The sequence below is a fragment of the Burkholderia sp. Ac-20384 genome, from assembly GCF_017104605.1.
Taxonomy (GTDB): Bacteria; Pseudomonadota; Gammaproteobacteria; order Burkholderiales; family Burkholderiaceae; genus Burkholderia; species Burkholderia lata.
Map to the genome: position 1 here is coordinate 1 of NZ_JAAGPE010000031.1, position 56,066 is coordinate 56,066.

Consider the following 56,066-nt stretch of genomic DNA (forward strand, 5'->3'; position numbering starts at 1 on the left):
CCACCGGCCGGACGCCCGCCGCTGCCGCCGGCGCCGCCTTGGCCTTGCCCTTGCGCGCGCGGCTTCGCGGCCTTCTGCTGAGCAGCCTTCGGTTGCGCATTGCCGTCGCGTTTCGCGGCCGGCTGGCCTGAGCCGCCTGCGCGCGGCTGGCGATTGCCGCCACCACCGCCACCGCTGCGCGGCTGCTGTTGCCCGCGGCGCTGCTGGATCGGCTCCGGCTTCGCGTGCGGATCGGGTTCGAAGCCCGCGATCACTTCCTGCGGAATCTCGCGCTTGATCAGCCGCTCGATGTCGCGCAGCAGCTGCTTTTCGTCGACGCACACGAGCGACACGGCTTCGCCGGTCGCACCCGCGCGGCCCGTGCGGCCGATCCGGTGCACGTAGTCTTCCGGCACGTTCGGCAGGTCGAAGTTGACGACGTGCGGCAGCTGGTCGATGTCGATCCCGCGCGCGGCGATATCGGTCGCGACGAGCACCTGCAGCGTGCTGTTCTTGAACTCCGCCAGCGCGCGCGTACGGGCCGACTGGCTCTTGTTGCCGTGGATCGCCATCGCGCTGATGCCGTCCTTCGTCAACTGCTCGGCAAGCCGGTTCGCGCCGTGCTTCGTGCGCGTGAACACGAGCACCTGGAACCAGTTGTGTTCGCGGATCAGGTGCGTGAGCAGTTCACGCTTGCGGTCGCGGTCGACCGGGTGGATCTTCTGCGCAACGCTTTCGGCGGTCGTGTTGCGGCGTGCGACCTCGATCAGCGCGGGCGAGTCGAGCAGGCTGTCGGCGAGCGCCTTGATCTCGTCGGAGAAGGTGGCCGAGAACAGCAGGTTCTGGCGCTGCGGCGGCAGCTTCGCGAGCACGCGCTTGATGTCGTGGATGAAGCCCATGTCGAGCATCCGGTCGGCTTCGTCGAGCACGAGGATGTCGAGGTCCGACAGGTCGATCGTCTTCTGCTGCATGTGATCGAGCAGGCGGCCCGGCGTCGCGACGACAATGTCGACGCCGCGCTTGAGCGCATCGATCTGCGGATTGATGCTGACGCCGCCGAACATCACGGTCGAGCGCAGCTTCAGGTACTTGCTGTACGCACGCACGCTTTCCTCGACCTGGGCGGCGAGTTCGCGCGTCGGCGTGAGGATCAGCGCACGCACCGCGCGCTTCGCGCCGCGATGCTCCGCGTAGAACGTATGCAGGCGTTGCAGGATCGGCAGCGTGAAGCCGGCGGTCTTGCCGGTGCCCGTCTGCGCGCCGGCGAGCAGGTCGCCGCCGCCGAGGACGGCCGGGATCGCCTGCTGCTGGATCGGAGTCGGCGACGTGTAGCCGAGCTCGTTGACCGCCTTGACCAGCGGTTCGGCCAAGCCGAGAGATTCGAAAGACATAGATACCACTCTTCAGTTTTATGATCGGCGACGTCTCGCGCGGCCCGCGCGGGAGGTGACATCGCAAAATGCAAAATGCAAAAGGGCGCGGCCGCGGTTTCCCGCAGCCGCGCCCCGTTTGTGTCAGCCGCTTCTTAGTCGAGCGGCGCGGAACGCAGGTCGCTCACCTGTTGCGGCGAGATCGGCGTACCGTTGTTGCCCCACGACATCCGGATATACGTGACGACCGCCGCCACTTCCTGGTTCGACAGCGACTGTGCGAACGGCGGCATCCCGTAAGGACGCGGATTCTTGAACGTGCTCGGCGGATAGCCACCGTTCAGGACCATGCGGATCGGGTTGACGGCCGATTCCATCATGATCGAGTGGTTGCCCGCGAGCGGCGGATACGACGGCGGCTTGCCTGCGCCGTTTTCGGCGTGGCAGGTCGCGCAGTTGTCCGCGTAGATCTTCTTGCCCTGGTCGAACAGCGCGTTGCCGAACTGCTTCGACGGCTCGTACTGCATGTTCTTCGGCGCTTCAGCCTTCTGCGGGATCGACTTCAGGTACGTCGACATCGCGCGCGTATCTTCGTCGGTCATGTACTGCAGGCTGTTGTGCACGACGTCGGCCATCGGGCCGAACACCGCGCCCTTGTTCGATACGCCGGCTTGCAGCAGGTCGGACAGCTCCTGCACGTGCCAGTCGCCGAGGCCGAGTTCCTTGTCGTTCGTCAGCGACGGCGCATACCAGTTCTGCAGCGGGATCAGGCCGCCGGCGAACGCCGAGCCCGTCACCGGGCCGCCCATCATGTTGATCGACGTGTGGCACATCGAGCAGTGGCCGAGGCCTTCGACGAGGTACGCGCCGCGGTTCCATTCGACCGACTTGGTCGGATCCGGCTTGTACTCGCCTTCCTTGAAGAACAGCGTGCGCCAGCCGATCAGCAGGTTGCGGTTGTTGAACGGGAACTTCAGTTCATGCGGACGGCTCGGCACCGACACCGGCGCGACCGAGCGCAGGTACGCGTAGATCGCGTCCGAATCCGAGCGCGTGACCTTCGTGTAGCTCGCGAACGGGAAGCCCGGGTACAGCAGGCTGCCGTCCTTCGAACGGCCGGTGTGCATCGCGCGGTAGAAGTCGTCCGACGTCCACTTGCCGATGCCGTCCTTGTCGTCCGGCGTGATGTTCGGCGTGTACATCGTGCCGAACGGCGTCGCCATCGGCAGGCCGCCCGCGAACGACTTGCCGCCGCGCACGGTGTGGCACGCGATACAGTCGCCGACGCGCGCGAGGTATTCGCCCTTCTTGATCAGCGCGGCCTGGTCGGCCGGCGTGGCCGCGACGGCGGAGGCGCCGTGCAGCGTGTCGTTGCCCGGCCACAGGACCGGCACGAGGGCGGCAGCCGCGACGATCGCGACGGCCGAGAGTGCAAACAGGGACTTGCGTTTCATTGTGTCTGTCTCCCTTGCCTTATTGCGGTTCGCTGCCGCAGGCGAGCGGAGTCTTCATCGAACGCGCCGGAGCCGGCACGGGGTTGGCGGGCGCCGGTTGCGCGGCGAGCCATGCGGTCACGGCCGTCACGTCTTCGTCGGAAAGCTTCGAAGCGACGTCATGCATGCAATCGGGCGCCTTCGCGTGGCGGTTGCCCGAGCGCCATGCACCGATCTGCGCGCTCAGGTAATCGGCGTGCAGGCCGACCAGGCCCGGGATCGCCGGCTGCATGCCGGTCAGCGTCGCGCCGTGGCAGGCCACGCAGGCCGGCAGCTTGCGGGACGGGTCGCCTTGCGTGACGAGCTGCTTGCCGCGCGCGAGCGTCGCGGCCGGCAGCGTCGGCTTCGCCGGCGCCGGGTACGGCGGGCGTTCGGCCGAGAAATGCTCGGCCATCTCGCGCAGGTAATCGTCGTTCAGGTACGTCAGCAGGTAGTTCATCGGCGGGTACTTGCGCCGGCCGTCACGGAAGTTGACGAGCTGGTTGTACAGGTACTCGGCCGGCTTGCCGGCAAGACGCGGGAAGTAGTCGTTGTCCGTGCCCTGGCCATGGACGCCATGGCAGGCCGTACAGCCGCGCACGCGCTCGGCCATGGTATCGGGTGCCTTGAGCGGCGCCTGCTGGGCGTGCGCTTGCTCCGTGGGCTTGGTCTGCGCTTGGGCAGCGCTCATAAGGCCCGCGCTGCCGAACATCAGAACGGCGAGCAGCGGACGGAAGAGGCGTCTTGAAGACACACGAGACTCCATGTTTATTCGACGGGGACCTGTTGTCCGGGCTACGATCGGCTCGGCGCATGACGGCAAGGCAGCCGGGCTGCTGCGACGCGGCATTCTATCATCGATGGGTAATGACGGCTATTTGGCAAAAGGACGTCGGTTCCTGTCCGTTTGCGACTTGCGACAATTTGACGCGCATTGCGACGTGTCGGTGTGAACCGGCGTGCGTTTTCCCCATCGAAGACCGTACACTCGCGGGTCGCGCGGCGCCGCCTCCGCCGCAGGTCCAGTCATTTCTCCCGTTTCCGGATTCATCGATGACGTTTTCTACCGTGCCGTTGCCCTCCTCACGCTGTCTGCCCCGTTGCCGCCGCCTCGTCGGCCTGCCGCTTTCGGGAGGGTGTGCGCGATGAAGTTCGACAGCTTGTGGATCGGTCAGGTCGCGCTCGCGGCGCTGATGGACGCGGCGTTCGCGATGGCGGTCGGCTCGGCGCTGCTCAAGGCATGGCTCGGCAAGGACGGTGCCCGTCCGGTCGTCGCGCCGTCGCATCCCGCGTGGCTGCGCGCGCAACATTCGCTGGTCGCGGCGGCGCTGGCGCTGGTGCTCGCGGATCTCGGCTGGCTCGTCTACGAGGCCGCGACGATGAGCGGGGCGGGGCTCGGCGGCGCATTCGCCGCGATTCCCGTCATGCTGTCGCAGACGCACACGGGCTTTGCATGGAGCGTCGCGTTCGCCGGCGCCGTGGTGCTCGCGATCGTCGCGCTGGCGAAGCCGGAGGGCCCGGTCGCGCACGCGGTGCTGTGGCTCGCGGTGATCGTGGTCGCGGCGGGCAAGGCGTCGCTCGGCCATGCGGCCGATACGGGTGCGCTGTCCGCGGCGGTCGGCGTGCAGACGCTGCACCTGCTCGCGACAGCCGTGTGGGGTGGCCTCGTGCTCGCGGGCGGGCTCGCGGTGCTGCCGGCGCTCGGTTCGTCGGTCGCGCGCGGTGCGCTGATCCGCATCGGCCAGCACCTGTCGCGTACGTCGATCATCGCGGTCGTCTTCGTGCTCGGCACCGGCGCGCTCAACGCGATCCGCGGGCTTGGCGGTTCGCTCGCGCCGCTCGACGGCAGCACGTGGGGGCGCGTGTTGCTGCTGAAGCTGCTGCTCGTCGCGCTCGCGCTCGTGCTCGGCGGCCTGAACCGCTTCGCGGCGCTGCCGCGCCTGCGCCGCACCGCGTCGACTGAAGATGCGCACACGTTCCGCAACATCCTGCATCTCGAAGCGCTGACGATGATTGGCGTGTTCGTCGCGGCTGCCGTGTTGTCGTTCAGCGTGCCGGGGTTCGCGGCCCTCGGCTGACGGCAGCGCTCGCGCGACGCGGCGCAAGGCCGCCGCCGCGCACCCGGCACATGCCGGACGTCACACCGCGCAAGCAAAAACGGCTGCCCGTCGGGCAGCCGTTTTCGAATCGAAACTTACCGCGGCATTTCGCACGGTCCGCAGCCGCGCGCGGCGCATCGCGCTCACCACTCGGCGACGCTGCCGTCCTCGTGGCGCCACACCGGGTTGCGCCAGCGGTGCCCCGTCTTCGCCATTTCGCGCACCTTCTCCTCGTTCACGTCGATGCCGAGCCCCGGGCCCTGCGGGATCGCGACGAAGCCGTCCTCGTAGCGGAACACCTCGGGGTTGCGCAGATAGTCGAGCAGGTCGTTGCCCTGGTTGTAGTGGATGCCGAGGCTCTGCTCCTGGATGAACGCGTTGTAGCTGACCGCGTCGAGTTGCAGACACGCGGCGAGCGCGATCGGGCCGAGCGGGCAGTGCAGCGCGAGCGCGACGTCGTAGCTCTCCGCGAGCGTCGCGATCTTGCGGCACTCGGTGATGCCGCCTGCGTGCGACGCGTCGGGCTGGATGATGTCGACGTAGCCGCCCGCGAGGATGTGCTTGAAATCCCAGCGCGAGTAGAGCCGCTCGCCGAGCGCGATCGGCGTGTTGGTCTGGTTGACGATGTCGCGCAGCGCCTCGGCGTTCTCCGACAGCACCGGCTCCTCGATGAACATCAGCTTGTACGGGTCGAGCTCCTTCGCGAGCACCTTCGCCATCGGCTTGTGCACGCGGCCGTGGAAGTCGACGCCGATCCCCACGTGCGGGCCGACCGCGTCGCGCACCGCCGCGACGTTCGCGATCACCTGCTCGACCTTGTCGTAGGTGTCGACGATCTGCAGCTCCTCGGAGCCGTTCATCTTCACGGCCTTGAAGCCGCGCTCGACCACCGCGCGCGCATTGTTCGCGACGTCGCTCGGCCGGTCGCCGCCGATCCACGAATACACCTTGATGCGATCGCGCACCTGGCCGCCGAGCAGCGCGTGCACGGGCACGCCGTGATGCTTGCCCTTGATGTCCCACAGCGCCTGGTCGACGCCCGCGATCGCGCTCATCATGATCGGGCCGCCGCGGTAGAAGCCCGCGCGGTACATCACCTGCCAGTGATCCTCGATCAGCAGCGGATCTCGGCCGACGAGGTAGTCGGCCAGCTCCTGCACGGCGGCCTCGACCGTGTGCGCGCGGCCTTCGACGATCGGCTCGCCCCAGCCGACGATGCCCTCGTCGGTTTCGATCTTGAGGAACAGCCAGCGCGGTGGGACGACGAAGGTTTCGAGGCGGGTGATTTTCACGATGCGAGTCTCCAGGGTTGACCGGCGCGGGCAGTCCGGCGCGGCGCACGGTCGCGTGCTTTTGCGGTTATCCTAGCGCAGCCCGATAAAAAATAGTATTAATAGCACTATTGTGCAGATAGTGGGCAGTTGGCACGCCCGGGCACCGGCATAACGGAGAACGATCATTCGACGCGACCTGCATGGACAGACGGCCTTCCGGCTCGCCACGGCGATCCTGCGCGGCGACTACCCGCCCGAGTCGCTGTTGCCGAGGGAACCCGACCTGATGGAGATGTACGGCGTGAGCCGCACGGTGATGCGTGAGGCGCTGCGTACGCTCACGTCGAAGGGGCTCGTCGAGTCGCGGCCGAAGATCGGCACGCGCGTGCGGCCGCGCGGCGTGTGGAACCTGCTCGATGCCGACTTGCTCGACTGGTACGCGCGTGTCGCGCCGCCGCTGGCGTTCGCGCTGAAGCTGCAGGAGATGCGCGAGATGGTCGAGCCTTACGCGGCCGCGCTCGCCGCGCGCATGCATACGCCGGAAACGTTCGACGCGATCGACGGCGCGGCGCGTGCGATGGCCGCCGCGCGCAACGTCGACGAATGGGTGCGCGCCGACCTGCGCTTTCACCTGAGCGTGCTCGAGGCCGGCGGCAACGAACTGCTGGTGCCGCTTGGCACGCTGATCGATCGCACGCTCGAGGCGCAACTGCATCTGAATGCGCGCCGCGCGGACGTGTACAACGCGTCGCTCGCCGAGCACACGGCCGTCAGCGACGCGATCCGCGTGCGCGACGAGGACGGTGCGCGCCGCGCGATGGCGGCGCTGCTCGCGGTGACGCGCGCCCGGATCGAGATGTCGTGACGGGGAGGGGCGGGCCGGGCCGTGCGGCGCCGTCAGGCGTTCGCGCAGCCGCCCGGCTTGACGATGCGTTCGGTCGACGCAGGGTATTTCGCGAGCAGGCTCGCCGGCCGCCGCGGGCGCACGACCAGGTCGCCGCCGCAGTTCGGGCAGCGGCCCTTCAGCACGTCGTCGGCGCAGGTCGCGCAGAACGTGCATTCGAACGTGCAGATGCGTGCATCCGCCGAATCGGGCGGCAGGTCCTTGTCGCAACACTCGCAGCCGGGGCGCAGTTCGAGCATGACGGTGTTCCTTGGTTTGGGCAGGGTCGGGACGGGCGCCGCACGGACATTGCGTGTGACGCATGTGCGCGCTACTGTACCCGCTTGGATCGGCCTGGCCAACGGTGTTCCGCCGGGGCGCCGTCGATGCGCACGGGCCGCACCGGGAGACGACCATGCTTTATCGCGGAAGCTGTCACTGCGGCGACGTGAAGTTCGAGGCGGAAGGCGACCTGCAGGGCGTGATGGCGTGCAATTGCTCGATCTGCCAGCGCAAGGGCGCGCTGATGTGGTTCGTGCCGCGCGACCACATGACACTCCTCACGCCTGACGAACATCTCGCCACCTACATGTTCAACAAGCACGTGATCAAGCACCGCTTCTGCAAGCGCTGCGGGATTCACACGTTCGGCGAGGGCGTTCACCCGAACGGCACCGCGATGGCCGCGATCAACGTGCGCTGTCTCGAGGATGTCGATATCGACGCGCTGCCGGTCACGCACTACGACGGCCGCTCGCACTGAGCGGCGCGTCGGCGCATGAGCGGACGTGCGGCCATCAGGACGGTTGCGCGGCAGCGGCTCCCGGCGCGGGCGTTTCCGCCTGCGGGGCGGGGCCCGCGGTGCGCGTGCCGGTGCTGGCCGGGCGTTCGATCAGCGGCGCGAGCGCCGGCGCCATCGACTTCAGCAACTGCACGGCCATCGCGCTCGTGAAGTCGTAGCGCGCCGCATACGGCTCGTGCGCCGTTGCGGTCAGGACCCCGAAGAACCGGTCGCCGAGCACGAACACAAAGGTGCCGCTGCGGTTCACCTTGCGCGACTCGATCAGCCGCGCACCGCGCGCATAGACGTTGAAGCGCTGGTCGCCCGTCCCCGTCTTGCCGTACACGTCGAGCGTCTTGCCGTCAGGCAGCGTGAAGCCGCCCGCGAGGCGGCGAGCGGTGCCGTTGAGCACGACGTCGCGCAGCAGCGTGTGCGCCACGTTGACGATCTCCGGCGACAGCATCGGCTGCGGCTGGGCGACCGCGCGCACGAAGCGCGTTTCGTACGGTGTGCCCTTCGCGAAGTCGAGTCGCGTGATTGTCTCGGTCGGCGCCTTCTGGCCGCCGTTCGCGATCAGGCCGATCAGTTTCGCGAGTGCGTCGGGCTGGTCGCCCGATGCGCCGATCGCGGCCGCGTACGACGGCGTGACTTCCGCGAACGGGTAGCCGAGCGCGCGCCACGACTTCGTGATTTCCGCGTACGCGCGCAGCTCGACCATGCGGCGGATGCGGCGGTCCTGGGTCGCGTGGTAGCGCGTCTTGTACAGCCACGAGTACGTGTAGAAACGTGCATCGTGGCTGTCGCGCTGGACGTCGGCGAGCGACGCCGCCGGGTGCGCGCGCAGGTAGTTGAGCGTCCACAGCGCGAGCGGATGGACGCTCGCGATATAGCCGCGATCGTTGAGGTTGAAGCGGTCGATCGCATACTTCGCGTAGAGCTTGGCGAGATCGTCGTCGGACAGCGTCGCGGCCGGCGTGCCCTTCAGCTGCACGCGCATCTGCGCGTCGAACCATGCGAGCGATTCGTTCGGCGCGACGCTGCGCAGCACCGTCGCGATCTTCGGCGGCGATTTGCGCACGTCCTTCAGCATCAGCGCGAGCGCGTCGTCGGGCGCCTTGCCCGCATAGCGCGTGTAGTAGCGCTTCACGTAGACCTGGCTTTCGCCGTCGACGAACTGCTGCAGGTAATGCTGGCGCTGCTCGGGGTCTCCGAGCCACGATGACGACGGGCCGGCCGCCTGCAGCGTCTCGTAGTGGACGATGTCGCGCATCAGCCGCACGAACACGAGGTTGACCGAATGCTCGAACGCCGTGTGCAGCGTCAGGATGCGGCCGTTGTCCGACTTCTCGAAGTTCGAGAACACCTGCGCGCCGCCGCCCGTGTAGAACACGTCGGGGCTCGCCGAATACTTGCGTTCGACGGCCGCGTCGAGCATCGCCTGCAGCGAGCGGTCGCGCGTATGCGACAGGTAGTCGAGCGCCCAGTGCGACAGTCCGTCGATCGGATCGGGCTTCACGCGCGCCAGCTCCGCGTTCGACAGGTTCGCGTAGCGCGCATGCAGGTCGGACACGATCTGCAGGTAGGTGATCAGCGTACGCAGTTTCGCGGTCGAGCCGAGGTTGATGCGGCCGCCGCGATTGACGTCGAACGGCTCGTTCACGCTGTCGGTCTGCACGCGCAGCAGGTTCGCGCCGTTGCGGTGTTCGTACAGCGTGAAGCTGTACGTGAGGTGCGACGGGTCGTCCTTCGGCGCGAGCATCTCGAAGCCGTACAGGCCGGCTTTCTGCGCCCCGTCGCGCGTCGACGCCTGGGCGAGCCGCTCGGCGACCGCCTGCTGCACGCCGTTGTCGAGCGTGCTGGTCGCCTGCAGGTCGAACTGGTCGAGCTGGTACAGGTCGCTGATGCCGAGCGCCGACAGCAGCGACGCGCGCGCGGACGTCACGGCCTTGCGCGACACGAACGACTGCACGTGCGCGGCGGCCGGCGGCGCGCTGCGTTCGATCTCCGCGGCCAGCGCGGCGTCGCGCAGCGCGGGCGAGATCACGCCGCCGTTCGACAACAGCCGCAGGTAGCTGTCGGTCAGCTTCTGCAACGCCGGATAGCCGCGGTTGAGGAAGTACGACGGTGCGCGCTGCGCGATGATCAGCGACAGCACCTCGCGGAACGTCTTGCCCTGTTCGTCGACGTTGTCGCCGGTCGTCGGCGCGGACAGGATCCGGTTCACGTCGTTGAAGTCGCGGCCGTACCACGCGGCGAGACCGTCGCCGATGCCGGTAATTTCGCCGATATGCGGCCGCGCGGCGAGCGGTACCGAGTTCAGGTAGCGCACGACGATGGTGCGGCGCGCGAGCATCGTCTGCGGGCCGTTCAGGTACGCGCGCACCGACGCGGACGCGATCTGCCGCAGCTTCTCGGGCGGCGTCGCGGTGCGGCCCTCGGGCGAATGGCGGAATTTCTCGATCTGGGTCGCGAGCGTGCTGCCGCCCGGGCGTGCCTGATGGCGGTTGACGACGTGCAGCGCCTGATCGGCGACTGCGCGGCTGAAGCGCCCCCAGTCGATCGCCGGGTTGCGGTTCGGCTCGTTCGCGTCGAGCAGGTAGCGATCCTCGATGAACAGCAGCGAATCGGCGACCACGCGCGGCACCATGTCGAAGTCGGGGTAGACGCGCTGCGGGAACACGGTCGCGAACAGCGGCGCGCCGGTCGAGTCGAACAGCATCAGGCCCGCCTGGTCCTTCTCTTCGAACGGGAGGAACAGCCCGCGCTCGCCGAGCGACAGCATCCGCTGCGAATCGCGCGCCTGCTTGCTGACGACGAAGCCGCGCGCGAGCAGCCGCTCCTGGAATCCCGGGATCATCGAGTAGCCGAGGCGCTGGTCGTACGGGCCGTTCGCGGGGAAGCGGATGTGATCGCTCGGGCCCGTCTCGACCGTATAGCCGACGTCGCGGGTGAGCTCGGACAGGTAATGCGCCTGCAGCCGGGACGTTTCGATCTCGCTCTGCACGAGTCGCGCAACGATCGCCACGGCGATCAGCAGCGCGGCCAGCAAAGACCACTTGACCCACGTCCAGACCGATGCGGGACCGGTCACGCGCGGCAGGATACGATTCAGCGGCCGATTCATGGCGGCGTCTCCCTGAAGGTGCGGGCTCCGGCCGCACCCCATTAAGGATTAGTGTAGTCCTCCGCAGCGGGCTGCCAAGGGCGTTCACTACCGAGATGCGTCGACGCAACGCGCGTGCCTGCGACGCGCTGTAACCTGCGCTGCGTTGCGGCGGTGCATGTCGTCGCAGCGTAACGTTTGCGCGTGTCGTGCCGGGGCATCCGTGTGGCGGGGGTGTCGGTCGGCAGGCCCGGACGGCCGGGCCTGCCGGCAATGCACCGGTTTCGTGCGGTGCGGCGCAGCGACAATTAGGATCGGAACCCGACCGTAAAATTGTGTCCGGCGCACGGCGATGCTGCGGGTTTCCGTGATAGCCGCGCGTGTCGGCTGCGGGTACGATCGTCGGATATGCGGCGCCTTTCCGCTTTTGCCGGGAGTCCCATGCCGATCCATCCCGTTGCGCTCGCATGCACGGCCATCCTCGGGTTGCTGCTGTTCGGGCTCGTCGTGTCCGTCACGCGGTTCCGCTGCACCACCGGTTCCGGGTGCGCGCCCGATCCGGCGAACGGGTTGCACAAGATTGTTCGTGCACACGGCAACACGGCCGAATACGCGCCGTTTCTCGCGGTGCTGTTTCTCTACTTCGGCGCACACGATCCATCGCGCGCGATCCTGGCGCTGATCGTCGCGGCAGCCGTGTGCCGCTGCCTGCTCGTCGTTGGATTGCTCGCGTGGCCGACGATGGCCGACTCGAATCCCGTGCGCTTCGTCGGCGCGCTCGGCACGTATCTGTGCGGCGCCGCGCTGTGCATCGCGCTGTTCGTCTGAACGGCGCTGCGTCTCGCGTGCCGCGCCGCTATCGCCACAGCAGCGTCGCGCGATCGTGCCGGCGTACGGCCTCGACGAAACAGTGGATCAGGTAGTCGCATGCAAGCGTGTTCAGCGCATCGCGGCGCGTGAGGACGCCGACCGACACGGCCGGAATCGTCTCCTCGATGTCGATCGCGACCATCCGCTCGCGAATCCAGTCGACCTCCATGAAGCTCTGCGGCACGCAGGATACGCTGTCGGTATGCACCGACAGCGAAAACGCCGCGCTGAACGACGTGCATTCGACGATCGGCTGCGGTGCCGGATAGCCGTGCGCGACGAACACGTCCTGCAGCAGGCGACCGATGCTTTCCGGCGACGTGTTGAGCACCCATTGCGCGTCCTGCAACTGCGCGAGCGATGTGCAGTGACGTAGCGGATTGCTCGCGCGCGTCATCAGGATCAGCTCCGATTCGAGCAGCGGCCGGAACGTGAATTCAGGCGATAGCCGCGTCGCGTCGACGATCGCGATCACGAAGTCGAGCGAGCCGTCGCGCAGGCGCGGCAGCGCGGTGTCGAGAAAGCCTTCGCGTACGTCGAGGCGGATCGTCGGCATCCGCTGCCGGAATGCGTCGAGCGCGGCCGGCAGGAAACCGAGCGACATCAGCGGCGTCAGCGCGCAGGCGAGCGCGCCTTCCTTGCCTCCCGACAGCTGGATCACGTCGTCGCGCGCGTGCTGCATCTCCGCGAGGATCAGCCGCGCGCGCGCATAGACGGCCTGCCCGAAACGCGTGAGCTGCGCACCGCGCGCGTTGCGCGTGACGAGCGGCACGCCGAGATCGAGTTCGAGTTCGCGGATCGCTTTCGTCAGTGCAGGCTGCGACAGGTGGATCGCGCGTGCGGCCGCGCGCAGGCTGCCGTGTTCGGCGATGGCGGCGAGCGCCCGGAGCTGGTGGTGTTTCACGGCGTGGCGGGGCGCGGCGGCAGTGGCGACGTTCCCATCCTACACCGCGCCACCGCATTCAAAGCACGCGATAACCATGCGTTATCACGATCGAAAAATGTCGCTCCGGGTTGCAGTTTTTGAATGCCTAGACTGCATGCGCAGGCCGTCGAACGGGCCGCGCACACGACACGCACAACCAGTACGGAGACACACCTTCATGAAGGCGCCCCGAGCGGACAGCATGGTCTGCGGGCATGTCGGCAACGTTGCCGCATCCCCGTCCAATCGTCAGTTGATTGTCGCGATCACGATCGGCAACGGTCTCGAATTCTTCGATCTCACCGTGTTCAGTTTCTTCGCGGTGCTGCTCGGCAAACTGTTCTTTCCGGCGGTATCCGCGCAGCAGCAATTGCTGATGTCGGTCGCGACCTTCGGTGTCGGCTTCATCGCGCGGCCGGTTGGCGGCGTCGTGATCGGGCTCGTCGCCGACCGCTTCGGCCGCGTGCCCGCGATGAACCTCACACTCGTCACGATGGCGATCGGCACCGGAATGATCGGCGTGATGCCGACCTATGCGCAGATCGGCATGATGGCCCCCGTGCTGGTGGTCGTCGCGCGGCTGCTGCAGGGTTTTTCGGCCGGCGGCGAGGTGGGCGTATCGACGTCGCTGCTCGCCGAGCGCGCGCCGGCCGGCGAGCGCGGCTACTACACGAGCTGGCAATTCGCGAGCCAGGGCGCCGCGGCGCTCGCCGGTTCGTTCGTGGGCTTCCTGCTGTCGCATTTCCTCGACGCGGCCTCGCTCGAATCGTGGGGCTGGCGCGTGCCGTTCCTGCTTGGTGTGCTGATCGCACCGGTCGGCCTTTACCTGCGCGCGCGCTTCAACGGGATCGAACAGCACGCGCCGGCCGCGGCCGCGCGGCGTTCGTCGGTCGTACTCGGCACCGTGCTGCGGCGCGACGGCGCCGCCGTGCTGACCGCGCTCGGCCTCGTGATCGGCGGCACGGCCGCGCACTTCATCGTGCTGTATTACATGTCGACCTACGCGATCAAGGTGCTGCACCTGCCGATGGATACCGCGCTGTGGTGCGGGATCCTGTCCGGCGCCGTGATGTTCGTCGCCGCGCCGATCGGCGGGCGTCTGTCGGACCGCACCGGCAGCAAGCGTGTCGCGCTGTGGTCGCGCATTGCGCTGACCGTGCTGATCCTGCCGGGCTTCTGGCTGATGCGTGCGGTGCCATCGATCGCGACGATGTATGCGGTCGTGATGCTGCTCGCCGCGCTGCACTCGATCAACGCCGGCGCGAACGGTGTGATCCTCGCCGAGCTGTTTCCGAAGAGCACGCGTGCGACTGCGCTGTCGATCGCGTATGCCGGCGGCGTGTCGATCTTCGGCGGCTTCGCACAGTTCATCGTCACGTGGATGATCGGCGCGACCGGCAATCCGGCCGCGCCCGCGTGGTACGTGATCGTCTGCGGCGTGCTGTCGCTCGTCGCGCTTGCGTTCGCGTCGGATCGCAGCGATCGCGATGCGTGACCGGCCGCGCCCGATGCCGCGTCCTTCCTTTCTGCTCGCTTCCGGAACCGTATGACTGCCACCGCTTCGCTTTCGTTTTCGTCCCGGCCCGTCGACGTCATGGCCGGCGACCTGTGCGACTTGTCCGCCTGCACGATGCTCGACCTGCTGAAGAAGCGGGAGATCGGCGCATGCGACCTGCTCGACGCGCATCTCGCGCGGATCGCGACGGTCAACCCGCGCGTGAACGCACTCGTGACCGTCGCCGATCCCGACCTGCTGCGCGCCCGTGCGCGCGACATCGATGCACGCTGGATGCGCGGTGAATGGCAGGGGCCGTTGCACGGGCTGCCGGTGTCGCAGAAGGATCTCACCGCGACGCGCGGCGTGCGCACCACGTACGGCTCGCGTTTGTTCGCCGATCACGTGCCGCAGCACGACGCGCTCGTCGTGCGCCGTTGCGCGAGCGCCGGCGCGCTGATGATCGGCAAGTCGAACACGCCCGAATTGGGTGCCGGGTCGCATACGTTCAACGACGTGTTCGGCGCGACGCGCAACCCGTGGGACCTGACGCGCTCCGCGGGCGGCAGCAGCGGCGGTGCGGCCGCCGCGCTCGCGTGCGGGATGAACCCGCTTGCGTGCGGCAGCGACATGGGCGGCTCGCTGCGCAATCCGGCCGCATGGAACAACGTCGTCGGATTGCGGCCGTCGCCGGGCCGCGTGCCGCGCGCGCCGGACCTGAATGGCTGGACGACACTCGGTGTCGACGGGCCGATGGCGCGCGACGTGGCCGACACTGCGCTGCTGCTGTCCGCGATCGCCGGGCCGAGCGACGAGACCCCGACCGAACTCGCTGAACCGGGTGCACGCTTCGCGCAGCCGCTCGAACGCGACTTCCGCGGCACGCGCATCGCGATGTCGCGCGGCCTGCCCGGCGTGCCGGTCGATCCGGAGATCGGGCGTGCGGTCGATGCGCAGGCGCGCGTGTTCGCGGCGCTGGGCTGCGAAGTCGAATTCGACGATCCCGATCTGTCGGAAGCCGAGGACGTGTTCCGCATCGAGCGTGCATGGATGATCGGCACGCTGGTCGACGGGCTGGACGAGGCGCAGCGCGCGGTGCTGAAGCCCGAGATTCACGACGAATACCGGCTGCATCGCTCGCTGACGGCCGCCGACCTCGGCCGCATGTTCGTGCGCAAGACGCGCCTGTTCGAGCGGATGCGCGCGTTCATGCAGCGCTACGCGTTCTACGTGCTGCCGGCCACGCAGGTGATGCCGTTCGATGTCGACCTGCGCTCGCCCGCGCACGTGCTGGGTGCCGCCAGCACCTCGTATATCGACTGGATGCGCGTGTGCTGGTACCTGTCGTCGACCGAGGCGCCGATCCTGTCGGTGCCGTGCGGCTTCGGTGCAGCCGGCCTGCCGATCGGCATGCAGATTGTCGGCCGCTACCGCGACGACTGGGGCGTCCTGCAGTTCGGCCACGCATACGAAGTCGCGGCCGGCCGCCGCTGGGCGCCGCCAGCCGTCGTCGCCGACGCGATGCGCTGACCGCCTTTCCCGCCTCACAACCAACCGGTTCCGGTTCGCACCGGAGCAGGCCGCGCGCCTGCGGGGGACGCGCACGCCTGCGTTTTGCCATTCGACCCGCGCAATGGAGACCTTCCGATGAAACAACGGCTGTTGGCAGGCGCGGGTGTCGCGCTGATCGCGGGTGCGGCGCACGCACAGAGCAGCGTGACGCTGTACGGCATTATCGACGAGGGGCTGACCTACACGAGCAACCTCGCGGCAGCCGGCCCGAACGGCACGGTGAGCGGCAAGCAAGCGTGGCGGATGCTGGGCGGCGTGCAGCAGGCGAGCCGCTGGGGGCTGCGCGGCGTCGAGGATCTCGGCGGCGGGATGACGGCCGTCTTCACGCTGGAGAACGGCTTCGACCCGAGCACGGGCAAGCTCGGGCAGGGTGGGCTGATTTTCGGCAAGAAGGCGTTCGTCGGACTGTCCGGGCCGTTCGGCACCGTCACGCTCGGGCGCCAGTACGACACCAACGTCGACTTCCTCGGGCCGCTCGAGGCAGCCGCGCTGTTCGGCGGCTACATGGTCGCGCACCCCGGCGACCTCGACAACGTGAACAACGCGAACTCGACCAACAATGCGATCAAGTTCACAAGCAACGACTACGGCGGGTTCCGCTTCGCGGCGATGGTTGGCGTGGGCGGCATCGCGGGCGCGGCGACGCGCAACCAGGTGTGGTCGATGACGGCCGGCTACACGCGCGGGCCGCTCGTGATCGCCGCCGGCTACCTGAATGCGCGCAACCCGAACGTGTCGTTCTTCGGCACGACCGGCAGCCCCGCACCGGTCACAGGCGGTGTGCCGGGCAACAACATGCTGTCGCCCGTGTATTCAGGCTATGCATCCGCGCGCACGCTGCAGGTCGCGGCGGCGGGGGGCACCTATGCGATCGGCGCGGTCACGCTCGGCGCGATGTATACGAACACGTCGTTCCGGCAGCTCGGCGACCTGTCGTCCGGGCCGAATCCCGGCGGTGTGTCCGGCAATGCGGTGTTCAACAACGTCGAGGCCAGCGTGCGCTACCAGTTCACGCCCTACCTGTTCGGCGGCGTCGCGTACGACTACACGCGCGGCGGCGGCGTGAACGGCCGCGACGGCGCGACGTACCATCAGGTCGCGGCGGGGCTCGACTACTTCCTGTCGAAGCGCACCGACGTGTACCTGACCGCCGTCTACCAGCGTGCGTCGGGTACCGACTCGACCGGACGCCCGGCGGTCGCCGCGATCAACGGGCCCGGCGCATCGGCGAACGACCGGCAGTTCCAGGCGCGCGTGGGCCTGCGGCACAAGTTCTGACGGAGGCGGCCGCGGCGCGCGGTGATATGCTCGCGGAACGCCCGCGACCGACGGGCGGATTCCGATTGCCCGCGCGCGGCCATCCGGCCGCGTCGCACGGCATATCCGAGGGAAGAACCGACAACATGAGCCGCAAATTCATTCTGAAGGGCGACACGACCGACCACGGCGGCGTCGTGCTCGAAGGGATCGCCAATTCGTCGTTCGACGGACGCGAACTCGCCTATCTCGGCGCGCCGGTGTTCTGCGCCGCCTGCAAGTCGCCGGGCGTGATCGTGTCCGACGGCGGCGAGCGGACGATGACCGTGATGGGCAAGGTCGTCGCGCTCGAACACGACCTGTGCCAGTGCCTGTGCACGCCGCAGCCGAAGCTGATCGCGTCGCAGGCCACCGGGACGATTGCCGGATAAAACCCGCCGCGCGGCGGCGGTTGCCAACCGCGCGGCATCGGCGCACAGTCGCCGTCTCTTAGACGCTGCCTTCGGTTTCGATCACGAGGATGCGCGCTTCGCCGAGCGGATGCGCGACGTGCTCGGTGCCGGCCGATGCATGGAACACGTCACCCGTTTCGAGCACCGTCGCGTGCTCGACGCCTGCTTCGCGATAACGCATCTCGACGCGACCGTCGAGCACCGCGAAGACTTCCTCGCCGTCGTTCACATGCCATCGATACGGCTGGTCGGTCCAGTGCAGGCGGACCGTGATGCCGTTCAGGTTCGCGATGTCGAGCGCGCCCCACGCGCGGTCCGCGGTGAACGCGGCGCTGCGGATGATGTTCATCGATGAGTTCTCCGGCGCGGATGCGCGTCGTCTTCCAGTCTTCCAGTCTTCGAGTCAATTTCCCGGCGTCCGCATTCAGCGCGACATCGCACGCAGCGCCTGTTCGATCGTCGCCTTGCGCTTCGCGAAGCCGGCCGCCGAGCGTTCGGTGACGCGCTTCACGACCGCCGCCGGCGCGGTGTCGGGCGAACCGGCGTCGAACGGCGGCGCGGGCGCGTATTCGAGCTGCAGCTGGATCGCCTGCGCTTCTTCTTCGCCGGCCAGTTCCGCGGCGATCGTCAGTGCGAAGTCGATGCCGGCCGTGACGCCGCCGCCCGTGATCAGGTTGCCGTCGCGCACCACGCGCTCGCGCACCGGCACCGCGCCGAGCGGTTCGAGCAGCGAGTGGAAGGCCCAGTGCGTCGTCGCGCGCCGCCCGCGCAGCAGGCCGGCGACACCCAGCAGCAGCGCACCCGTGCACACCGACGTCACGTAGCGCGCAGTGGCCGCGCGCTGCTGCACGAACGCGATCGTTTCGGCGTCGAGCAGCAGCGCGTTGATCCCGATCCCGCCCGGAATGCAGATCACGTCGAGCGGCGGACAGTCGTCGAACGTGCAGGTCGGCGCGAGTGCCAGCTCGCTGCTCGACGCGACGGTGTCGCGCGACTTCCAGACCAGATGAACGCTTGCGTCGGGCAGCGACGCGAGCACGTCGTGCGGGCCGGTGAGATCGAGTTGCTGGACGCCCGGGAACACGAGAAAGCCGATATGCAGGGACATGCGAAGACTCCGCTTGGAAGGGGAACGCGCCGTTGCCGGCACGGGATGGACAGATCGATTCTAGGCGCGTAGGGTTTGGCGAAATTGCCATATCACCCACGTTTTCAGCCAATCGCCATGACTGCCGCCCCGCGTTCGATCCTGGTCCTCGCGTTCCCTCGTGCCCAGCTGCTCGACGTGTCGGGGCCGCTGCAGGTGTTTGCGTCCGTCAACGAGCTGGCGCTGGAGCGCGGCCAGCCGGCGCCGTATGCGCCTCGCGTCATCGCGGCCGAGGCGGGGCCCGTCGAGACGTCGTCGGGCCTGGTCGTGATGGCGGAATCGCTGCGCTCGGCCGCACGTAGTCCCGATACGCTGATCGTCGCCGGCGGCAAGGGCGTGCATGCGGCTTCGAAGGATGAGCGACTCGTGCGCTGGGTGCGGCAGCAGGCGGCGCGCACACGGCGGGTGGCATCGGTGTGCACCGGCGCGTTCCTGCTCGCCGAGGCCGGCCTGCTCGACGGGCGGCGTGCGGTCACGCACTGGGCGCGCTGCGACGAATTCGCGGCGCGCTATCCGAACGTGCGCGTCGAATCCGATCCGATCTTCATCTGCGAAGGCGCGTTGTGGACCTCGGCCGGCGTGACGGCCGGCATCGATCTCGCGCTCGCGCTGGTCGAGGAGGACCTCGGGCGGGCGACCGCCCTCGACGTCGCGCGCGAACTTGTCGTGTTCCTGAAGCGTCCGGGCGGGCAGGCCCAGTTCAGCACGATGCTGTCGATGCAGCGCACCGACGACCGGTTCGGTGAACTGCATGCGTGGATGGCCGAGCACCTGACAGCCGACCTGTCGGTGCCCGCGCTGGCCGAGCGTGTGCGCATGAGCGAGCGCAGCTTCGTGCGCCACTACCGCGCCGGAACCGGCCGCACGCCCGCGCGCGCGGTCGAGCAGATCCGCGTCGAGGCCGCGCAGCGCCTGCTCGGCGAAACGGCATGGCCGGTCAAGCGGATCGCTGCGCGTTGCGGCTTCGGGTCGGAGGAAACGCTGCGGCGCTGCTTCGTGCGCGTGCTGGGCGTGTCGCCGCAGGGGTATCGCGAGCGATTCGTGCGGTAACGCACCGCGTGCGGCAGCGACCGAGTGGGGCCGGAACGATCGCCGCACGGGACTGAACGGAAATCGATCGCTTTCCAGTCCGAAACGCCGAAACTATTCAGGATCGGAGAACAATGGATGGGGGCTTGTGTCGCGCCCGTCGTGCGCTCTATTCTGTTCCGTTGGCGATTCGAAGGGGGAGCAGCATGGACCGAATCCAGGCAATGGAAGTTTTTACCCGCGTGGTCGACGCGAACAGCTTCACGCGCGCGGCCGACACGCTCGCGATGCCGCGCGCGTCGGTGACGACCATCATCCAGAACCTCGAGGCGCTGCTCGGCGTGCGCCTGATGCACCGCACGACGCGCAGGCTGTCGCTGACGCCGGAAGGTGCGGCGTACTACGAGCATTGCATGAAGATCATCTCGGAGATCGCGGAGGCCGACGCGAGTTTCCAGACCGGCAACCGCAAGCCGAGCGGCGTGTTGCGCGTCCACATGCCGAGTTCGCTCGGGCGGCGCATCGTGCTGCCGTCGCTGTCGATTTTCCGGCAGCGCTACCCGGACATCACGCTTGAACTGGGGCTCTCCGACCGCTATGTGGATCCGGTCGAGGAGGGCATCGACTGCATGATCCGGGTCGGGCCGCTCGAGGATTCGTCGATGGTCGCGCGGCGGATCGGGATGCTGAAGCGCGTGACCTGCGCGTCGCCCGATTACCTCGCGCGTCACGGCGAGCCGCACGAGATCGCCGATCTCGCCGAGCATCATGCGGTGAATTATCGGTCGAGCCACGGCGCGCGGGCGATTCCGTGGGTGTTCATGATCGACGGCAAGCCGTTCGAGGTGCGGATGAACGGGGGCGTCACGGTCAACGATTCGGATGCCTATGTGACGTGCGGGCTGGAAGGGTTCGGGATGATCCAGCCGACGCTGTTCATGGTGCTGGAGAACCTGCTCGACGGCTCGCTGGTCGAGGTGCTGCCGGACTGCAATCCGAAGCCGAAGCCGATTTCGATCGTGTATCCGCACAACCGGCATCTGTCGCAGAAGGTGCGCGTGTTCGCCGACTGGATCGCGGAGGTGTTCGAGTCGACGCCGTCGCTGGAAGGCGGGGAGAACTGGCGCGGGCGGGTGGGGGCGCGGGCGGAGAAGGTGCAGAGAGGGGCGGTGGCGGCGTAAGACACCGGGGCGCGGCCGGGGTGGCCGTGTCGCCCGCCACCGCAGTTTTGGCGCCCCGGAAAGTCGAGCGTCGATGCCGCGGCTTCAATTGCGGGATTGATCCGGCGTCGCGCCGCGCGTCGCGCGATCGCGCAGTGCTGCGGGCAATTGCCACAGTATCAATTCGCGCGTGCCGAGCGCCCACAGCGCCGACCCGCTCCACGAAAAGGCCAGCGCCTGGATCTCGCTGTCCTTGGGTATCGACGATGTGTCGAGCTGCACGGGTGTGCGGCCCTGTGCGACGTCCCAGAGTGCCACGCGATGCTTCCAGCCGCCCGAGGTGTAGGTCGTGCCCATCGCAAGGAGGCGTCCGTTCGCCGAACGGGCGGCGGCCTTGAAGTTGTTGGCAGTGCCCAGCAGTGCCGACAGCACGTGCCCGTTCTTGAGATCCACCACGTGCATGCCGACAAAGCGCTCCCGCTTCGGGCCGGGATACTTCACGGGAGGAGGCATGCTGCCGTCGTCGTCGAGCAGGAGCACGAAGCCTGTCGCGATCCATTGACCTTGCGGCGAACCGAGCGGCTTGGGCACCCATTGCGCAATACCGGCAGCGCTGACGGAATTCGGCGTGCCGAAGCGCTGCGGCAGGGCGATCGTGCGCAGCGTGCGGCCGGTGCGGGCATCCAGCTCGGCGAGCCCTTGCGAATCCTCCGTCCAGTAGCTCCCGGAAGGCCGCCAGCGTACTGGCCAGATCAGGGTATTGGTGCCGTTGCTGATCTCGTCCATCAGCGACTGGCGTACCGATGCCAGCGTGGTGACGAACGGCCATGGATCATCGGTGCCCGACGGCGGTGACGTCGGGCGCTGCACGGTCAGGAACTCGGAACCGAACGGGTTCTCGTTCTTCTCGTCACGCCGGATGTCATGCCAGAAATTGGCCGGCAGATCGTCGTCGAGGATCCAGGCCATATCGCTCATCTGGAAGTCTCGCCAGTCGGTCTCGCTCGGCCAGACGACTTCATGGCCATCGACCTTGCGGCTCGCGAGGTCATATCGGTACAGGCATGGCTTGCTCTTGGCGTCCGGCTGGCCGTCGAACCAGACGGCGCTGCCGTCGCCGTTGATCATCATCCGTCGCGGGCCCTCCTTGCCGTGCCAGACTTCGTCCGCCTGCAACGCGCCGTTGGCCGCGTGCAGCCGCCACACGTACTCGTTCCAGCCGCGGTTGTCGGCCACCTGGGCGCTGAACAGCAGGCTGCCATCCGGCAGGCTGAGGAGGTCGTGCGGGTACAGCAACGTGCGTTGCGACGGGTCGGTCACGAACTTGTCCCAGCGGATGATCGCGGGCTTGATTACCGGGGCGCTCGGGTCCGGCACAACCAGCTTGATTGCGGGGGGCGGCATCGACGGGGTCGAGGGCAACTGCCATGCGGCGGGCGACGTGGCGATTTCCAGCTTGGCCGGCAGTGCGGACAACGCGCCGGTCAATGCCGTGAACACCTCGCCCGGGACGACGGAGATGCCTGTCCTGCTGGATTGGGTCCGGTTGCCGCTGAACACGTCCAGGTCCTGAAGCGTCAGGGCTTTCCACAGGCTGTAGTCGGGGTTGGGTCGTGAGTCGATGCGGCCGAACTGAACGACCGTCGCCGGATGCCCGAATATGGCGCTTACGTCCTGCACCCTGACGAACAGCGCACTCCGGTACTGACCGGTGATGCCGTCGCTGTGGTCCTGGCGGGCCTCCCAGAATGCATAGGTGGTCTGCAGCGCCGGCAGGCCGGCGCCCCGGGACAGCCGGTCGACGCGTGTCCGTGCCTGATCCATGCGCCAGTCCAGTTCCTGTCGGGTGATCGCGCCTTGTTGCAGCGCCTGCTGCAGTTTCGGCAGGGTCGCGTGGTCGGCGATGGCCGTGCGCAGGTCCGGCCGTCGCGACAACAGCACGTAGCTCCAGGGATCCGGCAAATTATGCAGCTGCCAGCTATTGGCATTGGCTGTTACCGGGCTCGTCCGTTCCAGCTCGCGCTGTACCAGCGGCTGCACCTGATCGTAGGGCGCGGAGACCAGCAGGAACACGGCTTCTGCATAGGCTTGCCGGTTCTTGCCGTTGTCCCAGACCAGGACCTGTTCGCCTCGACGGGCGGCTACTTCGTAATCGTCGTCGTGCCCGGTGTCGTGCAGTTGTTCGAATCTCCAATGCAGGCCGTCGACGGTGGTGTCTGGCAGAGGATCGGCGTGGCAGGCGAGCGGGATCGCGATGCCGATCAGAACCGACAGGAAGCATGCGAGGCGTTTTTTCATTGACGTCATGCCCGGATGCAGCAGAAATTTGGACTGTCCGATTCTAAGTGCGGCGTAGCGCTCGTGCCGCGGTGTATCGGGTGCCATTGCGCGGGGTATCGATTTTTGCGCCGTTCGGTATCACCGCATACGGGCATCGGCGAGTGGATCGTCTTTTGGCGGAGGGGGGGCTCGGCATCGGTTGCGTATCACCCCTGGTCTCGAAAGCAATGGCTCGATCATCGCTGCCGCGAAAGCACGAGCCGGTACGGGCGCTCGGCACGGAACGCGCGTGTCACCGGATTGCTGTTGAGTTCAACCGTTCGTGTTTGCGTCGGTCGTGCGCAGACACCGGTGTCGGGACGCGTGATGAGCGCCAGTGAAAGAGCCGCGGCCATTCAGCGCGGCCCCTCGCGTCGGCGCATTCAAGTCGCGGATCGATTTCGACCGGAAGTTTGCAATTGACGATGGCCGAATGATCGTCGCGTTCGACCGGGGAGGCTCACGCGGTCAACGCGATGTGACGGCGTGTGTTTTTTGGCGGAGCAAATGAAAAAGCCGCTGTTCCTTTCGAAACAGCGGCTCTCGCATTTGGTGGCGAATCAGGGATGAAATTCCAATCTTTGGAAAATCATTCTAGATCAACCACTTACCCCATCTGGTAGGTCGAGTTTTCGGAAAAAACGGACACACCAAGTATCCCACGTTCGCCACCAGCACGGAAGGCCAGTGTTGGCGCGGCTGGGTGAATGCTCTCGGACATCTACCCCGGACGGCTAAAACCCTTGTCGGATAAGGCTACGTCCGGCGTGTCCAGCCTGTCCGAGGTAAATCGGCTAGCGAGGTTATGCTGACCTCGATCGCGTCGTTTGCTCGCGCAACAACCCGACTTCCTTGATGAAGTTTCGCCGATCATCCTCCGGCAGTTCTAGAATGAACGCACACTTATTGCCCAGCCCATTGAACGATGCACCGACAACGAACGCACGCGTTGAATCGACGATCCACACCCGATCATGTAGGTCATCGGTTTTTCTGCATGTCAGTCTGATGCCCCGCTTTTGGCAGATATCGTTGAATCCGCTTGCCACCTCGGAATCACGCGCCCTGGGTTTGACAAAAAGCTCGATTGATTTGACCGTTTTGGGAATAACGTCGTTGATTCCGGCTAGGTAGTCACTCTTTGACAGATTTTTGATCGTTCTCAGAAAATAAGGATCGCAAATCACCAATTGAGATGCCCCCAAGAATCCGTCATGCAAATGACTAATAGCCTGTCCCCGTGCGGCAGAACCAATTGATGTCATTAGCTGCATTACGTTGTTGCCTTCCTCACCAGTCATTCTGCATGAAACGGTGGGGCGTTCCAGTAGCGCGTCGACCTTTTGTTCTAAATGATCGAGCCGATAGAAAATTTGCCTGTTCCAATGACGAAAAAATGGCGAGACTGAATCGATTCGCCACAATGCATCGTCGTAAGTCTCGCTCTGCTCTGTAATCGCGATCAGATTTTTTAAGTGCTGGATCAATTGCTCTTTATCTGGCATGTTAAATCCTTAGTGTGAGTTATTGTCGATCTATCATTGTCAATGTCTGACAGATACCAGCGTAGGGCCCAGGCACAGAATTCCCCGATGCGATAGTGAGACGATTACGAAATCGGTTCGACCAAGTGACGACGATTAGCCGGTGCGAGATAGTCATCGGGCCAGAATTCAACGATGCGCGAGATTTTCCCCTCAGACATCGTAAAGAATGAAATCGCACGGGCACGAAGCACGCCATCCGTGACGCTCACATCCGAGGCGGCCTCGTTTCCGTTTCCGACGACGCGGTTGACTATGAACCGCCAAGGACCTTGTGCGGGATATTCGTAGTTCATCCGGGAAAAATTTGCGGCCCCGCGAATCCGTTCGTTGGATTGAGGCCACTCAAGTGTGAAGTTCTCGGCAAGAACCTGTCCAACCGAGTCAAAGTCATTGGTTGCCATGAGGTCCCAGAACATTCGGACTATCTCGACGGCTTCGTTTTTGGCAAGGTTCATTGTTAATTTATGCCCGAGGAATCTGAATCACGCGCCGGTAGGCAGGTTTGTGCAGGAAGACTCGCTCAAACGGTCCGCAATCAATGCCTTCGCCACCCGGCCACTCGATCTCTTGATCCTGTGCCGGGTTCCAGAAATCCACAGAGATGATGAGCCAATAAGCATCGCAGGACTGATAGCCCTCGGCCTTCTTGATCTTGTCTGCAACAATTTCCCGCACCCGATCAACTTGAAGCATCGGCACAGAGTAGCTTTGCTGGACAAACCAACGAGGTTTGGCCCACTCGCCGCTGAAATACATGTAATCCAAGCAATCAAGATGATCGTATGTCGCTTGTTCTACGTGCCCAGGTTCCCCACGCTGCACATACATCGCAACTTCAGCAACCCTGCGTGCCAAGTCATCCACATCAGTGATCGGAAACGCAGGATTGAAGCCTATAGCTAGTTCAATGGGACAACCACCGGCCTCAACGTGAAGCTCTTGGGCGCGAGCTACGACTCGTTCTCGGGGTATGGTCTGCCGCTGTTCGCTTGCCGCATCCTGACCGTCGCGAATATAGAGAGTGGTTAGCTCGATCCCCAGCTTCCGATCGCCATGTATCAGCACATCGGGTTTATCTGAGCGCTCAATAGCACCGTTCGGCAACGAATAGTCGGCCTGGAATGACAGGAACGCTTGCCATTCCTCTTCCTGTTGCTTCGTCCACGTCCTTGGCAAGGCAGCTTCAGCGCTCATTGATCATTCACAAGGTGGGGTGAACCATCTTGGTCCTGTTTTTGCCATCCTCATCAATCCAATCAAGTTGAACCCCCAATTTTGACGGGCTGTTCATGTGGACAGAAGCGATGAGTTCGACGGACTGAAATTTATCCATCGTTTGCATGGGGAATTTTGAATCGACTTCCCTCTGATTGACAAATTGATTTCCATCAGGAAACGAAACTCGAACGTTTCGGGCAATCGCGGGACCTTGATTAAAAACCTTGAGCCGATAGTTGTTGCTTCCCACCTTAGAGAAAGCGGCGCCAAGATTGGCTCGCCTACCCTCGGCCAGTTCAGCCGACTCTCTATCTGCAAGCAGAGCGTTCAGTTGTCGCTGGCTCTCTATCAATTCCTCTTGCTTCTTATTGAACTGTAGCGTCTTCCACGTCGAGTAGCAGGACAGCACAAGGGCGAGTATGGCGGCAAAGCCGCTCAGGTCAAGGGTCATTGAACGCGAACTTATTTGATGGTGATGTTCTTGCTACCTTTGAATGCATTCTTCAGAGTCTTCCTCAACTCGTCGGCGATATCCTGAGCAGCTTGCTTCCCTATCTCTTTGGCATGCGCCTCGATGTTTTCGCTATTTGACTCTCGCAACTCGGCACGAGTCATCCGGCGACCGCACGCGGCGCAGGTGACAATCGCCAACTCGTCCTCGGAATCCCCCTCAAACGAGAAGTGGCTTCCCGCGCATGTCGGACATTGCATCTCGATCATCCGGGTGTATTTTGAACTGTCCATCTGCAATACCTCGCCCAGTCGTTTGGTTAAGTTAACGGTTTGCGAAATCCCCACTATTGCCACAGACAATATCATCAATTTCCCCGGGCACGTTGGACACCCCGGACAAAGCCTGATCTGACAAGGGTTTCAACTGGCCGGGGTCTACGTCCGAGGGCTAATCAGCTCGCCGCGCTGGAAATATCCGGCCGATATTTCACGATGATGTCATCGAACTCAGCCTTTTGCGCCGCATGCAATTTGCATATTTCTTCCCGCAAGCTGCGGTGAGCGTCCAATGCTTGCATAAGCAGAGATGTCTAACCGTTCGCCGTCGAAATTGCTTGGCCACTTACCCCGGACAGCAGAAACCCTTGTCAGATCGGGCTTTGTCCGGGTGTCCGACGTGCCCGGGGTAAATCGATGCATCGTTAATCGTCCATCCCACAAGGGCGCCATATCATTCAGCGTCATGCCGGTCCTCAAAGTAGAGACGGGGACGCAGTTTCTCATTCATATCGGCATTGGGGATGTACTGGTGGGCTGCGTCGTAGTCTGGCCATTTGGTCAGAAAGAAGGGGCTAACAACGTTTCCATGGAACGGATCAAATAGCTCTGGCCCCCATTGCGCTGCCTGCATGATATGTAACGCGGCTATGGCGTAGATCAAATCTTTTAGATTTGCCCTTGAGAAATTTGTTTCTCGGTTATGCTTGGTCGCATTGTAAGAGTCATACCACGGAAGTGATTTCGTTGAATTTTCTTTGTTCCATTCTAAAAACGGCGAAAATTCGCCTATATTCGGGTAATCTTTTAGAGCTACAGCCCATTGGTCAAGCCGGAGCGGAGCCTTCGTCCTGTAGTAATCAGCTGTGTTGTATGAGCGCTTTTTCGACGCGCTATTTGCCTCTAAGACCGACCGCCAAGCGGATTCCACTTCAGTGCAGGCGAGTATCAGCAATTCGCGTATTTTATGCCCAAACACGTTGAGGTTATCCGTGGCGGGCTCCACATGCTTGAATATCTCTAATAGATAAGAAAATAAACTCGATGTGGCGACGATCGACTGTACGAAATTAGATCGATATATTGAGCGGGCGGATACAGGGTTGTAGGTCGATAGTGGATCATTTTCCGAATAACGACCCCGCCAAATTCTGGGCCAATAGCTCCCCAATGGCATCTTCGATAGTATGAAATTTCGTGTGTCGAGAATGCTTAAACGTTGCGCGAAAATATGTCCGGCAGCCAAGACGATTTCATCCAATTCGGCTAGATCTTCCCGATTCTTGTAGTAGTCGCGCATTTCGCGAAAGCTATCGAAGGTGTCAATGAAATTCGGCTCTTGAAAGTCAGATGGGTCATAAAATCGGATGGAATTTTCGCCAATTTGCCAAAATGCAATGAAGCGCCCACCATCGCTCATGCAGGCATAAATCTTTGACGGGAAATTTGATGAACATTCTATGCTCGTCGCTGACGATTCTACTGAGTCCACTCGCGCCTCCAAAAGCAAACCCTATGATGTTTTCCCGAATTGGGCGTTCAAGGGGCCAACTTGCAGCGTCGCAGTCGTAGCCCCCGCCTAACTAATTTTCCCCGGACACGCTGGACACCCCGGGCATAGTCTTATCTGACAAGGGTTCTGGCTGTCCACGGACCGTGTCCGAGGCCGATGCACGTCGCCATGCCGGACTCATCACGGCATATTTTCCGATGAGTTGAGCGAGCTTCGCCGTTTCCACCGTATGCACCTCGGTTATCGCATCCCATAAGGCTGGATACGCATCCCATTGTTCCAGGGCTGGGCGGAACGGCTCGTTCACCGCGAATGCCACCATGCGGAACACCCGCCCATCGCTGTCATCGTAGACCAGCAGGCTCAACCGCCAGAATGCGAGTATTCCGGCGAGCACCTTGAGCGATAGCGAATGTTGCCGGTTGTATTGTTCCAGTGCCTTGCTTGCCGGACTGTCGCCCACCGGCTCATCAAACAGCCGTGCAATAGCCGCTTCCATCATCGCAATGCGTGCGTAATGCGGTCTGCCATCCAGCAGGCTTTCAGCCATGTCGGGAAAGGCATCACACACGACCTCCCACAAGTCGGTTGACGGCTCGCGAAAGGCTGCCCACAACCTGACAGGTTCCACACCCTCAAACGGGCCAATCATATAAGCGTCGCGGGTGCCCGGCCACACCGCATCAACCCGTTCCAAGGTGTTCTTGTTAGGCGACGACTTGCCATCTGCATGCCGGTGGAACCGTGGGTTGGCTTTGCCGTCCCGAACGTCAGTGCCAAAGGTCTTCAGATAAGCCGTTGAAATCCTTTCGTAAACAATCTTGCCGTCCAAGCGTTCGACACCGGCTGACCGTCGTGCTGCTTCGAGCCACACCCGCGTCCGAACAGTGGCAATCGCTGACCTCGCCTTGTCGTTCCCTTCCATTTCTTCCGCCAAAGTGACACCCCCCATTCTGGCGGATCATTTTATTCGATTATTTGGAAAAATGCTTCTTATGGCGAGCAATCAAGCAAGCCTGTAAATAGAAGGAAATCAAAATGAATCTGAATACCTATGAAATTGAAGTCGAGCGGACGACGGTTTATTCCGGTGTTTATCGTGTCGAGGCAGAAAGCAAGGCCCTGGCCAAAGAGTATCTGTTGTCCCGCTTGCCATGGGACTCGGCGAATCTGTTGATCGAAGAGGATATCGATAGTGAGGAAGTAGAACTGAAGTCGGTAAAATTCATCTGCCGATAATCAAATAACCACTCTAATAAGGAAGATATATGGAAGCTATTCAATTTGAAATGCAATCCGCTCAAGCCGTGTCGGGTGAACACATCGTCACTGGTGCACAAATCGCACAAGCACTGCAACTGATGTCCGCGAAGCCTAATAAACTGATCGCGGATGCCCCGGAAATCCTTTATTCCGAGCAGTGCTCGAAAAATAAAAACCTGGCAACCGACGATGCCAACCTGTATGTCTGGAACGACAGCTACTGGCAGTTGCAAACGGATGTCGAGACGAAAAGGCATGCCCTGAAATGGCTGCAACTGAACAACCGGACTCGTGCTACCGAACAGACGGCCAAGAGTTGCCATAAGACGGCTTTGCTGCTCACCCAGCAGATGCCGCCCAAGCCCGACCGTATTGTCGTCCCGGCTGGTGGACAGTGGTTCGTAATGGACGACGGGTTTGACTGGTGTGTCGAGTCCCCGGATCGCACGGTCGGCATTACCCACGGCATCCGTCTCAATGCCCGTCCGTTCCCCGGCATTTACAGTCCGGCACCGGTTCCGGTGGACTCGCTGTTCGGACGATACCTGAACACCTCGTTGCCCGACCTCGCCGTACGGGAACTGGTGCAGGAATACATCGGCTACACCCTGTGCAACATGAACCTGCAATGTGCCCAGCTGTGGGTCGGCAACGGTAGCAACGGCAAGTCCGTCATGCTCAACATCGCTCGTGCCCTGCATGAGAAAGCCGTGGCAATGCGGCTGGACAAGCTGGACGGCTTCGACCTGACTTCCATCGTCGGTGCCTCGCTTGCCATCTGCGACGAAACACCGAAGGCGAAGATCAACCAGCAGGCATTGAAAAGCCTGATTTCGCAGGGGTATATCGATATCAACCCCAAGTATAAGGCTGCATTTAGCTACAAACCGATTGCCAAGTGGATTATCTGCGGGAACCACATGCCCGCCATCAATGATCACTCGGATGGCTGGTGGCGACGGTTCCACATCATTGAATGGAATGTCCAGGTGAAGGGCAAGGACATCATCAACGACCTTGACGGCAAGATTATCCGTGACGAGCTGCACATCGTGCTTGACTGGGCCCTGGCAGGGCTGAGCCGTCTGGCCGAAAGGGGTGGGTTCGAGATTCCGGAAGCCGTTGAGCAAGCAAAACAGGCCGCCAAAGCGGATTCCGATACGGTGGCAAGCTGGATCTGGACGATGGGCATCGTGCTGGATGCCAATGCTAAAACGAAAAAGAGGGACCTTTATGTGAGCTATAGCGAGCACTGTGAGCAACTGGGCTTTCCGTCATGTAACGAAGGCCAGTTTTTCAAACGGCTGAATGGCGAAATTCCCGGTATCAAGAGTGAGCGGATCATGGTTCACGAGGGTAACAAAAAGCGCCGTGCCTACTGTGTGAATCTGTCCGTCGGACGGTTTGACGACGAGTCTGCTGCACCATCCCAGCCGGAAGAGCTTGATAACGACCCGTTTGCCGTCAAGCTGTAAAGGTGTAGTTCGGATCGTGGTGTAGGTTCACCACCATCCACTGCTGAATCCAACCAATCCATTTAATAAGGAATGCATATGAAAAACGAAGATACGATTTGTCAGGCGGTTCTTGAGAAGAAGCTCATCGGCTTCTACTACGATGGGCACTATCGGCAGGTAGAGCCCCATCTCTACGGCATCGCGAACGGCGAGCCCAGGTTGCTCGGGTATCAGGTGGCGGGCAAGAGTAACAGTGGCAGTCCTACCAGCTGGCGACAGTTCAAGACGGACAAGATGGCCTATGTCCGGGTGCTTGATCAGGGCTTCAATGGTGGCCGGATGAAGTCTGAACCGGCGAACTGGGATCGTTTTATTGCTATCGTGAACTAGCCGACATGAACCCATCGGAACGAAGAGCCGCAGCCTGCGGCTCTTTTTTATTGTCCGACCGGCGAAGACATCATGTTGGACAGCGACCCCAGACGGCTGAAACCCTTTCCGCGCTGGGCTGTGTCCGGGATGTCCAACGTGTCCGAGGTGAAATACCCGTTAAAGGGTCTGTGCAGTTTGAAATAGTTGCTGATACCAAACAAACGCGTAGCCATTGACGAGCAGAAACGAGGCGATACTCATTGACACTAAGATGACGCAGTTCTTAGTTGGATTCCCGTATTTTCTCGTAGATACGGCGAACCACTGAGTAATCGCGCCGCATGCAGAGGTAGCAAGCCGAAGCATTGCGAGATAGTGAACGAGCGATAGCACTAGACGCACCTGAACATACAACAGCAAGAATACACCTGCGACGTGTGTGACAAGCCACGTCAGGTTTTTCAGCCCCACCCACCGCAAAAACACGCCGATCTTTTCACGCCTCAGAACATCCTGGTATGAGCCAAATTCGGGCGGTGCATAAATCGGCCTCAATGCTGAGTCGATCAAAACGAAAGACAAAACAGCAACACAGAACGTAAGAAGCAGATACGCCGACCATCCGTTACGGTCGATCGCGTCGATCTTGTGCGCATACAGCGTAGCACCGACAAAAAGCCCTATCGAGAAGCAAACGGCAGCCGCAGCAGCCAATAGAACCTGCTCATGCCAATACACGAATCCGAAGCACAGCAAGACCACCACGACCTGACCGAGCATCATTGAATCGCTGTCGCTGCCAGATGGTGCGTTTCGTCGTCGGCTGTAAGTGGTCGGCGACACCGGGACCTCGACTATCGTGCCGACGCGGACGGTAGCTGCCGGAAGCACTTCTTGTTTACCAAGCAGACGTGAATACAACTGCCCAACTGGGAAACCCACCAGAAGAAAGAAAAAGCCGATGATGAGATTGTCTTGGTTTCTGAGTAAAAAGTCGAGCATCGGTTTCCCTTGATCTATTCGCTCTTTTGTCAACGGGTGTGAAAAATTATTGCAACTCTGAATGATACAAGATCGTCAGACTAGTGAGAGTTACCGTTCGTCGGATGGCCTTGCATTCCCGATAAATTCCGGTATCTATATAGAAAGCCGAACGAAGAACGAACCAAGCAAGCAAGGTCAACATTTCACACGGTATCCACAGTTTCACAGTGTCATCGTGTGAAAGAATATATCTGGTGTCCCAGTCCCTGACGAGCAACACCGCGAAGCAGAAACGGACACAGCAACGCTCGGCCCCATAACCATAACAACAGGAGCCAATATGGAACAGATGCAATTTGACGAGGCGGGTGCCTCAGCAGTGAAGAAGCAAGCTGGACAGTCCGGCATAGATGGCAACATCCATCGCCGCAACCGTCGTGTCGAAATCCGGTTTAGCAACGAAGAGCGCGAAGAGCTTGCCCACCGTGCCATCGACGCAGGCTATACCAATCTTGCCCAGTATCTTCGCGAATCCGTGATGAACCCGGAAGCCAAGCCAGCAGATGGCGACGAGCAGGCATGGTTGCAGAACATCAACCGCATTGGCAACTACATTGCCGAGATAGCCGGACGACTCGATGAAGGCAAACAGCCTGACGATGAAATCCTGCTTGCCGTCATGCAGGTTCAGGAATATGCAGAAGATGTCTGGAAGACAGTAAAACAGAAAAGAAACACGGAAAAGGCATGATCGTCCGCGTGTTTAAAGCGGGGATTTCGCGTGGCGAGTCCCCTGTTAACTATCTATTGAGTGACCGAGACCACACGGGCCAGCCGCGTGCCGTTGCCCCAGAAGTATTGGAAGGCAGTCCTGACCTCACCGTTGCCGTTATCAACCGAATCCAGCGCAAGCATAAATATGTTTCCGGCGCGATTGCTTTCCGCGACAACGAGCAACCCAGTCGTGACCAGATGCGCGAAGTTATCCGGTCATTCAAGCAGACCATGTGTCCCGGACTTGGGCCTGAGCATTTCAATAACCTGTTCGTCCTGCACCGCGACAAGGGAAACACCGAGATTCACTTCGTCGTTCCGATGACCGAGATGACGACGGGCAAACGGATGAACATCCATCCACCGGGTCAGCAGAACATCAAGCTATACGAAGCCTTCACGCAGGTCATGAATCACCGCCTAGGCTACGCTCAGGTTGTGCCCGACCCGTTGAAGCTGGCCTTGAGTGATTTCGAGCGATACACGGTGGAAGGCAGGCAAGACCGCAGCAACAAGCTCTATCTGCACAAGCGACTGACGAAAGCCATCCGTTCCGGTCAAATCGCCAACCGTGCGCAACTGTGTGATTTTCTTGTTGAGCAATACGGTGTAGAGATAACACGGAAAGGCACCGATTATCTGTCGATGAAATTTCCCGGTGCCCAGAAGGCGAAGCGTTTTCGTGGCCCACTCTACCGGGCAGATTCTGACTACAGCAAGCTCGTTCAATCGGCACGCGACACGAAGACGGAACACCGCCTATCGCCCACCGAATACAGGCAGGCAGAGAACACCCTACGCCAGCTTGTTGAAGCCCGCCGTCAATTCAATGTCCGAGCCTATCTGTCGCCGCGCATGGTGCGATCTGAGCGAGTGAAGATGAACCGCCTTGAGCGACAGAGCACGGCAGTCCAATCCATAACCATACCAACAACCATAAAGGATAACCGTATGAAAGAGAATAAACCAGAACAGTCCGCCGACAACCAGCAGAGAGACGATTCATCGCCAATCAAGTATGAGAACAAGCCCGGTGTGATGAAGACGATAAAGACGATGCGCGACCAGTCGGTAATGGGTGACCGTGCTAACATGACCAGTGACTTCGGCATCGCCGGACTCATGGCGAGCCTTTCCGATATTGAATCTAGTATCAACGCCGCGGTTTCCGAAATGAACAGCGCGAGAAGCCCGGAACAGAAAGCTAGTGCTGAGAGGAAAGTGATGGCCCTGATGGAACGCAAGCGACGACTGGAATTGCAGCTTGCCCGAGCTAGACAGCGACAACTCAACATGGCGAGCGGAACTGTTCGGGTGTCCGGACAGGGCAAGTAATCAGGTCGGACATCTACCCCGGACAGGCTGAAAGCCTTGTCGGATAGGGCTGCGTCCGGGGTGTCCAACGTGTCCAGGGAGGAAAGGAATGAGCGGTCTGATGCCATACGTTTCCGATGTCTTTGATTTCCTGAAGTCGGTGCCCAATGTAGTATGGTCAGGAATAGTGGGGTCGCTGATCACCGTTGTCGGCGTGTTGTTAACGAATGTCGGTCTTTCTCGAAGACATCGGCAACAACTACAGCATACTGCGACCGAAAGCGCGCTGAAACGCAGTCACGAGTCTGCCGAAAAAGCCTTGGATCGCAAGATGCAGTTACGACGCGATGTGTATATTCCAGCGATAGAGGGCGTATTCTCTGCACTTCATGCGCTTGGATCAATGGCTGATCCGTCGGTGCCACGCGCCGACGCGAACAAAAAATATTCCGAGGCGATCGCAACTATTGGGAAAGTGAACGGAGTTGCGGAGGCGAAGACCGTTGCCGTTGTCAGCGAGCTATTAACATTGCTGTTAGCGATGAATTTTGCTCTTTCGATCAAGCGCGGTGCAATTGAGCGATCCCATGGCCAATGGTTGGCGAATAATGGCACTGTGGATCGGGCGGTGCAGGAACATGGTCGTTGGGTTCAGATCCAAACTTCAATGCTGTTTGAGGGGCCACCGGATCCAAGGAAGTGGGATTTTGTTCAAAGCCAAATTAACTTTCAGCAAGGCCAAATTGACGAATGGTCAAGGACGAGGGATGGTAGCATTGCTCAGCTACAAGTGGCGCAGATTGAATTTCTTAAAGAATTGGCCACGTATCAGCCTCAGGTCACCAATCTTTCTACGCAAGCAAGCATTGCTTTGCGGACCGAGTTAGCTTTTGCAGACGAAAATCTACATCTTATCGAGAAAGTTTTAACTGAAAGGGGTGAAAAGGCCCGACAGATTGTGCTGGACGTAATTGCAAATACTGAGGGCGAACTGGCTGCGATCAAACGTTAGGTTCTGCTTTGGGTAGTCCAATAAGTGTAAAGACGCTTTCCAGCCCACTCCGGAAGCAATAGATTGTGCCACGCTGCAAAGGCAGAACTTCTACCAGCGGAATCGAAACGAGGTAGGCGCCATGCGCGTAGACTCGTTGATTCGACAATTGCTAGCTCACCTTCAGGGATGAGTGCGATTTCAAGGCTCGGGGGAAGGGGGCTGGCGTTTCGAAGCTCACTGCCAACTTGGACCTCGCCGATTGGGTCGTGACATCAGCGACATCATATCTCGGTCTTTTCGATCCGCACTACCGGTTTGGTTGACAGCCTTCCGTTTTACCCCGGACGCATCGGCCACCCCGGACACAGCCTTATCTGACAAGGGTTTCAGCCTGTCCCGGGTAAATGTCCAACTGATGATTGTTTCCCGAGGTCGGACAGATAGACGGAACGGCTTACCCACCGCTTTCTAGCTCATGGCCTTCACAGGTGGCCGCTTCGAAATCCGTGGATAAGCCGTTCAAAATGGACGACGGCGGGTCTATCGCGACAATTGGTTCACCTGATGCGCGGCAGCCCTGTCCAGTGCTTCGGCGATGTCGCGTGCGCCTTCACCCCTCACTTCCTTCGTGATCGCGATTTCCCGCCCCTTCGTCGTGATGTATGCGTAGGAATCTGTGGTGCTCAGTGGTCCACGGTTTGCCTTGCGTGTCGTGCTTGTCCATCCGAATGAATCGATATCGGCGTATGTCATGGCATGCTGTCCCCAACGGACGCCCTCACGCTCCACACTAATGGTCGCCGTTTTCCAGTTCAGCCGATAGAACACGATGATCGGCAGAAAGAACACAACGAACAGAGCCAGTAAGCCCATGATAAAACCATGGTTGACGCCGAAATAGAGCGAGGCAAAAAGGCCGGTAATGAGCAGAATTCCCCCAGGCACGGCAATTACCAAGTCGGCAGCAACGAAGTTGATTCGCCGTTGGCGGAAAGTGATATCTACGGTTCCATCGGGGCGAGTCGTGACCTGACAAGCCTGATCGAATTTGACAGTCGTTTCCATAGTAGTCCTATTTTTATCGAGTCGCGCTTTTCGCTTTCTGGAAATGCGTATGACTTGCCAGATGAACCAAAGCGGGCTAGCGAACAACATGCCGAAGTAGAGCAACGAGCCAAGACGCAGAAAGCCGTAATGTCCCGCATACCGGTCAACGAACCACATCGGAATGACGAACGGAAAAAGGCGAAGCAACAGCCATGCGATTGCCAGCGGGTAATCAATCACGGCTTTGCTGAGCCAGTCGCCGGTATCGGTGATATCAAGGGTTTCAATAACCCGTTCATTCAGCGAAAACTGCTTTTTTTCAGCGGGCATGGCTCGCCTCTCAGTTCGCCATCTGTGAAGCCGACGGCATGGACACAACCCACGCACGATGATCGTCACCGTTATCCGCGATGTCATAGCCCATCGCAAACATAAACTGCGCGAACAGGTTCATGCCGTTCGTGCCCGCGAAGGAAGAGACATAGCCCGAGCCTTGCGGGAAGTTGTTCTTCGGCGGATTCGGTCCATTCGTTCGTCGCGCGCCGGTGTTGGCACCTTGAGCCAATGAGCCAGCCCACAGCAGGAATTGACCGGTGTCGGCGGATACCGTGTTGTTCGGGATGTCGTTTCCGCAGAACTTCGCACCGTTATAGCTTTGGCTGTGCTTCGCGTCATGCCACAGCACCACGGACACATTCATGCAGTAGTTCGACCCATACGAATACCGACTACCCATGTTGGTCGCAATGCTGTTGATGTAGGCATTGGCCGGCAGGCTGTTGATGGTGATGGCAGCACGGGGCCAGCCGTTGCCGTTGTCCTGCATGACGTGATACAGGCCAGATTCCTTGAAATGTCCAGGTGCAGGCACGGCACCCACTGAAGTCAACCCACCTTTCAGCCCATCGGTAAGCTGAGAGACGGCACCGCCGATATCGGGTGCATTGGCACATCCGGCGAGAGCCAGAGCGACGCAGACGGGAAGAATGTTCTTCATGTTGTATGCCTCTATCGTGCAATCGTCATGGTCGAGATGACGGTCATCGGCGGATTCGCGTAGAGCGTCTTGAGAACCGGATAAGCCCGGTCAGTGCACAGTGCCCCATTGCAGTTCCCGCCGCTGCCTTCGCCGAAGCCGTCAAAGTGATTGGTCAGACCTAGGGCATGCAGCAGTTCGTGCTCAACCAGTGGTTCAAACGGCTGGCAGTTGGCGTTGCTGAAATCGACATCCACATTGAAGGTCGCACGCGGATCGATGAGCGGGCTGGAATCCACTTCGGCTTGCCAGTCGGCAGCAAGAGGCGGATCGATGGAATAGGCCGGATCGACCCATTCGCCGAACATGTTCTGCTTATTCGCGTAAAGCTCGCCGCAGTTATTCGGCTCACTCGTGCCCTGGGTCGGCGGGGTCTGGTTGTTGAAGATGACACCCCGCGTCACCGAAGCCGGGTTCGTCGTCGCCGGAAGCCGGTTGAAGAGCGTTTTGCCCGCCGCCGCTTCAAGGTTGTTCAGTGCCGTGGTCAGTTCAGGGCGGTTACTCGTGTCGAGCACCGGAATCAGCCCATCGCGCTCGATGTTCCAGCGATAGGAATGAACACCGTCCACACCACCCTTATACGGGTTGCCGACCGAGCCGTAGGCCTGTGAGGTGTCCCAGATCGGCGTGTTGCTCGTCGTACTCTGGCTTGTCGCGATATCGGCCAGGATTTGCGCGTCGGTCGGCACAACCGGCGAGGATGCCCCGTTACTCGATGAACTGGTCTGAGTGCCGCTGCTGTTGTTGCTGCTTCCACCGCCACCACCGCATGCGGCCAACGACACCGCCGCCACTGCTATCGCCAACTTCGCCTTCATTCCGCCCCCGTTTCTGGTTGATTGGTAACGGCGTTAACCGTGCTCGGGCGGATAATAGCGCAAAATAGGCCAAAGTGGCCTATTCAGGGGAAGCGGGGAGCATTGCGACATGCTTCCATCCGTTCATCACCCACGATACAAGGCTCTTCGAGCGCACCTGAAAGCCCTGAGAAAGGGCGCAGGACTCACTCAAGTCGAGTTAGCTCAACGCCTGAAGGTGGATCAGTCGTATCTATCGAAGATTGAGCGCGGCGAGCGCTATATGGACGTTTTGTTTTATTTGGATTGGTGCCGCGCTTGTGACGTTTTGCCCGACCAAGCCGTGGTAAAACTGGTCGAAGCAGGGGGGTAGCCCGTCCTACCAAAACAACTTGATCGGGAAGGATGCTTTGTCGATAGCATCCTTCAAGATTTCCAGCGGTTTCTTCTTCTGATAGTGCTTGAAGTGCGGGCTTGAGAAATCGATCTTGCCTTGCTCATAGTGTCCGACCAGTCCCATGATGATGGCCGGATGAACGTTCTCGTTCGTGACGGCGTTAATGAAATTCGACCGGAACGAATGGAACACCTTGCGCTCGTCGGTGATCCCGCGCGTATCCAGATATTGTCCGAACCGGCGAGAGGTATTCCTTGAGTAGCCATTCTTGCCTTTCGTCAGGTGAGGGAAAAGCTGTATGCCGCCGCTTGCTTTGACGCTTTCGATGTAGTCGAAAAAGCCGGACTGAAGCACCACTTCAGGAATGGGGATTTTCCGGACTGAATTGATGTTCTTGGCGACATCCTCTTGTATGTCGAACACCCACACGCCATCGGCCTTGAAGATGCGATCCACTGGCAGGCTCGTCAGTTCTTCAAGGCGGGCACCTGTGTAGAGGGCGAGGAACGGCAACCAGTAGTAATCCGGCTTGTCCATGAAGGCACGGTATGCGCTTTCCTCGAAGACAACGGCAAGCTCTTCTTCGGTGAACGGCTGGTAAGACTTGACTTGCTGTTTCAGCTTCGCCTTGGTCGAAATCTTCACCCTTTCGAATGGATTGGTTGTGAAGTAGAGGTTGTTATCGGCGGCATACTCGAAAAGCGACCGCATGAACGAGCAGCGGGCATTAATCCCGCTCGCCGACACTGCTTTGCCGATCAGCCGGTTCTTGTAGGCGATGGCTTCCTGAGGCGTATAGGCGTTGATGTCCAGATCACCAAAGAAGCTCTGGAATTCGTTGTAGATGCGCTCTTTGTCATAGAGCGTTTTGGGAACGTTATCGAGCTTCTTTTCGTTCAGGTAGAGCGTGACTACGGCGCTGAACTTCTCGCTGATTTGCTTCGGTGCCTGGGACTGTTGCTGGTGCTGCTGGATGAAGGCGGCCTTTTCCCGTTTGATATAGGCAGCCTGTTCCGCCACCGGAAGCGCCATGCTCGCCCGCACGATTTTCCCCATCTGCGCACCCATCGCCTCGGCAGTGAGTCCGGGGTTGGCAGCCTCAAAGGCAGCTTTCTTGTCGTCAAGTGCGGCATCGAACTGGGCTTCTGATTTGAAGCCCATGTTCTGAAGAATGTCCTTCACGATCCCAACGTCGTCGGCCTTGATGTCCTTGAAGCTGATTTCCCCGGTCGGGCTGATGTTCAGATCGAGCTTCCGCAGGTCTTTGTTGTTGAGGTCAAAAGGTTCGGCCATGGCAAGCTGAAGATTCAGTGACAGAGCCGAAATTCTAGCTTGATGGAAATCTTTGGTTCCGAGAGAGCGGCGGATTTTCCGCTTGTTCTGGATGACGCGAAGGTAGTAGACGCCGTGACGCGAGCGGTAGAGACGGGGCAACTTGTGCATGGGAATGACCCACCAAGTGACCCACCGAATGAGAAAAGCCCCATGTAACCGATTGATTACATGGGGCTTTTTGCAACTGGTGGCGAATCAGGGATTCGAACCCCGGACCTGCGGATTATGATTCCGTCGCTCTAACCGACTGAGCTAATTCGCCGAAGAAATGAATTATGGAGAATGCCGGCTTTGCTGTCAACACCTTTTTTCATCATCCGTGAAAAAGGTGCCGGCGGCCCGTGCCGGCCTTGTTGCGGACGATCGCCGTGCACCACCGGCAACCGTCCGCTCATCCACCTCAATCCTGTGCGTAGATGTTCGAGTCCTTCGTCTCCTTGACGAACAGCAGCCCGATCACGAACGTGGCCAGCGCGATCACGATCGGATACCAGAGGCCCGAGTAGATGTCGCCTTTCGCGGCGACGATCGCGAACGCGGTGGCCGGCAGGAAGCCGCCGAACCAGCCGTTGCCGATGTGATAGGGCAGCGACATCGACGTGTAGCGGATCCGCGTCGGGAACATCTCGACCAGCATCGCCGCGATCGGGCCGTAGACCATCGTCACGTAGATCACGAGGATCGTCAGGATCACGATCGTCATCGGCCAGTTGAGCTGTGCCGGGTCCGCCTTCGCCGGGTAGCCGGCCGCCTTCAGCGTCGACGCGAGGGTCTTGTCGAACGCCGCACCCTGCGCCTTCGCGTCGGCCGCCTTGCCTTCATAGGCGGGGACCACCGTGTCGCCGACCTTGATCTGGGCTGTCGCGCCAGCCGGTGCCGCGACGTTCTCGTAGTTCAGGCCGGCCTTCGCGAGCGCGCTCTTCGCGACGTCGCACGAGTTCGTGAACTTCGACGTGCCCACCGGGTTGAACTGGAACGAGCAGGCGGCCGGATCGGCGATGACCGTGATCGGCGCCTTCTGCGTCGCGAGTTCGAGCTGCGGGTTCGCGTAGTGCGTGAGCGCCTTGAACAGCGGGAAGTAGGTCAGCGCCGCGATCAGGCAGCCCGCGAGAATGATCGGCTTGCGGCCGATCTTGTCCGACAGCGAACCGAAGAACAGGAAGAACGGCGTGCCGATCAGGAGCGCGATCGCGATCAGGATGTTCGCGCTTGCGCCGTCCACCTTCAGCGTCTGCGTGAGGAAGAACAGCGCGTAGAACTGGCCCGTGTACCACACGACGGCCTGGCCGGCGGTCAGGCCGACGAGCGCGAGGATCACGATCTTCAGGTTCTTCCACTGGCCGAACGCTTCGGTCAGCGGTGCCTTCGACGTCTTGCCTTCCGCCTTGATGCGCAGGAACACCGGCGATTCGTTCAGCTGCATCCGGATCCACACCGACACCGCGAGCAGCAGGATCGACGCGACGAACGGCACGCGCCAGCCCCAGTTGCCGAACGCTTCCTCGCCGATCAGCGTGCGGATGCCGAGGATCACGAGCAGCGACAGGAACAGGCCGAGCGTGGCGGTCGTCTGGATCCACGCGGTGTAGAAGCCGCGACGGTTGGCCGGCGCATGCTCGGCGACGTAGGTCGCCGCGCCGCCGTACTCGCCGCCGAGCGCGAGGCCCTGCAACAGCCGCATCGCGATGAAGATCACGGGCGCGGCGATGCCGATCGACGCGTAGCCGGGCAGGAAGCCGACCACGAACGTCGAGAGGCCCATGATCACGATCGTCACGAGGAACGTGTGCTTGCGTCCGACGAGGTCGCCGAGCCGGCCGAACACGATCGCGCCGAACGGCCGCACCGCGAAGCCGGCCGCGAAGCCGAGCAGCGTGAAGATGAAGGCGGCAGTTGGATTGACACCGGAGAAGAAACTCTTGCTGATGTAGGCCGCGAGCGAGCCGGCCAGGTAAAAGTCGTACCACTCGAACACGGTGCCGAGCGACGACGCGAAGATCACCTTCTTCTCTTCGCCCGTCATCGGCGCGTGCGAAATTTGCCCGCCTAACGTTGCCATGAGTCGTCTCCAAGTCCCTTGATATAGATGTGCGGCCGCCTTGGGTGAGCGGGCCTGTCGAGGATTATTGGTACGGAAACTTACGGCCGACTGACTCGCGCGTGCAAAACGACTGCAGGTTAACCCGCGCTGGATCGGTTGTTTTGTGTGCCTATCGTGCTGCGAAGTGCTTTTAACGTCCGGCAAATTGCCGATTTCGGCGCAATCTCGTCGTGCCGCGGTGGCGCGCGTCAGGGTTAATCCGGGGCCGCTTCGGTCAGCGGCAGGCTGACCCGCACGAGCGTGCCGGCGAGGCGCGGTGCGTGCTGGTAGACGTGATCGTCGAGCATCAGCGTGCCGCCGTGCTGCGTGGCGATCTCGCGCACGATCGCGAGCCCGAGGCCGCTGCCGTCGCCTTCGCGGCCGAGGATCCGGTAGAAGCGCTCGACGACGCGTTCGCGTTCGGCGGCCGGGATGCCCGGCCCCGTGTCCTCGACCTCGAGATGCACGCGCCGTGCCGCGGGCTCGGCGCGCACGCGCACCGTGATGCGGCCGCCGTCCGGCGTATAGCGGATCGCGTTGTCGATCAGGTTGCCGAGCATCTCGCGCAGCATCACCGGATTGCCGTCGACGTCGAGCGGCGTATCGTCCGGCGGGTCCGGTGGGCCTTCGTAGCCGAGATCCATCCGTTTCGCGAGCGCGGCCTGTACCCAGTCGCGCACCGCGCGCCGCGCGAGCGTGGCGATCTCGACCGGCTCGAACGTCAGCCCGCTCGCGCGGTTCTCGGCGCGCGCGAGTGCGAGCAGTTGCGTGACGAGCCGCGCGGCCTGCTCGGAGCTCGTCGCGATCTGCTCGAGCGAGCGCTGCACGTCGGGCGGGACGGGGTGGCGCAGCGCGAACTCGGCCTGCGTGCGCAGGCCCGCGAGCGGCGTCTTCATCTGATGGGCGGCGTCGGCGATGAAGCGCTTCTGCAGCGCCATGTTCTGTTCGAGACGGGCGAGCAGGTCGTTGAACGACGTGACGAGCGGCTCGATCTCGGGCGGCGCGCGCTGCGCCTCGACCGGCGACAGGTCGTCGGGCCGCCGCGCGCGGATGTGCGCCTGCAGCGCGTTGAGCGGCGCGAGCCCGCGCGACAGCCCGAACCAGACCAGCAGGATCGCAAGCGGCAGGATCACGAACTGCGGCAGGATCACGCCCTTGATGATGTCGTTCGCGAGCGCGTTGCGCTTGTCCAGCGTTTCGCCGACCTGCACGAGCACGGGCTGCGGGCTGCCCGATTGCGGCAGCGCGACCGTCGTATACGCGACGCGCACGTCGTTGCCGCGCAGCAGGTCGTCGCGAAACATCACGACGCCTGGCGGCGGGCGGTCCTCGTCGCGCGGCAGCGGCATGTCGGCTTCGCCCGCGACCAGCTCGCCGCGCGTGCCGAGTACCTGGAAGTAAACACTGTCGACGTTGTCCGCGCGCAGGAAGTCACGGGTCTGCTCCGGCAGCGTCAGCTCGGCGACACCGTTCACCGGGTGAATCTGGCGGGCGAGCACATAGGCGTTGGTTTCGAGCGCGCGATCGAACGGGCCGTTCGCGATCGTCTTTGCGACCAGATAGGTGACGGCGATGCTCATCGGCCACAGCAGCAGCAGCGGGGCGAGCATCCAGTCGAGGATCTCGCCGAACAGCGAGCGCGGGCGCGGTGCCTCGGGCGCATCGGTTTCGTCGGGCGGCGCGAACGGGTTCTCGTAGCGCGCGTCGCGCGCCTCGTCGGCGGCCGACGACGGCGCGCCGGTCGGGTGGCGGGGATGGGCCGGCGTGGCCATCGCGGCGACGCCCGGGCTCAGCGCAGCGGCGTGCCGGCCACCGCGGGCTGGGGCGCGGCCGTGTCGGCCGGCGCGGCGGGCGCGACCTTCTCGAGGCAATAGCCGAGGCCGCGCACGGTCGAGATCCGTACGCCGCTGGGTTCGATCTTCTTGCGCAGCCGGTGCACGTAGACTTCGATCGCGTTGTTGCTGACTTCCTCGCCCCATTCGCAGAGATGGTCGACGAGCTGCTCCTTCGACACGAGCCGGCCGATCCGCTGCAGCAGCACCTCGAGCAGGCCGAGCTCGCGCGCGGAGAGGTCGAGCACGTGATCGTTCGCATACGCGATCCGGCCGACCTGGTCGAACGCGAGCGAGCCGTGGCGCACGACGGTCGGGCCGCCGCCCGCGCCGCGCCGGGTCAGCGCGCGTACGCGCGCTTCGAGCTCGTTGAGCGCGAACGGCTTGGCCATGTAGTCGTCGGCGCCGAGGTCGAGCCCCTTCACGCGCTCGTCGACGCTGTCGGCGGCCGTCAGGATCAGCACGGGGAGATTGGAATTGCGGGCGCGCAGGCGCTTGAGCACGTCGAGCCCGGGCATTTTCGGGAGCCCGAGATCGAGGATCAGCAGGTCGAATGTCTGCATCGACAACGCGGTATCGGCGTCGACACCGGTCTTCACGTGGTCGACTGCATAGCCCGATTGGCGGAGTGACCGGGTGAGGCCGTCCGCGAGTATGCTGTCGTCTTCCGCGATGAGAATTCGCATGGTGCTGACCGATGGCCGGCAGGGCGTTTGCGCCGGCCGGCTGTCTCCGAAGTTATTCGTGTACAACGCAGCCTGCATTGCGGGCTTGCACAAAACACTGTTTTTTTATACAGTGTCTGCATTCGTGGGCGGCGCTTGAAAGCGGGCGCGCCTCTAACAGACGCTGCTCATCATAGCAAAGGACGATTCATGGAAGATAGCAAGAAGGGCTCCGGGATGACCGCCGAGAAGAGCAAGGCGCTGGCCGCCGCGCTTGCCCAGATCGAAAAGCAGTTCGGCAAGGGCTCGATCATGCGCATGGGCGACGGCGAGGCGACCGAGAACATCCAGGTCGTGTCCACGGGCTCGCTCGGTCTCGATATCGCGCTCGGCGTCGGCGGCCTGCCGCGCGGCCGGGTGGTCGAAATCTACGGTCCGGAATCGTCCGGTAAAACCACGCTCACGCTGCAGGTCATTGCCGAACTGCAGAAGATTGGCGGCACCGCAGCGTTCATCGACGCCGAGCACGCGCTCGACGTTCAATATGCAGCGAAGCTCGGCGTGAACGTGCCGGAGCTGCTGATCTCGCAGCCGGACACCGGCGAGCAGGCGCTTGAAATCACCGACGCGCTGGTGCGCTCGGGCTCGATCGACATGATCGTCATCGACTCGGTCGCGGCGCTCGTGCCGAAGGCCGAAATCGAAGGCGAGATGGGCGATTCGCTGCCGGGTCTGCAGGCCCGCCTGATGTCGCAGGCGCTGCGCAAGCTGACCGGCACGATCAAGCGCACGAACTGCTTGGTGATCTTCATCAACCAGATCCGGATGAAGATCGGCGTGATGTTCGGCAACCCGGAAACCACGACGGGCGGTAACGCGCTGAAGTTCTACTCGTCGGTGCGTCTCGACATTCGCCGGATCGGCTCGATCAAGAAGAACGACGAGGTGATCGGCAACGAAACCCGCGTGAAGGTCGTCAAGAACAAGGTGTCGCCGCCGTTCCGCGAAGCGATCTTCGACATCCTGTATGGCGAAGGCATTTCGCGTCAGGGCGAGATCATCGATCTCGGCGTGCAGGCGAAGATCGTCGACAAGGCGGGCGCCTGGTACAGCTACAACGGCGAGAAGATCGGTCAGGGCAAGGACAACGCGCGTGAATTCCTGCGCGAGAATCCGGAAATCGCACGCGAGATCGAGAACCGCATTCGCGAATCGCTTGGCGTGGTCGCCATGCCTGATGGTGCAGGCCAGGACGAAGCCGAGGCGATGGACGAAGAAGAGTGATGGTCGGGCGCCGAGGTCAGGCTGGCGAGCCGGAGGAGAGCGACACGCCCGAAACGGCGGGCCGCTCCGGCCGGCGAACCGGATCCTCGAGCGCCGATCGGCGGGGCGCAGGCAGCAATGCCGCGAACCGCACCGCGACGAGGGCATCCGACGATGCCCTCGTTTCGTTTGAGATTGCCGCACCGGACGATCCGTTCGACGACGATGAATCGTTCGACGCGCACGACCGCTCCCGCCGTCGTGTTTCCGGTGTCAGCTTCCCGGGCGATCGCGCAGCCGATGCATCGGCGCCGGCGAGGGAAGATGTCTATACGCGCAGCAGCCAGCATCCACGCCGCACACGTCGCGCGTCGGGTGCTTCTTCCAGTGCTTCGTCAGGTGACGCTCCGGGCAGTACCGAGCGCAAGTCGTCGAAGCCGCAACGATCGTTGAAGGGCCGCGCGCTCGGCTATCTGTCCAGGCGCGAATACAGCCGCACCGAACTCGCGCGCAAGCTCGCGCCTTACGTCGGCGAAGACGAATCCGTCGACCCCGTGCTCGATGCGCTGGAACAGGAAGGCTGGCTATCCGATGCGCGCTTTGCGGAGAGTCTCGTGCATCGTCGCGCGTCGCGTGTGGGCGTCGCGCGCATCGTCAGCGAGCTGAAGCGTCATGCGGTGGGCGATACGCTCGTCGAGGAAGTGAATACCCAGCTCCGCGAGACCGAATGGGCGCGTGCGCAAGCGGTCTGGCGCAAGAAATTCGGTGCACTGCCGCAAACGCCGGCCGAGCGTGCGAAGCAGGCACGCTTTCTCGCCGCACGCGGCTTCTCGAGTGCGACCATCGTGAAGTTGCTGAAGGTCGGCGACGATTTCCCGATCGACGACTGACCGCACCGATCGCGCGCGTGGCGCGCGATTTTGCTGCAATGCAACCGCTTCCGGACAGGCGGGAATACCCGCCGTCGCGTCAATCTGTCTCAAATACCCAATATGCTAAAATCCATGGGTTTTCCTCTTCGGCCTCAACCTCCAGCATGCCGCTATCCGAGCCCGTGCCCCGTCAGTTGCGACATCAACGCGCAATCCGAGCGGAAGCGTACGAGCGCGGCGACGGCTTGTGGGACATCGAAGCCTGCCTGACCGACCACAAGCCGCGCGATGTCGCGCTTGCGTCGGGCATCCGGCCCCAGGGCCTGCCGATCCACGAACTCTGGCTGCGCGTGACTATCGATCGTGACCTCAATGTCGTCGACGCCGAAGCGTCTTCGGAATGGGTTCCCTATCCCGGTCACTGTCAATCCGCCTCTCCCGCCTATCGGGCCCTTATTGGGCTCAATCTCTTCCGCAATTTCCGCCGCAACGCGAACCGGCTGCTCGCCGGTGTCGCAGGCTGCTCCCATCTCACCGAACTGTGCGCCGTGCTGCCGACGGCAGCGATCCAGGCGTTCGCTGGTGATGTGTGGAACGTGCGCGAGGAGGGGGGCGAAGGGCCGGATCATGGCGGCGTGCACGACGAAGCGCCTTTCCAGCTCGGCCGCTGCCGGGCGTTGCGGTTCGACGGCGAGGTCGTGCGGCAGTACTACCCGCGCTGGTATGGCGCGAGCCGGCCGGACGTGCCCGGTGAAGGCAGCACGAAGGAATGAACGGAAATCATTCGAAGAAGCGTCTAAAGCGACTTTTCATCCAACTCTCAGACTGAAGGGAATCACGCATGAAGATTCACGAGTACCAGGGTAAGGAAATCCTGCGGAAATTCGGAGTCGCGGTACCGCGCGGCAAGCCGGCGTTCTCGGTTGACGAGGCCGTCAAGGTGGCAGAAGAGCTCGGCGGCCCGGTATGGGTCGTGAAGGCTCAGATTCACGCAGGTGGCCGTGGCAAGGGCGGCGGCGTGAAGGTGGCGAAGTCGATCGAGCAGGTTCGCGAATACGCGAACCAGATCCTCGGCATGCAGCTCGTCACGCACCAGACCGGTCCGGAAGGCCAGAAGGTCAACCGTCTGATGGTCGAAGAAGGCGCCGACATCAAGCAGGAACTGTATGTCAGCCTCGTCGTCGATCGCGTGACGCAAAAGATCGTTCTGATGGGTTCGAGCGAAGGCGGCATGGACATCGAAGAAGTTGCCGAAAAGCACCCGGAACTGATCCACAAGGTCATCGTCGAGCCGTCGACGGGCCTGCTGGACGCGCAAGCCGACGACCTCGCCGCGAAGATCGGCGTGCCGGCTGCTTCGATTCCGCAAGCACGCGCAATCCTGCAAGGCCTGTACAAGGCATTCTGGGAAACCGACGCATCGCTGGCTGAAATCAACCCGCTGAACGTCTCCAGCGACGGCAAGGTCATCGCACTCGACGCGAAGTTCAACTTCGACTCGAACGCGCTGTTCCGCCATCCGGAAATCGTCGCGTACCGCGACCTGGACGAAGAAGATCCGGCTGAAATCGAAGCGTCGAAGTTCGACCTCGCGTACATCTCGCTCGACGGCAACATCGGCTGTCTCGTGAACGGCGCAGGCCTGGCGATGGCGACGATGGACACCATCAAGCTGTTCGGCGGCGAGCCGGCGAACTTCCTGGACGTCGGCGGTGGCGCGACGACCGAGAAGGTCACGGAAGCGTTCAAGCTGATGCTGAAGAACCCGGATCTGAAGGCGATCCTCGTGAACATCTTCGGCGGCATCATGCGCTGCGACGTGATCGCGGAAGGCGTGATCGCCGGTTCGAAGGCCGTGAACCTGAACGTGCCGCTCGTCGTGCGCATGAAGGGCACGAACGAGGACCTCGGCAAGAAGATGCTGGCCGATTCGGGCCTGCCGATCATCTCGGCGGACAGCATGGAAGAAGCTGCCCAGAAGGTCGTCGCGGCTGCCGCAGGCAAGTAAGCGCGCTATTGAACACGCTGGCGGCGCGGTTTGTACGCGACGCCAATCGAACAGAGGTCAAAATACATGTCGATTCTGATCAACAAGGACACGAAGGTCATCACGCAGGGCATTACCGGCAAAACCGGTCAGTTCCATACGCGCGCCTGCCGTGAATACGCAAACGGCCGCGAAGCATTCGTCGCGGGCGTGAACCCGAAGAAGGCCGGCGAAGATTTCGAAGGCATTCCGATCTACGCAAGCGTCAAGGAAGCGAAGGCAGAAACCGGCGCGACCGTGTCGGTCATCTACGTTCCGCCGGCAGGCGCAGCAGCTGCGATCTGGGAAGCGGTCGAAGCCGATCTGGATCTCGCGATCTGTATCACGGAAGGCATCCCCGTCCGCGACATGATCGAAGTGAAGGACCGCATGCGTCGCGAAGGCCGCAAGACGCTGCTGCTCGGGCCGAACTGCCCGGGTACGATCACGCCGGACGAACTGAAGATCGGCATCATGCCGGGTCACATCCACCGCAAGGGCCGCATCGGCGTCGTGTCGCGTTCGGGCACGCTGACGTATGAAGCGGTTGCCCAGCTGACGGCACTCGGCCTCGGCCAGTCGTCGGCAGTCGGTATCGGCGGCGATCCGATCAACGGTCTGAAGCACATCGACGTGATGAAGATGTTCAACGACGATCCGGATACGGACGCAGTCGTGATGATCGGCGAAATCGGTGGTCCGGACGAAGCCAATGCGGCAGAGTGGATCAAGGACAACATGAAGAAGCCGGTCGTCGGCTTCATCGCGGGCGTCACGGCGCCTCCGGGCAAGCGCATGGGCCACGCCGGCGCGCTGATCTCGGGCGGTGCGGATACGGCCGAAGCGAAGCTGGAAATCATGGAAGCGTGCGGCATCACCGTCACGCGCAACCCGTCGGAAATGGGCCGTCTGCTGAAGAAGGCGCTGTAATATTTCCCCTGGGTTCGTCCTGCAGAAAACGCCGGCTTTGCCGGCGTTTTTTGTTATGCTCGCGCAATGAATTCGTAAGCACCGGGCATGCATCGCGCATGTGCCGGCGATGAACCGGGTCGCCCGCGGGCGGCCGCTGTCCTGCCCGTCACGCCATGCTCGAATTCCTGACGTCGCTCCACTGGGGCGCCGTTCTCCAGATCATCATCATCGATATCCTGCTCGGCGGCGACAACGCGGTCGTCATCGCGCTCGCATGCCGCAACCTGCCTGCGAACCAGCGGCTGCGCGGCGTCATCTGGGGTACTGCGGGGGCGATCCTGCTGCGCATCGCGCTGATCACGTTCGCGGTCGCACTGCTCGACGTGCCGTTCCTGAAACTCGGCGGCGGGCTGCTGCTGCTGTGGATCGGCATCAAGCTGATGGCGCCGGCCGGCGATGCGCACGACGACATCAAGCCGGCCAGCCAGCTGTGGGACGCCGTGAAGACGATCGTGATCGCCGATGCGGTGATGAGCCTCGACAATGTGATCGCGATCGCGGGCGCGGCCGAACAGGCCGACCCGTCGCACCGGATCGCGCTCGTGATCTTCGGGCTCGTCGTCAGCGTGCCGATCATCATGTGGGGCAGCACGCTGGTGCTGAAGCTGCTCGACCGTTTCCCGGTCGTCGTGGCGTTCGGCGCCGGGCTGCTCGGCTGGATCGCGGGCGGGCTGATCGTGAATGACCCGGTCGGCGACCGCTGGCCGGTGCTCGATACGCCGGAGGTCCTCTACGGCGCGAGCATCGCGGGCGCGCTGTTCGTCGTGGCGATCGGTTACACGCTCAGGAAGCGCCGCGACGTACCGCACGCGCACTGACACTGGCCGTCCGGCCGACTGCCGGATTCACGGCCCGCTGGCTACGATCGAGACGCCTGCCTTTACCGGCAGGCGTTTTTCGTTTCCGGAGCCTGCCATGTTCGAAGCTTTTTCCGTTTCCCTGTTCCGTCGCGTGGCCGCCGATCTGCGGCGCGCGAACCGGCCGTCGCCGCGCTGGCGGCCGGCCGGCTTTACGCTGATCGAACTGATGATCGTGCTGGCGATCGTCGGCGTGATCGCAGCCTATGCAATTCCCGCGTACCAGGATTACCTTGCGCGCTCGCGCGTCGGCGAGGGGCTCGCGCTTGCGTCGTCCGCGCGGCTCGCCGTTGCCGACAACGCCTCGAGCGGCGCGAGCCTCGACGGCGGCTACAGCCCGCCGGCCGCGACCCGCAACGTCGAATCGGTTGCGATCGACGGCGAGACCGGCCAGATCACGGTCGCATTCACCACGCGCGTCACCGCGGCCGGCGCCAATACGCTGGTGCTCGTGCCGTCCGCGCCCGACAAGGCCGATGCGCCCACCGCCCGCGTGCCGCTCAAAAAGGGCGCGATGCAAGCCGGTGCGATCGCGTGGGAGTGCTTTGCGGCCGGCAAGGATGCGTCGTCGCTGCCGGCACCGGGAGCCGGGCCATTGCCGGGTGACGCCGCGACGTTGCCGGCGAAATATGCACCGGCGGAGTGCCGCGCGTAGTGCCGCTGGCGGAGCAGGGCTGCGCGGGCGGCATGCCGCCCGCCGCTTCATCCGGTCGTGACGGCCGCGCCGCGTCGGGTCGCGGCGCGAAGGCCCCGCACAGAGGGGGGAAAGTTTTGTATAGTGCGCCGGTTGCTGACATCCGGTTCGCTCATGCCTTCTACTTTTTCCCGTTCGTTGCCGCTCGTTGCGCTGGCTGTCGCCCTGATCGTGCCGTACGCGATCACGAATCACACGTATCCGATCCCGACTTTCTATTCCGAGTTTTCCGCGCTGGTGCTGTATCTGCTGGTGGGGGTGTCCGTCGTGCTGCTCGCGCGCACGGGCCGCCCGGCCGAGCCGTTCGCCGCGCCGGCCGCGTTCGTCGCGCCGCTCGGGTTCGCCGTGGTGCTCATCGCGCAGGTCGCGCTGATCCCGCTCAAGGTGCCGTCGATGAACTGGCTGGCGGTTGGCTATCTCGCCGCCGCGCTGGTCGCGATGCAGGCCGGCTATACGCTCGCGCGCGATGGGCTGGCCGAGGTCGTGTCGCGGATGATGGCCGGCGCGCTGCTCATCGGCGGCGTGTTCGCGGTCGGAACGCAAATCGTGCAGTTGTTCCACCTCGAGTCGGCGCTGTCGCCGTTCGTCGTGATGTACAACGTCGCGGTCGATCGCCGGCCGTACGGCAACATGGCGCAGGCGAACCATCTGGCCAGCTACATCGCATTCGCGCTCGCGGGCGCGCTGTATCTCGTGCAGACGCGCCGGCTCGCGGTATGGGCGTGGCTCGCGCTGTCGATCGTGCTGTCGGTCGGCCTTGCGCTGACGGTGTCGCGCGGGCCGTGGCTGCAGGTCGCGGTGATGGTCGTCGCGGGTTTCTGGATGGCGTGGCTCGAATCGCGCCGCGCGCCGGGCAATGCGCGCGCGTGGGCGATCCCGGTCGTGCTTGCGGTGGCGTTCATCGCGGTGAACGTCGCGGTGCGCTGGGCGAACGTCCACTACCACCTGGGTCTCGCGGAATCCGCGGCTGACCGGATGCGTGACGCGGGGCAGATCGCGCCGCGCCTCGCGCTGTGGAAGTACGGGCTCGCGATGTTCCGCGAGCATCCGCTGCTCGGCGTCGGCTGGGGCGAGTTCCCGTCGCACCAGTTCGCGCTCGTGCGCTCGCTCGGCGGCGTCGAGATCGCGAACAACTCGCATGACATCTTCATCGACCTGCTCGCGAAGTCCGGCCTTGTCGGCCTCGGCGTGCTCGTCGTCGCGCTCGTGACGTGGTTCGCGCGTGCGGTGCGCGCGCCGCAGTCGAGCATGCGCGTGTTCGGCTTCGCGCTGATCGGCATCCTGCTGATGCACGCGCTGGTCGAGTATCCGCAGCAGTACATGTTCTTCCTGTTGCCGGCGATGTTCGTGATCGGGCTGCTCGAGGTGAAGCCGCTGCGCATCCTGCCGGGGCGTGCGGCATTCGGGCTGTTCGCGGTGCTGTCGGTCGGCGGCGTGCTGGCGGCGGTGCCGGTGCTGCGCGACTACCAGCGCGCGGAAGTGCTGTACTACGGCAGCGATCCGGCCGCGCAATACCGCGATGCGCCGTCGCTGCTGTTCGGCGCGTGGGGTGAATACGGCGCGGCCACGCTGCTCCCGATTTCGGCGGATGACCTGCCGGCCAAGCTCGCTGCGCATGAGCGTGCGATCGCGCTGCTGCCGGGCGAGACGGTGCTGCGCCGCTATGCGGCGCTGCAGGCGCTGGCCGGCCGCGAGGCCGACGCGCTCGACACCGTCGCGCGCCTGCACGTGTTTGCGAAGGAGTTGAAGGACTGGCCGCAGCAACTGGCGGCGCTGTACAAGCTGTGCGACCAGCAGCCGGCGCTGAAGCCGTTCAAGGCGGCAGTCGTCGCGAAGTACGGCGAAGTGCCGGCCGATGCGGCCGACGACGAGGACGACGACGATTCGGATTGATGCGTGCAGCGCGTGCCGGAACGGGGAATGCCGGCATGTACTGCGCCGTGAGGAAGCCGTGGTGCGCGTCGGGCGTGAGCGCCCGGCGCGAACCCGGCGAATCCGGCCGCGCATCGATTACCTCGCGGATTGCGGGGATTCCGGCTGAAGGCGCGGCGATTCGCGTCAACCATTGTCAAATCGCCGCCGCTCGACGGGCCGCGCGTGCACAATGCGCGAAAGTGCTTGCGAGCCGGCCCGTGTGGGGCGGGGCACACAGCAAACACGGGCAATACCCGGCCACCGGGGAAGTCCGCCACGCAGGATCGCGGCCGAGCATCGATCGGCCGTGCGGCCGTAACGGGGCGCCGGTCCGATGGCCGCGGCGCAGTGGGATGCATGCGATGCGGCCGGGCGACGTTTCCGGTGCGCGGCGCGTGCGTCCGGAACAGTATTGAAGAACGATATTCGACCATGGCTATTCGCTCGACCTACCTGATCCTGCCCGCCGTTGCGATGCTGTTTTCCGGCTGCGCGATGCTGTCGTCGTCGCAGGAAAGCAAGCTGACGTGCCACATTCCGCGCGCCGTCTATCCGGATACCGCAAAGCCGCTTACGCGCCCGGCGACCGTGCTCGTGCGCGCGCTGATGACGACATCCGGCGAAGCGCAGAACGTCACCGTGACGACGAGCAGCCGCAATGCGGCGGCCGACCGCGCGGCCGTCGACGCGATGACGCACGCGACCTGCGTGCAGACGGGCGCGACCGCGAACCCGTTCCTGCTGACCCAACCGTTCGTGTTCGAGCCGCAGCGCGGTAACTGACGAACCGGGGGCCTACGTACGGTGCGGTGCTGCGGCGTCAGGGTCGTGCCGCGGCACGTTGGCTTTGGCGCGTCCTGTAATCTGAATCGGGCGTCGTGAAGCCGTTGGCCTCCTGGTGGATCGAGCCGTCCAATTTTTCTACCGCCGCGCATGGCCGTCGACAGTCGATACGCGCGGCCGTTGCAGCACGCTCGCCCCACGTTCAGTGCTGCGGCATCAGGTTCGCGCCGCGGCAAGCGGGCTCGGCCGCCGTGCTCAGCCCAAGCAGCGTGAACCCGTTGCGCTCCTGGCGAATCAGCGCATAGTGCCGCGCGACCGTTTCCCCAGTGGAGCCCGTCAGATCGAGTTCGACCTGAAAGCGGTCCTTGCTGTCCGAGCAGCCGCGCACCGGGCCGTACGCGAACCCCCGGTCGGCCGCCTTGCTGGCCTTTTCGAACGCCTGCCGACCTTTCAGCGCGGCCGCTGCGGCGGCGGGCTCGCTCCATTCGCGCGCCAGCGCATCGTCCGCCTTCAGCCATTCGTCGACGAAATCGCGGCCGTTGAGCGCAACGGGCTGTACGCGCTGCACGGTGCCGCCGTCGACGCGATAGCGGAAGACGCCCGGCCGCGTCATCACGTCACTGTCCCTCGAGCCGACGGTCGCGCGAACCTCGAAGCCGTCGGGGCGTACCTTGAACCGGATCGGGTTTTCGTCGAGTACGTAGCTGTTCTCCGAATGGAACACCGTGCGTTGCGCAGCCGAGCCGTTGGCCGGTGCGATCACGTCCGCGGCGAACTGGCTCCAGCGCGACGCACACCACGGCGTGCCGTGGACGACCGCGACCTGTCCGCCGGGCAGCGCCGAGAACCAGAAACCGCTGCCGTACGCGCCGCCGATGTCCTTGTAGTCGTCGGCCTGCCAGCGCAGCACGCGCCGCCAGGCGCCGTTTTCCCATGCATACGCGGTCAGCAGGTTGTCGTCGCCGCATGCGATGTCGAAGCCGGCGCGCACGAACAGCAACGGGCGGGACGTGCCGCCGCGTTCGACGTCGACGTCCGGATTGCGGCCGAACGCCGATTCGCCGTCTTTCGGCTGGACGGGCCGGGCCGGCACGCCGAGCGCGGCCGCGAGCGTGCGCTTCAGTGCGGCCGGGTCGACTTGCTCGTCGCTGCACGCGAGCCGCGCGTCGATCGTGCCGACGAGCGCCTGCTTGTACGCACGCAGCGCGTCGCGCAGCGGCGGCGGAATGTCGACGCCGCCGCCGTCGCTCGGCGGAATACGGATCTGCTGGACGCGATGCTGCGCGTCGATGGCCGCGCGCGCGGCGGTGTCGGCGGCGGGGCAGGCGCCGGCGGCCGATGCGATGGACGGCAACAGGGAGAGCGCGCACAGCAGCGGCGCGCCGAATTTCAGCGTGAGGTTCTTCATTCGTGATGGGTTTTTCTGGCTTTTATCGTTCGAACGGGGCCTCGCTACGGCCGACGATGCCCCGTGAATGGCTGCTGTTGCTGTTGGCGCTTAACCTGTCGTGTCTTCCGCCTTCCAGTCCCCCGACTTTCCGCCGCGCTTCTCGCGCACGCTCACATCGGTGATCACCATCCCGCGATCGACGGCCTTGCACATGTCATAGACGGTCAGCAGCCCGACCTGCACGGCAGTCAGCGCTTCCATCTCGACGCCGGTGCGGCCGAACGTCTCGACCTGCACGACGCAGTGGACGCCCGGCAGCGCGTCGTCGAGTTCGAAGTCGACGGCCACGCGCGTCAGTGCGAGCGGGTGGCACAGCGGGATGAGATCGGCCGTGCGCTTGGCACCCTGGATGGCTGCGATGCGCGCGACGCCGAGCACGTCGCCTTTCTTGGCCCTGCCGTCGCGGATCAGCGCGAACGTAGCCGGCAGCATCCGGATCGTGCCGCGCGCGATCGCGATGCGTTGGGTTTCCTGCTTGCCGCCGACGTCGACCATGTGCGCATGGCCGGCGGCATCGAAATGGGTGAGTCCTGACATGTCATGCTCCAGTGGAACGGTGTGCTCGCGCGAGCACGTCCCTCGATCCTGCTTCGCGATCGGGCAGGGCGCCGTATCCAGTTCCCCGCGCCCCGATCCGATCCAACGTTTCAACGGGCGCCTATCATAGCAGTGGCATTCGCGGCGCCGGGTATGC

At 63.1% G+C, this 56,066-nt stretch carries 54 protein-coding genes and 1 tRNA gene; 27 read left to right on the top strand and 28 right to left on the bottom strand.

What is annotated here, in order from left to right:
* The 3 genes from G3O00_RS08410 to G3O00_RS08420 form a co-directional block, all read right to left on the bottom strand.
* Positions 1-1,370, bottom strand: a 1,370-nt coding sequence (locus G3O00_RS08410; protein WP_206142685.1) for a DEAD/DEAH box helicase, incomplete at its 3' end; no start/stop codon positions are given.
* Between the two features lie 134 nt (positions 1,371-1,504).
* Positions 1,505-2,803: a cytochrome c gene (locus tag G3O00_RS08415; protein WP_011353104.1), complete on the bottom strand. Its 1,299-nt coding sequence runs from the start codon at positions 2,801-2,803 to the stop codon at positions 1,505-1,507.
* 19 nt (positions 2,804-2,822) lie between these two features.
* A complete protein-coding gene (locus G3O00_RS08420; RefSeq protein ID WP_041492946.1) occupies positions 2,823-3,587 on the bottom strand; it encodes a c-type cytochrome in 765 nt (254 codons plus the stop codon).
* Positions 3,588-3,966: 379 nt separating this feature from the next.
* Here G3O00_RS08420 and G3O00_RS08425 point away from each other — a divergent pair, with 379 nt between their 5' ends.
* Complete coding sequence (locus G3O00_RS08425) at positions 3,967-4,899, top strand: CopD family protein (RefSeq protein WP_174930679.1); 933 nt, start codon at positions 3,967-3,969, stop codon at positions 4,897-4,899.
* 164 nt (positions 4,900-5,063) lie between these two features.
* Here the strand turns inward: G3O00_RS08425 and dgoD are convergent, their stop codons facing one another.
* Positions 5,064-6,212, bottom strand: coding sequence for a galactonate dehydratase (gene dgoD, locus G3O00_RS08430; protein WP_011353101.1), 1,149 nt, complete (start codon positions 6,210-6,212; stop codon positions 5,064-5,066).
* A gap of 163 nt (positions 6,213-6,375) precedes the next feature.
* On the opposite strand from dgoD, the gene G3O00_RS08435 reads away from it, so the two are divergent.
* The gene (locus G3O00_RS08435) at positions 6,376-7,059 is read left to right on the top strand and encodes an FCD domain-containing protein (RefSeq protein WP_050781594.1); all 684 of its coding nucleotides are present in this window, start codon (positions 6,376-6,378) and stop codon (positions 7,057-7,059) included.
* A gap of 32 nt (positions 7,060-7,091) precedes the next feature.
* Here G3O00_RS08435 and G3O00_RS08440 read toward each other — a convergent pair whose 3' ends face one another.
* Positions 7,092-7,337 carry a DUF1272 domain-containing protein gene (locus G3O00_RS08440; protein WP_206142686.1) on the bottom strand — a complete coding sequence of 82 codons (246 nt, stop codon included), beginning with the start codon at positions 7,335-7,337 and terminating at the stop codon, positions 7,092-7,094.
* 155 nt (positions 7,338-7,492) lie between these two features.
* On the opposite strand from G3O00_RS08440, the gene G3O00_RS08445 reads away from it, so the two are divergent.
* Positions 7,493-7,840, top strand: coding sequence for a GFA family protein (locus G3O00_RS08445; RefSeq protein ID WP_174915356.1), 348 nt, complete (start codon positions 7,493-7,495; stop codon positions 7,838-7,840).
* 34 nt (positions 7,841-7,874) lie between these two features.
* Here the strand turns inward: G3O00_RS08445 and G3O00_RS08450 are convergent, their stop codons facing one another.
* Positions 7,875-10,982, bottom strand: a complete 3,108-nt coding sequence (locus G3O00_RS08450; protein ID WP_174930676.1) for a transglycosylase domain-containing protein — start codon at positions 10,980-10,982, stop codon at positions 7,875-7,877.
* A gap of 420 nt (positions 10,983-11,402) precedes the next feature.
* Between G3O00_RS08450 and G3O00_RS08455 the strand changes: the two genes are divergently transcribed.
* Complete coding sequence (locus tag G3O00_RS08455; RefSeq protein ID WP_241025039.1) at positions 11,403-11,789, top strand: MAPEG family protein; 387 nt, start codon at positions 11,403-11,405, stop codon at positions 11,787-11,789.
* Positions 11,790-11,817: 28 nt separating this feature from the next.
* Here the strand turns inward: G3O00_RS08455 and G3O00_RS08460 are convergent, their stop codons facing one another.
* Positions 11,818-12,735, bottom strand: coding sequence for a LysR substrate-binding domain-containing protein (locus G3O00_RS08460; protein WP_174930675.1), 918 nt, complete (start codon positions 12,733-12,735; stop codon positions 11,818-11,820).
* A 199-nt stretch (positions 12,736-12,934) separates the two neighbouring features.
* Between G3O00_RS08460 and G3O00_RS08465 the strand changes: the two genes are divergently transcribed.
* The 4 genes from G3O00_RS08465 to G3O00_RS08480 all read left to right on the top strand — a co-directional run bounded on the left by G3O00_RS08465 (position 12,935) and on the right by G3O00_RS08480 (position 17,511).
* Positions 12,935-14,251, top strand: a complete 1,317-nt coding sequence (locus G3O00_RS08465) for an MFS transporter (protein WP_174930674.1) — start codon at positions 12,935-12,937, stop codon at positions 14,249-14,251.
* Between the two features lie 51 nt (positions 14,252-14,302).
* The gene (locus tag G3O00_RS08470) at positions 14,303-15,781 is read left to right on the top strand and encodes an amidase (RefSeq protein ID WP_206142687.1); all 1,479 of its coding nucleotides are present in this window, start codon (positions 14,303-14,305) and stop codon (positions 15,779-15,781) included.
* Positions 15,782-15,898: 117 nt separating this feature from the next.
* Positions 15,899-17,101 carry a porin gene (locus G3O00_RS08475; RefSeq protein ID WP_206142688.1) on the top strand — a complete coding sequence of 401 codons (1,203 nt, stop codon included), beginning with the start codon at positions 15,899-15,901 and terminating at the stop codon, positions 17,099-17,101.
* A gap of 125 nt (positions 17,102-17,226) precedes the next feature.
* Positions 17,227-17,511, top strand: coding sequence for a PAAR domain-containing protein (locus G3O00_RS08480; protein ID WP_206142689.1), 285 nt, complete (start codon positions 17,227-17,229; stop codon positions 17,509-17,511).
* 58 nt (positions 17,512-17,569) lie between these two features.
* Here G3O00_RS08480 and G3O00_RS08485 read toward each other — a convergent pair whose 3' ends face one another.
* Complete coding sequence (locus G3O00_RS08485) at positions 17,570-17,881, bottom strand: cupin domain-containing protein (protein WP_089446345.1); 312 nt, start codon at positions 17,879-17,881, stop codon at positions 17,570-17,572.
* Between the two features lie 75 nt (positions 17,882-17,956).
* Positions 17,957-18,640: a DJ-1/PfpI family protein gene (locus G3O00_RS08490; RefSeq protein ID WP_206142690.1), complete on the bottom strand. Its 684-nt coding sequence runs from the start codon at positions 18,638-18,640 to the stop codon at positions 17,957-17,959.
* A 117-nt stretch (positions 18,641-18,757) separates the two neighbouring features.
* Between G3O00_RS08490 and G3O00_RS08495 the strand changes: the two genes are divergently transcribed.
* Both G3O00_RS08495 and G3O00_RS08500 read left to right on the top strand, forming a co-directional pair.
* Positions 18,758-19,729: a GlxA family transcriptional regulator gene (locus tag G3O00_RS08495; RefSeq protein WP_206142691.1), complete on the top strand. Its 972-nt coding sequence runs from the start codon at positions 18,758-18,760 to the stop codon at positions 19,727-19,729.
* Positions 19,730-19,914: 185 nt separating this feature from the next.
* A complete protein-coding gene (locus tag G3O00_RS08500) occupies positions 19,915-20,889 on the top strand; it encodes a LysR family transcriptional regulator (protein WP_206142692.1) in 975 nt (324 codons plus the stop codon).
* 84 nt (positions 20,890-20,973) lie between these two features.
* On the opposite strand, the gene G3O00_RS08505 is transcribed toward G3O00_RS08500, so the two are convergent.
* The 8 genes from G3O00_RS08505 to G3O00_RS08540 form a co-directional block, all read right to left on the bottom strand.
* Positions 20,974-23,253, bottom strand: a complete 2,280-nt coding sequence (locus G3O00_RS08505) for a hypothetical protein (RefSeq protein WP_206142693.1) — start codon at positions 23,251-23,253, stop codon at positions 20,974-20,976.
* 737 nt (positions 23,254-23,990) lie between these two features.
* Positions 23,991-24,692 (bottom strand): hypothetical protein, encoded by a 702-nt coding sequence (locus tag G3O00_RS08510; protein ID WP_206142694.1) that lies wholly within the window; start codon positions 24,690-24,692, stop codon positions 23,991-23,993.
* Positions 24,693-24,796: 104 nt separating this feature from the next.
* Complete coding sequence (locus G3O00_RS08515; protein WP_206142695.1) at positions 24,797-25,189, bottom strand: nuclear transport factor 2 family protein; 393 nt, start codon at positions 25,187-25,189, stop codon at positions 24,797-24,799.
* Between the two features lie 7 nt (positions 25,190-25,196).
* The gene (locus tag G3O00_RS43280; RefSeq protein WP_241025041.1) at positions 25,197-25,928 is read right to left on the bottom strand and encodes a hypothetical protein; all 732 of its coding nucleotides are present in this window, start codon (positions 25,926-25,928) and stop codon (positions 25,197-25,199) included.
* Positions 25,929-25,935: 7 nt separating this feature from the next.
* Complete coding sequence (locus G3O00_RS08525) at positions 25,936-26,403, bottom strand: hypothetical protein (RefSeq protein WP_206142696.1); 468 nt, start codon at positions 26,401-26,403, stop codon at positions 25,936-25,938.
* Between the two features lie 11 nt (positions 26,404-26,414).
* The gene (locus G3O00_RS08530; protein ID WP_206142697.1) at positions 26,415-26,696 is read right to left on the bottom strand and encodes a hypothetical protein; all 282 of its coding nucleotides are present in this window, start codon (positions 26,694-26,696) and stop codon (positions 26,415-26,417) included.
* A 439-nt stretch (positions 26,697-27,135) separates the two neighbouring features.
* The gene (locus G3O00_RS08535) at positions 27,136-28,173 is read right to left on the bottom strand and encodes a hypothetical protein (RefSeq protein WP_206142698.1); all 1,038 of its coding nucleotides are present in this window, start codon (positions 28,171-28,173) and stop codon (positions 27,136-27,138) included.
* A 91-nt stretch (positions 28,174-28,264) separates the two neighbouring features.
* A complete protein-coding gene (locus G3O00_RS08540) occupies positions 28,265-29,119 on the bottom strand; it encodes a hypothetical protein (RefSeq protein WP_206142699.1) in 855 nt (284 codons plus the stop codon).
* Between the two features lie 113 nt (positions 29,120-29,232).
* Between G3O00_RS08540 and G3O00_RS08545 the strand changes: the two genes are divergently transcribed.
* The 3 genes from G3O00_RS08545 to G3O00_RS08555 all read left to right on the top strand — a co-directional run bounded on the left by G3O00_RS08545 (position 29,233) and on the right by G3O00_RS08555 (position 31,304).
* On the top strand, positions 29,233-29,433 hold the full coding sequence (locus G3O00_RS08545) for a hypothetical protein (protein WP_206142700.1): 201 nt from the start codon (positions 29,233-29,235) through the stop codon (positions 29,431-29,433).
* 29 nt (positions 29,434-29,462) lie between these two features.
* Complete coding sequence (locus G3O00_RS08550; RefSeq protein WP_206142701.1) at positions 29,463-30,932, top strand: phage/plasmid primase, P4 family; 1,470 nt, start codon at positions 29,463-29,465, stop codon at positions 30,930-30,932.
* 78 nt (positions 30,933-31,010) lie between these two features.
* The gene (locus G3O00_RS08555) at positions 31,011-31,304 is read left to right on the top strand and encodes a hypothetical protein (RefSeq protein WP_206142702.1); all 294 of its coding nucleotides are present in this window, start codon (positions 31,011-31,013) and stop codon (positions 31,302-31,304) included.
* 159 nt (positions 31,305-31,463) lie between these two features.
* On the opposite strand, the gene G3O00_RS08560 is transcribed toward G3O00_RS08555, so the two are convergent.
* Positions 31,464-32,288 (bottom strand): hypothetical protein, encoded by an 825-nt coding sequence (locus tag G3O00_RS08560; protein ID WP_206142703.1) that lies wholly within the window; start codon positions 32,286-32,288, stop codon positions 31,464-31,466.
* 322 nt (positions 32,289-32,610) lie between these two features.
* Here G3O00_RS08560 and G3O00_RS08565 point away from each other — a divergent pair, with 322 nt between their 5' ends.
* From G3O00_RS08565 to G3O00_RS08575, 3 genes are all read left to right on the top strand, one after another.
* Complete coding sequence (locus tag G3O00_RS08565; protein ID WP_206142704.1) at positions 32,611-33,021, top strand: hypothetical protein; 411 nt, start codon at positions 32,611-32,613, stop codon at positions 33,019-33,021.
* Positions 33,018-34,379 (top strand): relaxase/mobilization nuclease domain-containing protein, encoded by a 1,362-nt coding sequence (locus G3O00_RS08570; protein ID WP_206142705.1) that lies wholly within the window; start codon positions 33,018-33,020, stop codon positions 34,377-34,379. Before G3O00_RS08565 ends, G3O00_RS08570 begins: the two co-directional genes overlap by 4 nt.
* Positions 34,380-34,467: 88 nt before the next feature.
* Positions 34,468-35,370: a hypothetical protein gene (locus tag G3O00_RS08575; RefSeq protein ID WP_206142706.1), complete on the top strand. Its 903-nt coding sequence runs from the start codon at positions 34,468-34,470 to the stop codon at positions 35,368-35,370.
* Between the two features lie 522 nt (positions 35,371-35,892).
* On the opposite strand, the gene G3O00_RS08580 is transcribed toward G3O00_RS08575, so the two are convergent.
* Genes G3O00_RS08580 through G3O00_RS08590 form a run of 3 tightly spaced genes read right to left on the bottom strand, consistent with a single transcriptional unit; the run spans position 35,893 to position 38,253 of the window.
* Positions 35,893-36,729, bottom strand: coding sequence for a hypothetical protein (locus G3O00_RS08580; RefSeq protein ID WP_206142707.1), 837 nt, complete (start codon positions 36,727-36,729; stop codon positions 35,893-35,895).
* Positions 36,730-36,739: 10 nt separating this feature from the next.
* A complete protein-coding gene (locus tag G3O00_RS08585) occupies positions 36,740-37,396 on the bottom strand; it encodes a hypothetical protein (RefSeq protein ID WP_206142708.1) in 657 nt (218 codons plus the stop codon).
* Between the two features lie 11 nt (positions 37,397-37,407).
* Complete coding sequence (locus tag G3O00_RS08590) at positions 37,408-38,253, bottom strand: hypothetical protein (RefSeq protein ID WP_206142709.1); 846 nt, start codon at positions 38,251-38,253, stop codon at positions 37,408-37,410.
* Positions 38,254-38,362: 109 nt separating this feature from the next.
* On the opposite strand from G3O00_RS08590, the gene G3O00_RS08595 reads away from it, so the two are divergent.
* Entirely contained in the window at positions 38,363-38,605 is a 243-nt protein-coding gene (locus tag G3O00_RS08595) for a helix-turn-helix transcriptional regulator (RefSeq protein WP_206142710.1), read from the top strand.
* 6 nt (positions 38,606-38,611) lie between these two features.
* On the opposite strand, the gene G3O00_RS08600 is transcribed toward G3O00_RS08595, so the two are convergent.
* From G3O00_RS08600 to G3O00_RS08620, 5 genes are all read right to left on the bottom strand, one after another.
* A complete protein-coding gene (locus tag G3O00_RS08600) occupies positions 38,612-40,072 on the bottom strand; it encodes a site-specific integrase (RefSeq protein ID WP_206142711.1) in 1,461 nt (486 codons plus the stop codon).
* Between the two features lie 77 nt (positions 40,073-40,149).
* Positions 40,150-40,226 (bottom strand) — tRNA-Met (locus G3O00_RS08605).
* Positions 40,227-40,364: 138 nt separating this feature from the next.
* Positions 40,365-42,023, bottom strand: a complete 1,659-nt coding sequence (locus tag G3O00_RS08610) for an MFS transporter (RefSeq protein ID WP_011353089.1) — start codon at positions 42,021-42,023, stop codon at positions 40,365-40,367.
* A 236-nt stretch (positions 42,024-42,259) separates the two neighbouring features.
* A complete protein-coding gene (locus G3O00_RS08615; protein ID WP_206142712.1) occupies positions 42,260-43,816 on the bottom strand; it encodes a sensor histidine kinase in 1,557 nt (518 codons plus the stop codon).
* A gap of 17 nt (positions 43,817-43,833) precedes the next feature.
* Positions 43,834-44,562, bottom strand: a complete 729-nt coding sequence (locus G3O00_RS08620; RefSeq protein ID WP_041492943.1) for a response regulator transcription factor — start codon at positions 44,560-44,562, stop codon at positions 43,834-43,836.
* On the opposite strand from G3O00_RS08620, the gene G3O00_RS08625 reads away from it, so the two are divergent.
* From G3O00_RS08625 to G3O00_RS08670, 10 genes are all read left to right on the top strand, one after another.
* Positions 44,561-44,701, top strand: coding sequence for a hypothetical protein (locus G3O00_RS08625; protein ID WP_206142713.1), 141 nt, complete (start codon positions 44,561-44,563; stop codon positions 44,699-44,701). The genes G3O00_RS08620 and G3O00_RS08625 overlap by 2 nt on opposite strands.
* 50 nt (positions 44,702-44,751) lie before the next feature.
* Complete coding sequence (gene recA / locus G3O00_RS08630) at positions 44,752-45,825, top strand: recombinase RecA (protein WP_041492942.1); 1,074 nt, start codon at positions 44,752-44,754, stop codon at positions 45,823-45,825.
* Positions 45,825-46,694 carry a recombination regulator RecX gene (gene recX / locus G3O00_RS08635; RefSeq protein ID WP_206142714.1) on the top strand — a complete coding sequence of 290 codons (870 nt, stop codon included), beginning with the start codon at positions 45,825-45,827 and terminating at the stop codon, positions 46,692-46,694. Before recA ends, recX begins: the two co-directional genes overlap by 1 nt.
* Positions 46,695-46,840: 146 nt before the next feature.
* A complete protein-coding gene (locus G3O00_RS08640) occupies positions 46,841-47,449 on the top strand; it encodes a DUF2889 domain-containing protein (RefSeq protein WP_041492941.1) in 609 nt (202 codons plus the stop codon).
* A 68-nt stretch (positions 47,450-47,517) separates the two neighbouring features.
* Positions 47,518-48,684: an ADP-forming succinate--CoA ligase subunit beta gene (sucC, locus tag G3O00_RS08645; RefSeq protein ID WP_011353083.1), complete on the top strand. Its 1,167-nt coding sequence runs from the start codon at positions 47,518-47,520 to the stop codon at positions 48,682-48,684.
* 66 nt (positions 48,685-48,750) lie between these two features.
* A complete protein-coding gene (gene sucD / locus G3O00_RS08650; RefSeq protein WP_006477916.1) occupies positions 48,751-49,632 on the top strand; it encodes a succinate--CoA ligase subunit alpha in 882 nt (293 codons plus the stop codon).
* Positions 49,633-49,787: 155 nt separating this feature from the next.
* Positions 49,788-50,492, top strand: a complete 705-nt coding sequence (locus G3O00_RS08655) for a TerC family protein (RefSeq protein WP_206142715.1) — start codon at positions 49,788-49,790, stop codon at positions 50,490-50,492.
* Positions 50,493-50,589: 97 nt separating this feature from the next.
* The gene (locus G3O00_RS08660; protein WP_011353081.1) at positions 50,590-51,186 is read left to right on the top strand and encodes a pilin; all 597 of its coding nucleotides are present in this window, start codon (positions 50,590-50,592) and stop codon (positions 51,184-51,186) included.
* Positions 51,187-51,339: 153 nt separating this feature from the next.
* Positions 51,340-53,118: a Wzy polymerase domain-containing protein gene (locus G3O00_RS08665; RefSeq protein WP_206142716.1), complete on the top strand. Its 1,779-nt coding sequence runs from the start codon at positions 51,340-51,342 to the stop codon at positions 53,116-53,118.
* Between the two features lie 453 nt (positions 53,119-53,571).
* Complete coding sequence (locus G3O00_RS08670; RefSeq protein ID WP_174930665.1) at positions 53,572-53,922, top strand: TonB family protein; 351 nt, start codon at positions 53,572-53,574, stop codon at positions 53,920-53,922.
* A gap of 202 nt (positions 53,923-54,124) precedes the next feature.
* On the opposite strand, the gene G3O00_RS08675 is transcribed toward G3O00_RS08670, so the two are convergent.
* A complete protein-coding gene (locus tag G3O00_RS08675; protein WP_206142717.1) occupies positions 54,125-55,330 on the bottom strand; it encodes a hypothetical protein in 1,206 nt (401 codons plus the stop codon).
* A gap of 90 nt (positions 55,331-55,420) precedes the next feature.
* Positions 55,421-55,909, bottom strand: coding sequence for a cyclic pyranopterin monophosphate synthase MoaC (gene moaC / locus G3O00_RS08680; RefSeq protein ID WP_206142718.1), 489 nt, complete (start codon positions 55,907-55,909; stop codon positions 55,421-55,423).
* Positions 55,910-56,066: the final 157 nt, after the last annotated feature.

Excerpts from the sequence above, each read along its gene's own strand:
- G3O00_RS08415 (WP_011353104.1), bottom strand. The coding sequence starts at position 2,803 with ATGAAACGCAAGTCCCTGTTTGCACTCTCGGCCGTCGCGATCGTCGCG.
- G3O00_RS08420 (WP_041492946.1), bottom strand. The coding sequence starts at position 3,587 with ATGGAGTCTCGTGTGTCTTCAAGACGCCTCTTCCGTCCGCTGCTCGCC.
- G3O00_RS08425 (WP_174930679.1), top strand. The coding sequence starts at position 3,967 with ATGAAGTTCGACAGCTTGTGGATCGGTCAGGTCGCGCTCGCGGCGCTG.
- G3O00_RS08440 (WP_206142686.1), bottom strand. The coding sequence starts at position 7,337 with ATGCTCGAACTGCGCCCCGGCTGCGAGTGTTGCGACAAGGACCTGCCG.
- G3O00_RS08445 (WP_174915356.1), top strand. The coding sequence starts at position 7,493 with ATGCTTTATCGCGGAAGCTGTCACTGCGGCGACGTGAAGTTCGAGGCG.
- G3O00_RS08450 (WP_174930676.1), bottom strand. The coding sequence starts at position 10,982 with ATGAATCGGCCGCTGAATCGTATCCTGCCGCGCGTGACCGGTCCCGCA.
- G3O00_RS08455 (WP_241025039.1), top strand. The coding sequence starts at position 11,403 with ATGCCGATCCATCCCGTTGCGCTCGCATGCACGGCCATCCTCGGGTTG.
- G3O00_RS08465 (WP_174930674.1), top strand. The coding sequence starts at position 12,935 with ATGAAGGCGCCCCGAGCGGACAGCATGGTCTGCGGGCATGTCGGCAAC.
- G3O00_RS08470 (WP_206142687.1), top strand. The coding sequence starts at position 14,303 with ATGACTGCCACCGCTTCGCTTTCGTTTTCGTCCCGGCCCGTCGACGTC.
- G3O00_RS08475 (WP_206142688.1), top strand. The coding sequence starts at position 15,899 with ATGAAACAACGGCTGTTGGCAGGCGCGGGTGTCGCGCTGATCGCGGGT.
- G3O00_RS08480 (WP_206142689.1), top strand. The coding sequence starts at position 17,227 with ATGAGCCGCAAATTCATTCTGAAGGGCGACACGACCGACCACGGCGGC.
- G3O00_RS08485 (WP_089446345.1), bottom strand. The coding sequence starts at position 17,881 with ATGAACATCATCCGCAGCGCCGCGTTCACCGCGGACCGCGCGTGGGGC.
- G3O00_RS08490 (WP_206142690.1), bottom strand. The coding sequence starts at position 18,640 with ATGTCCCTGCATATCGGCTTTCTCGTGTTCCCGGGCGTCCAGCAACTC.
- G3O00_RS08495 (WP_206142691.1), top strand. The coding sequence starts at position 18,758 with ATGACTGCCGCCCCGCGTTCGATCCTGGTCCTCGCGTTCCCTCGTGCC.
- G3O00_RS08500 (WP_206142692.1), top strand. The coding sequence starts at position 19,915 with ATGGACCGAATCCAGGCAATGGAAGTTTTTACCCGCGTGGTCGACGCG.
- G3O00_RS08505 (WP_206142693.1), bottom strand. The coding sequence starts at position 23,253 with ATGGCACCCGATACACCGCGGCACGAGCGCTACGCCGCACTTAGAATC.
- G3O00_RS08510 (WP_206142694.1), bottom strand. The coding sequence starts at position 24,692 with ATGCCAGATAAAGAGCAATTGATCCAGCACTTAAAAAATCTGATCGCG.
- G3O00_RS08515 (WP_206142695.1), bottom strand. The coding sequence starts at position 25,189 with ATGAACCTTGCCAAAAACGAAGCCGTCGAGATAGTCCGAATGTTCTGG.
- G3O00_RS43280 (WP_241025041.1), bottom strand. The coding sequence starts at position 25,928 with ATGAGCGCTGAAGCTGCCTTGCCAAGGACGTGGACGAAGCAACAGGAA.
- G3O00_RS08525 (WP_206142696.1), bottom strand. The coding sequence starts at position 26,403 with ATGACCCTTGACCTGAGCGGCTTTGCCGCCATACTCGCCCTTGTGCTG.
- G3O00_RS08530 (WP_206142697.1), bottom strand. The coding sequence starts at position 26,696 with ATGGACAGTTCAAAATACACCCGGATGATCGAGATGCAATGTCCGACA.
- G3O00_RS08540 (WP_206142699.1), bottom strand. The coding sequence starts at position 29,119 with ATGGAAGGGAACGACAAGGCGAGGTCAGCGATTGCCACTGTTCGGACG.
- G3O00_RS08545 (WP_206142700.1), top strand. The coding sequence starts at position 29,233 with ATGAATCTGAATACCTATGAAATTGAAGTCGAGCGGACGACGGTTTAT.
- G3O00_RS08550 (WP_206142701.1), top strand. The coding sequence starts at position 29,463 with ATGGAAGCTATTCAATTTGAAATGCAATCCGCTCAAGCCGTGTCGGGT.
- G3O00_RS08555 (WP_206142702.1), top strand. The coding sequence starts at position 31,011 with ATGAAAAACGAAGATACGATTTGTCAGGCGGTTCTTGAGAAGAAGCTC.
- G3O00_RS08560 (WP_206142703.1), bottom strand. The coding sequence starts at position 32,288 with ATGCTCGACTTTTTACTCAGAAACCAAGACAATCTCATCATCGGCTTT.
- G3O00_RS08565 (WP_206142704.1), top strand. The coding sequence starts at position 32,611 with ATGGAACAGATGCAATTTGACGAGGCGGGTGCCTCAGCAGTGAAGAAG.
- G3O00_RS08570 (WP_206142705.1), top strand. The coding sequence starts at position 33,018 with ATGATCGTCCGCGTGTTTAAAGCGGGGATTTCGCGTGGCGAGTCCCCT.
- G3O00_RS08575 (WP_206142706.1), top strand. The coding sequence starts at position 34,468 with ATGAGCGGTCTGATGCCATACGTTTCCGATGTCTTTGATTTCCTGAAG.
- G3O00_RS08580 (WP_206142707.1), bottom strand. The coding sequence starts at position 36,729 with ATGCCCGCTGAAAAAAAGCAGTTTTCGCTGAATGAACGGGTTATTGAA.
- G3O00_RS08585 (WP_206142708.1), bottom strand. The coding sequence starts at position 37,396 with ATGAAGAACATTCTTCCCGTCTGCGTCGCTCTGGCTCTCGCCGGATGT.
- G3O00_RS08590 (WP_206142709.1), bottom strand. The coding sequence starts at position 38,253 with ATGAAGGCGAAGTTGGCGATAGCAGTGGCGGCGGTGTCGTTGGCCGCA.
- G3O00_RS08595 (WP_206142710.1), top strand. The coding sequence starts at position 38,363 with ATGCTTCCATCCGTTCATCACCCACGATACAAGGCTCTTCGAGCGCAC.
- G3O00_RS08600 (WP_206142711.1), bottom strand. The coding sequence starts at position 40,072 with ATGCACAAGTTGCCCCGTCTCTACCGCTCGCGTCACGGCGTCTACTAC.
- G3O00_RS08610 (WP_011353089.1), bottom strand. The coding sequence starts at position 42,023 with ATGGCAACGTTAGGCGGGCAAATTTCGCACGCGCCGATGACGGGCGAA.
- G3O00_RS08615 (WP_206142712.1), bottom strand. The coding sequence starts at position 43,816 with ATGGCCACGCCGGCCCATCCCCGCCACCCGACCGGCGCGCCGTCGTCG.
- G3O00_RS08625 (WP_206142713.1), top strand. The coding sequence starts at position 44,561 with ATGGTGCTGACCGATGGCCGGCAGGGCGTTTGCGCCGGCCGGCTGTCT.
- G3O00_RS08620 (WP_041492943.1), bottom strand. The coding sequence starts at position 44,562 with ATGCGAATTCTCATCGCGGAAGACGACAGCATACTCGCGGACGGCCTC.
- recA (WP_041492942.1), top strand. The coding sequence starts at position 44,752 with ATGGAAGATAGCAAGAAGGGCTCCGGGATGACCGCCGAGAAGAGCAAG.
- recX (WP_206142714.1), top strand. The coding sequence starts at position 45,825 with ATGGTCGGGCGCCGAGGTCAGGCTGGCGAGCCGGAGGAGAGCGACACG.
- G3O00_RS08640 (WP_041492941.1), top strand. The coding sequence starts at position 46,841 with ATGCCGCTATCCGAGCCCGTGCCCCGTCAGTTGCGACATCAACGCGCA.
- sucC (WP_011353083.1), top strand. The coding sequence starts at position 47,518 with ATGAAGATTCACGAGTACCAGGGTAAGGAAATCCTGCGGAAATTCGGA.
- sucD (WP_006477916.1), top strand. The coding sequence starts at position 48,751 with ATGTCGATTCTGATCAACAAGGACACGAAGGTCATCACGCAGGGCATT.
- G3O00_RS08655 (WP_206142715.1), top strand. The coding sequence starts at position 49,788 with ATGCTCGAATTCCTGACGTCGCTCCACTGGGGCGCCGTTCTCCAGATC.
- G3O00_RS08660 (WP_011353081.1), top strand. The coding sequence starts at position 50,590 with ATGTTCGAAGCTTTTTCCGTTTCCCTGTTCCGTCGCGTGGCCGCCGAT.
- G3O00_RS08665 (WP_206142716.1), top strand. The coding sequence starts at position 51,340 with ATGCCTTCTACTTTTTCCCGTTCGTTGCCGCTCGTTGCGCTGGCTGTC.
- G3O00_RS08670 (WP_174930665.1), top strand. The coding sequence starts at position 53,572 with ATGGCTATTCGCTCGACCTACCTGATCCTGCCCGCCGTTGCGATGCTG.
- G3O00_RS08675 (WP_206142717.1), bottom strand. The coding sequence starts at position 55,330 with ATGAAGAACCTCACGCTGAAATTCGGCGCGCCGCTGCTGTGCGCGCTC.
- moaC (WP_206142718.1), bottom strand. The coding sequence starts at position 55,909 with ATGTCAGGACTCACCCATTTCGATGCCGCCGGCCATGCGCACATGGTC.